Source organism: Stenotrophomonas sp. 82F1, assembly GCF_056861525.1.
The window spans coordinates 61,225-116,889 of record NZ_JBSPUD010000006.1 but is presented as its reverse complement, the minus strand read 5'-3'; the positions used below and the strand labels follow the sequence as shown (position 1 = coordinate 116,889).

General features: G+C 60.6%; 55 protein-coding genes and 1 tRNA gene (2 of these 56 cut by a window edge). 38 read left to right on the top strand and 18 right to left on the bottom strand.

Annotation, left to right across the window (positions count from 1 at the left end):
- Positions 1-579: the 3' portion of a hypothetical protein gene (locus tag AC13GI_RS09175; RefSeq protein WP_482996096.1), read on the top strand. Its footprint begins 132 nt before the window's first position; only the last 579 of its 711 coding nucleotides appear in the window; its start codon lies off the left edge, out of view; its stop codon occupies positions 577-579.
- Between the two features lie 158 nt (positions 580-737).
- On the opposite strand, the gene AC13GI_RS09170 is transcribed toward AC13GI_RS09175, so the two are convergent.
- The 4 genes from AC13GI_RS09170 to AC13GI_RS09155 all read right to left on the bottom strand — a co-directional run bounded on the left by AC13GI_RS09170 (position 738) and on the right by AC13GI_RS09155 (position 2,241).
- Complete coding sequence (locus tag AC13GI_RS09170) at positions 738-1,343, bottom strand: hypothetical protein (RefSeq protein WP_482996095.1); 606 nt, start codon at positions 1,341-1,343, stop codon at positions 738-740.
- A 17-nt stretch (positions 1,344-1,360) separates the two neighbouring features.
- Positions 1,361-1,627 (bottom strand): tyrosine-type recombinase/integrase, encoded by a 267-nt coding sequence (locus AC13GI_RS09165; protein ID WP_482996094.1) that lies wholly within the window; start codon positions 1,625-1,627, stop codon positions 1,361-1,363.
- Positions 1,628-1,690: 63 nt separating this feature from the next.
- Complete coding sequence (locus AC13GI_RS09160) at positions 1,691-2,032, bottom strand: hypothetical protein (protein ID WP_482996093.1); 342 nt, start codon at positions 2,030-2,032, stop codon at positions 1,691-1,693.
- Positions 2,029-2,241 (bottom strand): hypothetical protein, encoded by a 213-nt coding sequence (locus tag AC13GI_RS09155; RefSeq protein WP_482996092.1) that lies wholly within the window; start codon positions 2,239-2,241, stop codon positions 2,029-2,031. The genes AC13GI_RS09160 and AC13GI_RS09155 overlap by 4 nt, the downstream gene beginning before the upstream one ends.
- Positions 2,242-2,324: 83 nt before the next feature.
- Between AC13GI_RS09155 and dusA the strand changes: the two genes are divergently transcribed.
- From dusA to AC13GI_RS09135, 4 genes are all read left to right on the top strand, one after another.
- Complete coding sequence (gene dusA / locus AC13GI_RS09150) at positions 2,325-3,356, top strand: tRNA dihydrouridine(20/20a) synthase DusA (RefSeq protein WP_482996091.1); 1,032 nt, start codon at positions 2,325-2,327, stop codon at positions 3,354-3,356.
- 212 nt (positions 3,357-3,568) lie between these two features.
- Positions 3,569-3,937 (top strand): PepSY domain-containing protein, encoded by a 369-nt coding sequence (locus AC13GI_RS09145; RefSeq protein ID WP_482996090.1) that lies wholly within the window; start codon positions 3,569-3,571, stop codon positions 3,935-3,937.
- Between the two features lie 72 nt (positions 3,938-4,009).
- Positions 4,010-4,693: a response regulator transcription factor gene (locus AC13GI_RS09140; protein WP_004136763.1), complete on the top strand. Its 684-nt coding sequence runs from the start codon at positions 4,010-4,012 to the stop codon at positions 4,691-4,693.
- A gap of 22 nt (positions 4,694-4,715) precedes the next feature.
- Entirely contained in the window at positions 4,716-6,140 is a 1,425-nt protein-coding gene (locus AC13GI_RS09135) for an ATP-binding protein (RefSeq protein ID WP_099819615.1), read from the top strand.
- 36 nt (positions 6,141-6,176) lie between these two features.
- On the opposite strand, the gene AC13GI_RS09130 is transcribed toward AC13GI_RS09135, so the two are convergent.
- Positions 6,177-6,968: a M90 family metallopeptidase gene (locus tag AC13GI_RS09130; protein WP_482996089.1), complete on the bottom strand. Its 792-nt coding sequence runs from the start codon at positions 6,966-6,968 to the stop codon at positions 6,177-6,179.
- Positions 6,935-7,216 (bottom strand): hypothetical protein, encoded by a 282-nt coding sequence (locus tag AC13GI_RS09125; RefSeq protein ID WP_482996088.1) that lies wholly within the window; start codon positions 7,214-7,216, stop codon positions 6,935-6,937. The genes AC13GI_RS09130 and AC13GI_RS09125 overlap by 34 nt, the downstream gene beginning before the upstream one ends.
- A 143-nt stretch (positions 7,217-7,359) precedes the next feature.
- On the opposite strand from AC13GI_RS09125, the gene birA reads away from it, so the two are divergent.
- From birA to AC13GI_RS09090, 7 genes are all read left to right on the top strand, one after another.
- On the top strand, positions 7,360-8,325 hold the full coding sequence (gene birA, locus AC13GI_RS09120) for a bifunctional biotin--[acetyl-CoA-carboxylase] ligase/biotin operon repressor BirA (RefSeq protein WP_089242004.1): 966 nt from the start codon (positions 7,360-7,362) through the stop codon (positions 8,323-8,325).
- Positions 8,322-9,053 (top strand): type III pantothenate kinase, encoded by a 732-nt coding sequence (locus AC13GI_RS09115; RefSeq protein ID WP_089241444.1) that lies wholly within the window; start codon positions 8,322-8,324, stop codon positions 9,051-9,053. The genes birA and AC13GI_RS09115 overlap by 4 nt, the downstream gene beginning before the upstream one ends.
- Before the next feature lie 9 nt (positions 9,054-9,062).
- A complete protein-coding gene (locus AC13GI_RS09110) occupies positions 9,063-9,896 on the top strand; it encodes an SPOR domain-containing protein (protein ID WP_482996087.1) in 834 nt (277 codons plus the stop codon).
- A 41-nt stretch (positions 9,897-9,937) separates the two neighbouring features.
- Positions 9,938-10,013: transfer RNA gene (locus tag AC13GI_RS09105), tRNA-Thr, on the top strand.
- A 173-nt stretch (positions 10,014-10,186) separates the two neighbouring features.
- Positions 10,187-11,407 (top strand): tyrosine-type recombinase/integrase, encoded by a 1,221-nt coding sequence (locus AC13GI_RS09100; protein WP_482996086.1) that lies wholly within the window; start codon positions 10,187-10,189, stop codon positions 11,405-11,407.
- Positions 11,408-11,772: 365 nt separating this feature from the next.
- Positions 11,773-13,218: an ATP-binding protein gene (locus AC13GI_RS09095; protein WP_235650936.1), complete on the top strand. Its 1,446-nt coding sequence runs from the start codon at positions 11,773-11,775 to the stop codon at positions 13,216-13,218.
- A gap of 188 nt (positions 13,219-13,406) precedes the next feature.
- Entirely contained in the window at positions 13,407-14,135 is a 729-nt protein-coding gene (locus AC13GI_RS09090) for a hypothetical protein (protein ID WP_482996085.1), read from the top strand.
- A gap of 173 nt (positions 14,136-14,308) precedes the next feature.
- Here the strand turns inward: AC13GI_RS09090 and AC13GI_RS09085 are convergent, their stop codons facing one another.
- Entirely contained in the window at positions 14,309-14,746 is a 438-nt protein-coding gene (locus AC13GI_RS09085; RefSeq protein WP_482996084.1) for a hypothetical protein, read from the bottom strand.
- A gap of 337 nt (positions 14,747-15,083) precedes the next feature.
- Between AC13GI_RS09085 and AC13GI_RS09080 the strand changes: the two genes are divergently transcribed.
- On the top strand, positions 15,084-15,707 hold the full coding sequence (locus tag AC13GI_RS09080) for an H-NS family nucleoid-associated regulatory protein (protein WP_482996130.1): 624 nt from the start codon (positions 15,084-15,086) through the stop codon (positions 15,705-15,707).
- A 680-nt stretch (positions 15,708-16,387) separates the two neighbouring features.
- Positions 16,388-16,756: a JAB domain-containing protein gene (locus AC13GI_RS09075; protein ID WP_482996083.1), complete on the top strand. Its 369-nt coding sequence runs from the start codon at positions 16,388-16,390 to the stop codon at positions 16,754-16,756.
- A 77-nt stretch (positions 16,757-16,833) separates the two neighbouring features.
- On the opposite strand, the gene AC13GI_RS09070 is transcribed toward AC13GI_RS09075, so the two are convergent.
- Entirely contained in the window at positions 16,834-17,121 is a 288-nt protein-coding gene (locus AC13GI_RS09070) for a hypothetical protein (protein WP_253143772.1), read from the bottom strand.
- Positions 17,122-17,409: 288 nt separating this feature from the next.
- On the opposite strand from AC13GI_RS09070, the gene AC13GI_RS09065 reads away from it, so the two are divergent.
- The 4 genes from AC13GI_RS09065 to AC13GI_RS09050 all read left to right on the top strand — a co-directional run bounded on the left by AC13GI_RS09065 (position 17,410) and on the right by AC13GI_RS09050 (position 20,667).
- Complete coding sequence (locus AC13GI_RS09065; RefSeq protein WP_338713129.1) at positions 17,410-17,754, top strand: hypothetical protein; 345 nt, start codon at positions 17,410-17,412, stop codon at positions 17,752-17,754.
- An 806-nt stretch (positions 17,755-18,560) separates the two neighbouring features.
- A complete protein-coding gene (locus tag AC13GI_RS09060; protein ID WP_482996082.1) occupies positions 18,561-18,869 on the top strand; it encodes a hypothetical protein in 309 nt (102 codons plus the stop codon).
- Between the two features lie 2 nt (positions 18,870-18,871).
- Positions 18,872-19,213, top strand: coding sequence for a hypothetical protein (locus AC13GI_RS09055; RefSeq protein ID WP_482996081.1), 342 nt, complete (start codon positions 18,872-18,874; stop codon positions 19,211-19,213).
- Positions 19,210-20,667, top strand: coding sequence for a YfjI family protein (locus AC13GI_RS09050; protein ID WP_482996080.1), 1,458 nt, complete (start codon positions 19,210-19,212; stop codon positions 20,665-20,667). Before AC13GI_RS09055 ends, AC13GI_RS09050 begins: the two co-directional genes overlap by 4 nt.
- A 127-nt stretch (positions 20,668-20,794) precedes the next feature.
- Here AC13GI_RS09050 and AC13GI_RS09045 read toward each other — a convergent pair whose 3' ends face one another.
- Both AC13GI_RS09045 and AC13GI_RS09040 read right to left on the bottom strand, forming a co-directional pair.
- Entirely contained in the window at positions 20,795-21,517 is a 723-nt protein-coding gene (locus tag AC13GI_RS09045; protein WP_482996079.1) for a MobA/MobL family protein, read from the bottom strand.
- A gap of 253 nt (positions 21,518-21,770) precedes the next feature.
- A complete protein-coding gene (locus AC13GI_RS09040; RefSeq protein ID WP_482996078.1) occupies positions 21,771-23,186 on the bottom strand; it encodes a hypothetical protein in 1,416 nt (471 codons plus the stop codon).
- A 672-nt stretch (positions 23,187-23,858) separates the two neighbouring features.
- On the opposite strand from AC13GI_RS09040, the gene AC13GI_RS09035 reads away from it, so the two are divergent.
- From AC13GI_RS09035 to AC13GI_RS09000, 8 genes are all read left to right on the top strand, one after another.
- Complete coding sequence (locus AC13GI_RS09035; RefSeq protein ID WP_482996077.1) at positions 23,859-24,005, top strand: hypothetical protein; 147 nt, start codon at positions 23,859-23,861, stop codon at positions 24,003-24,005.
- Between the two features lie 28 nt (positions 24,006-24,033).
- Positions 24,034-24,198 carry a hypothetical protein gene (locus tag AC13GI_RS09030; protein WP_482996076.1) on the top strand — a complete coding sequence of 55 codons (165 nt, stop codon included), beginning with the start codon at positions 24,034-24,036 and terminating at the stop codon, positions 24,196-24,198.
- 81 nt (positions 24,199-24,279) lie between these two features.
- A complete protein-coding gene (locus AC13GI_RS09025; protein ID WP_482996075.1) occupies positions 24,280-24,591 on the top strand; it encodes a hypothetical protein in 312 nt (103 codons plus the stop codon).
- A gap of 396 nt (positions 24,592-24,987) precedes the next feature.
- A complete protein-coding gene (locus AC13GI_RS09020) occupies positions 24,988-27,105 on the top strand; it encodes a peptidase domain-containing ABC transporter (RefSeq protein ID WP_482996074.1) in 2,118 nt (705 codons plus the stop codon).
- On the top strand, positions 27,102-28,349 hold the full coding sequence (locus tag AC13GI_RS09015) for an HlyD family secretion protein (protein ID WP_482996073.1): 1,248 nt from the start codon (positions 27,102-27,104) through the stop codon (positions 28,347-28,349). The genes AC13GI_RS09020 and AC13GI_RS09015 overlap by 4 nt, the downstream gene beginning before the upstream one ends.
- A gap of 51 nt (positions 28,350-28,400) precedes the next feature.
- Positions 28,401-30,146, top strand: a complete 1,746-nt coding sequence (locus AC13GI_RS09010; RefSeq protein WP_482996072.1) for a S41 family peptidase — start codon at positions 28,401-28,403, stop codon at positions 30,144-30,146.
- Positions 30,147-30,155: 9 nt separating this feature from the next.
- Positions 30,156-30,905: a Fic family protein gene (locus AC13GI_RS09005; protein WP_482996071.1), complete on the top strand. Its 750-nt coding sequence runs from the start codon at positions 30,156-30,158 to the stop codon at positions 30,903-30,905.
- A 43-nt stretch (positions 30,906-30,948) separates the two neighbouring features.
- Positions 30,949-31,500 carry a hypothetical protein gene (locus AC13GI_RS09000; protein WP_482996070.1) on the top strand — a complete coding sequence of 184 codons (552 nt, stop codon included), beginning with the start codon at positions 30,949-30,951 and terminating at the stop codon, positions 31,498-31,500.
- Positions 31,501-31,527: 27 nt separating this feature from the next.
- Here the strand turns inward: AC13GI_RS09000 and AC13GI_RS08995 are convergent, their stop codons facing one another.
- A complete protein-coding gene (locus tag AC13GI_RS08995) occupies positions 31,528-32,487 on the bottom strand; it encodes a hypothetical protein (RefSeq protein WP_482996069.1) in 960 nt (319 codons plus the stop codon).
- A 1,049-nt stretch (positions 32,488-33,536) separates the two neighbouring features.
- Here AC13GI_RS08995 and AC13GI_RS08990 point away from each other — a divergent pair.
- Positions 33,537-35,138: a hypothetical protein gene (locus AC13GI_RS08990; protein ID WP_482996068.1), complete on the top strand. Its 1,602-nt coding sequence runs from the start codon at positions 33,537-33,539 to the stop codon at positions 35,136-35,138.
- A 324-nt stretch (positions 35,139-35,462) separates the two neighbouring features.
- On the opposite strand, the gene AC13GI_RS08985 is transcribed toward AC13GI_RS08990, so the two are convergent.
- On the bottom strand, positions 35,463-36,659 hold the full coding sequence (locus tag AC13GI_RS08985) for a hypothetical protein (protein ID WP_482996067.1): 1,197 nt from the start codon (positions 36,657-36,659) through the stop codon (positions 35,463-35,465).
- A gap of 492 nt (positions 36,660-37,151) precedes the next feature.
- Between AC13GI_RS08985 and AC13GI_RS08980 the strand changes: the two genes are divergently transcribed.
- The gene (locus tag AC13GI_RS08980) at positions 37,152-40,448 is read left to right on the top strand and encodes an NERD domain-containing protein (RefSeq protein ID WP_482996066.1); all 3,297 of its coding nucleotides are present in this window, start codon (positions 37,152-37,154) and stop codon (positions 40,446-40,448) included.
- A gap of 627 nt (positions 40,449-41,075) precedes the next feature.
- Positions 41,076-42,377 (top strand): hypothetical protein, encoded by a 1,302-nt coding sequence (locus AC13GI_RS08975; RefSeq protein WP_482996065.1) that lies wholly within the window; start codon positions 41,076-41,078, stop codon positions 42,375-42,377.
- A 29-nt stretch (positions 42,378-42,406) separates the two neighbouring features.
- Here AC13GI_RS08975 and AC13GI_RS08970 read toward each other — a convergent pair whose 3' ends face one another.
- Positions 42,407-42,811 carry a hypothetical protein gene (locus tag AC13GI_RS08970; protein WP_482996064.1) on the bottom strand — a complete coding sequence of 135 codons (405 nt, stop codon included), beginning with the start codon at positions 42,809-42,811 and terminating at the stop codon, positions 42,407-42,409.
- A gap of 496 nt (positions 42,812-43,307) precedes the next feature.
- Positions 43,308-44,243, bottom strand: a complete 936-nt coding sequence (locus AC13GI_RS08965) for a hypothetical protein (RefSeq protein WP_482996063.1) — start codon at positions 44,241-44,243, stop codon at positions 43,308-43,310.
- A 164-nt stretch (positions 44,244-44,407) separates the two neighbouring features.
- Here AC13GI_RS08965 and AC13GI_RS08960 point away from each other — a divergent pair, with 164 nt between their 5' ends.
- Entirely contained in the window at positions 44,408-45,172 is a 765-nt protein-coding gene (locus AC13GI_RS08960; protein ID WP_482996062.1) for a DUF3011 domain-containing protein, read from the top strand.
- On the opposite strand, the gene AC13GI_RS08955 is transcribed toward AC13GI_RS08960, so the two are convergent.
- Positions 45,163-45,507 carry a hypothetical protein gene (locus AC13GI_RS08955; RefSeq protein ID WP_482996061.1) on the bottom strand — a complete coding sequence of 115 codons (345 nt, stop codon included), beginning with the start codon at positions 45,505-45,507 and terminating at the stop codon, positions 45,163-45,165. The genes AC13GI_RS08960 and AC13GI_RS08955 overlap by 10 nt on opposite strands.
- A 231-nt stretch (positions 45,508-45,738) precedes the next feature.
- On the opposite strand from AC13GI_RS08955, the gene rocF reads away from it, so the two are divergent.
- The 3 genes from rocF (at position 45,739) to AC13GI_RS08940 (ending at position 47,396) form a co-directional block, all read left to right on the top strand.
- Positions 45,739-46,659: an arginase gene (gene rocF / locus AC13GI_RS08950; protein ID WP_164280003.1), complete on the top strand. Its 921-nt coding sequence runs from the start codon at positions 45,739-45,741 to the stop codon at positions 46,657-46,659.
- Positions 46,660-46,825: 166 nt separating this feature from the next.
- Entirely contained in the window at positions 46,826-46,963 is a 138-nt protein-coding gene (locus AC13GI_RS08945; RefSeq protein WP_019661832.1) for an entericidin A/B family lipoprotein, read from the top strand.
- Between the two features lie 211 nt (positions 46,964-47,174).
- The gene (locus tag AC13GI_RS08940) at positions 47,175-47,396 is read left to right on the top strand and encodes a CsbD family protein (RefSeq protein ID WP_025878332.1); all 222 of its coding nucleotides are present in this window, start codon (positions 47,175-47,177) and stop codon (positions 47,394-47,396) included.
- Positions 47,397-47,484: 88 nt separating this feature from the next.
- Here the strand turns inward: AC13GI_RS08940 and AC13GI_RS08935 are convergent, their stop codons facing one another.
- Complete coding sequence (locus AC13GI_RS08935) at positions 47,485-48,291, bottom strand: hypothetical protein (RefSeq protein ID WP_380658142.1); 807 nt, start codon at positions 48,289-48,291, stop codon at positions 47,485-47,487.
- A 108-nt stretch (positions 48,292-48,399) separates the two neighbouring features.
- On the opposite strand from AC13GI_RS08935, the gene AC13GI_RS08930 reads away from it, so the two are divergent.
- From AC13GI_RS08930 to AC13GI_RS08915, 4 genes are all read left to right on the top strand, one after another.
- Positions 48,400-49,695, top strand: a complete 1,296-nt coding sequence (locus AC13GI_RS08930; protein WP_099819623.1) for a tryptophan--tRNA ligase — start codon at positions 48,400-48,402, stop codon at positions 49,693-49,695.
- Positions 49,696-49,867: 172 nt separating this feature from the next.
- Positions 49,868-50,164, top strand: a complete 297-nt coding sequence (locus AC13GI_RS08925) for a hypothetical protein (protein WP_265952137.1) — start codon at positions 49,868-49,870, stop codon at positions 50,162-50,164.
- 184 nt (positions 50,165-50,348) lie between these two features.
- On the top strand, positions 50,349-51,281 hold the full coding sequence (locus AC13GI_RS08920; protein WP_482996060.1) for an MBL fold metallo-hydrolase: 933 nt from the start codon (positions 50,349-50,351) through the stop codon (positions 51,279-51,281).
- Positions 51,282-51,386: 105 nt separating this feature from the next.
- Positions 51,387-53,039, top strand: coding sequence for a M28 family metallopeptidase (locus AC13GI_RS08915; protein WP_205405845.1), 1,653 nt, complete (start codon positions 51,387-51,389; stop codon positions 53,037-53,039).
- A gap of 26 nt (positions 53,040-53,065) precedes the next feature.
- Here AC13GI_RS08915 and AC13GI_RS08910 read toward each other — a convergent pair whose 3' ends face one another.
- Positions 53,066-53,401, bottom strand: coding sequence for a hypothetical protein (locus AC13GI_RS08910; RefSeq protein WP_482996129.1), 336 nt, complete (start codon positions 53,399-53,401; stop codon positions 53,066-53,068).
- 31 nt (positions 53,402-53,432) lie between these two features.
- Positions 53,433-54,767 (bottom strand): MFS transporter, encoded by a 1,335-nt coding sequence (locus AC13GI_RS08905; RefSeq protein ID WP_482996059.1) that lies wholly within the window; start codon positions 54,765-54,767, stop codon positions 53,433-53,435.
- Positions 54,768-54,989: 222 nt separating this feature from the next.
- On the opposite strand from AC13GI_RS08905, the gene yedA reads away from it, so the two are divergent.
- Positions 54,990-55,665 carry the 5' portion of a drug/metabolite exporter YedA gene (yedA, locus tag AC13GI_RS08900; RefSeq protein WP_346578470.1) on the top strand. It continues 230 nt past the right edge of the window, so the window shows 676 of its 906 coding nt (coding positions 1-676); the start codon lies at positions 54,990-54,992; the stop codon falls past the right edge of the window.

Below are 55,665 nucleotides of genomic sequence, written 5' to 3'. Positions count from 1 at the left end.
GTCCACATTCAAAACAAGGAAATTGAGAGACTGCGCGCCGAGTTGACCAAGACATTTGACAGAGCGTCTAAGCTCAACCATCGTGAGTTTGAGGTGCTTCCGGACACCTGGGCGACCGTAAGTGGCGCGTTTTGGGCAGTCCATGGCTTTGTTCATCCATTTCAAGAGTACCCGGATGTTGGCGCCATGACCGAGGCCCAAAAGACCGAATTCCTTGCATCAACGGAGCTGCAGGGCTGGGAGAAGGACAAGATCCTCCACAGCACCGACCAGACCCGAGAGTACATTGACGTCATCTATTGGCACAGGTTTTCGCGGGCAAGAAGGCTGGTCTCCGAAGCCGGAAGCTGCTTGGCTAAATCGGGAATATTCATCGAAGACTCATTACGGGAGCAGTTGGACGAACTGCTTCATCGATCAAACGCCGCATTGATTGAAGATGAAACGAACAAACGAAGCCCTCCATTGCGGCCACAGGATCGCCTAAGGGCTGCTGTGAACTGGATGAGGACTGATGGCCCTAAGGCAATTGGCCAGGCTGAAACTGCCATTAAGAGGCGGCTGTGGAACGCTAGCTAGCCGATCAGTCAGCAATACAGTGATTTGGGCAGCACTTGAGTCTCAACGAGCAAGGATGTGTCGGCGACAAAGGGCGACAGTAGTGGAAGGGGCTACCTTCAATCGCCGTTGAAGTTACGTGGCTGACGGCAGCACATCACTTGCGTCCCCGGGACGCCCTAGTCGATCACGGCTTCGTCTCTCGTCGTACGTGGGATGGCCTGGTCCAGCGGGAACAATCCCGTCCCGAGACGCTTGTCGGCCTCAAGCGCTGTGTTAAGGGCGAAGGCTAGGATCTCTCCCCACGCGGAAAACACAAGACGGAACTCTTCCTCCGTTACGAGCAGATCCTCTCCCGACTTTGGATGGGTAAGGCGGTTGCGCACGGCGACAGCCTGCTTGATGGTCGACAAAGCGCCGGCACTCCAATCGAAGTCGGCATTAGACATTTGACCGCGCGCCATCAGTTTGGAGACCAGTCTGATGCTACTCACCATTGGGATAAAGTTGGCCTTCTTCTTCACCGTGCCGTTCTCTGCTACGACGTACGTTTCATCGCCAAGTGCAGCAATCTCCAGTGTCGAATAACTTTCAGGGCTCTGCGCTGCAGCGGCACGAGCCAAGTTCTTCGCGTACCAAAGAATGCCTTCCGTGCCAGCGAATATCGTACGGACGGCCATTCTGTAGGTCGACGCATCTGCACTGTTGCGAGCTTCGTTAGCCACCTTCATCGCGTCTTGCGATGTGATGCGTATCAATGTTGAGAATTCGTCCTTGTCTTTCATCCTTCTCACCTCCAGTCCTATCGAGGCTGACGGTGGAGTGACTCCGCCCGCAGCTGTATATACCGCTTCAGCTCATTCCATGAAGTATGAAGGGTCATCGCCGCGATCTCGGGGATATCGTAGACGTGCTCGAACAGCCGCGACGTGGCTTCGTGCCGCAGGTCGTGGAAACACAGATCCTCGACCCCGAGCGCGCTGCAGGCGCGGGTAAAGGACGTGCCTACGGATTTCAAGTTGTGGGGGAAGATTCGGTTCTCGCCGGCGATTCGCGGCTGTCGCTGCACCAGGTCCCAGGCTTCGCCCAGCAGAGGGAATGTCCGATGGTTGCCGATCTTGGCGCGGGGTGCTTAGCGTCCCTGAGCATTGCTGTCCGCTTCTCGCTGTCCAGATCCGATCACAGCAGCCGGGTGATTTCGCTTTCCCGCTTCGCCGTAAGGATGGCGAAGGTGACGATATCGCTCATGGGGATTGTTGAGCGCCAGGCAGCCGCCGCGTAGTACCCATGCAGGCGCTGCAGTTCTTCGTCGGTCGTCGGTCGGGCGCCGGTCACGCTTCTTGGATTTGGCCACCAGCTTCAACAGCCGCAGTACCGGCCGGGCACCAGCTACCGGGTCAGTGGCGAGCTTCACTCCCTTCATCGGGCCAGCCAGTTTCAGCAGCTCGGACAGGAAGCCCAGCTCGACGTTCATCGTGGCGGCCGAGCAAGGGGAATAATGAGACCCTTGGCGTTCATGTGGTCGCCGTGAACCCGCCGCCGGGCATGGTCGATCACGTCGTAGGCGGTGAGGCGTGTGGCCAGGATGCCGCCCAGGCTTTCGCGGAGCCCGGTGAGGTTGCCCGTCTGGGTCGTGCCAGCCGCCTTCACAGCGGCTAGGTCATCGATACGCCAGTCGATCAACTACTCTATGGTCAGATTCTCGCCGGGCGGTGCCACCCCAACCCCGTTCAGCCCCGCGGTGTAAACTATTGATCTCACTGGCAATGCCAGTCTCCACGATCAACCGCCCGATGACGTCCGCCACCGCCCGTTACGCTGATTCCCTGCGTCTGTCCGTCGCCCCGATGATGGACTGGACCGACCGCCATTGCCGGGTGTTCCACCGCCTGCTGGCACCGGGTGTGCGGCTGTACACCGAAATGGTGCACGCCAATGCGGTCATCCATGGCGATCGCCAGCGCCTGCTCGGTTTCGATGCCAGCGAACAACCGCTGGCACTGCAGCTCGGTGGCAGCGATCCGGCCCTGCTGGCGCAGGCCGCGCGCATCGCCGCCGATTGGGGCTACGACGAGGTCAACCTCAACTGCGGCTGCCCGTCCGATCGCGTGCAGGCCGGGCGTTTCGGCGCCTGCCTGATGCGCGAGCCGGTGCTGGTGGCCGAATGCGTATCGGCCATGGTCGAGGCGGTTGACCTCCCGGTGACGGTGAAATGCCGCCTGGGCGTGGATGAGGACGACAACTACGACGTATTCGCCAGCTTCGTCGACCGCCAGGTTGAGGCCGGCGCCGCGATGGTGGTGGTGCACGCCCGCAATGCCTGGCTGAAGGGCCTGTCGCCGAAGGAGAACCGCGAGGTTCCGCCGTTGAAGTACGACTGGGCCTACCGGTTGAAGCAGGAGCGCCCGGCACTGCCGGTGGTGCTCAATGGCGGCTTGGCCAGCATCGAGGCTGTGCAGGCGCAGGCCGCGCACGTCGATGGCGTGATGCTCGGCCGCGCGGCCTACCACGACCCCTACCTGCTGCATCAGCTGGAGGCCCTGCATACCGGCGCGCCGCTGCGACCGCGCGGCGAACTGCTGCGCGCCCTGCGTCCGTACATCGACGCCCGCCTGGGCGAAGGCCTGGCCCTGAAGCACATCACCCGCCACATCCTCGGCCTGTTCCATGGCCAGCCCGGTGGCCGCGCATTCCGCCAGGTGCTGAGCGAGGGCGCCCATCGCCCCGGCGCCGACTGGACGCTGATCGAGCAGGCACTGTCGGTCACCGAACGCGAAGCCGACCGCGCCGCTGCGTGACGTCAGTCACATTCCTGACTTGACAAGGACGGTCGTTTCGTCCCGAATGTTCACTTAGCTGAACAACGGACCGGAGCATCCGGAAAAGTTCAGACCGGATTCACCGCCCGAAACCAAGAATTTGCAAAAGATTTGTAAAACGCCGGGTTCCATTCCGGTGCCCGGATTTACGACTTTTGAACGAATCGCCGTGCTCGGCTAGGATCGCATCGATGTCTTCCGCTCCCTTCCACCGCTGTTTTGCCCTGGCCACGTTCGTGGTCCTGGCGGCTGCCCCGCTGTCTTCGGCGTTGGCGCAGGACCCGCAGCGGGAACAGGGGCGCGCTGAAATGATGGAGCGCGGTGGCCGTGGCTCCAGCAACGAGCGTTCGCTGTCCGATGCCGTGCGCCGCGTGCAGCGCACCACCGGCGGCCACATTCTGGGCGCCGAGCGGGTGCCGTTCGATGGTCGTGACATCAACCGGGTCAAATACATGGACGACCGCGGTCGGGTCCGCTACATGGATGACCCCGCCCCGGCACGTTCACAGCCGCGCACGCCGCGGTCGGATATGTCATCACTACGCGGCGATAACCCCTGAACAGGGATAGTTGTCGCTATCAACCCGTACCCACAGGCCTCCGGGCCGCACCCAGCACACTAGGGAGAGTTCATGCGTATCCTTCTGGTCGAAGACGAAGCCCCGCTGCGTGAGACCCTGGCAGCCCGGCTCAAGCGCGAAGGTTTTGCCGTCGATGCAGCGCAGGACGGCGAAGAAGGCCTGTACATGGGCCGCGAAGTCCCGTTCGACGTCGGCATCATCGACCTTGGCCTGCCCAAGATGTCGGGCATGGAGCTGATCAAGGCCCTGCGCGACGAAGGCAAGAAGTTTCCGGTGCTGATCCTGACCGCGCGTTCGAGCTGGCAGGACAAGGTCGAGGGCCTGAAGCAGGGCGCCGACGATTACCTGGTCAAGCCGTTCCATGTGGAAGAGCTGCTGGCCCGCGTCAACGCGCTGCTGCGCCGCGCCGCCGGCTGGAGCAAGCCGACCCTGGAATGCGGCCCGGTCGCCCTGGATCTGGCGGCGCAGACCGTCAGCGTGGCCGGCAGCAACGTCGACCTCACCAGCTACGAGTACAAGGTGCTGGAGTACCTGATGATGCATGCCGGTGAACTGGTCTCCAAGGCCGACCTCACCGAGCACATCTACCAGCAGGACTTCGACCGCGACTCGAACGTGCTGGAAGTGTTCATCGGCCGCCTGCGCAAGAAGCTGGACCCGGATGGCGAACTGAAGCCGATCGAGACCGTGCGCGGTCGTGGCTACCGTTTCGCGATTCCGCGCAACGAGGGCTGAGGCCTTCAGCAGGCGATAAACGATGTCCGGCCGTCTGTGGTTCTTCCGACGCTGGCGGCCGCGCTCTCTGCAGGCGCGCCAGATGTTCGCCGCGTCCGTGGGTCTGGTCGCGTTCCTGGCCTTGGCCGGTTACGCGCTCGATGCCGCCTTCGCCGACACGGCGAAGGCGAACCTGCGTGAGCGCCTGAAGAACTACGCTACCGCCTATGCGGCCGGCATCGACTTCACCCGCGACCGCTCGCTGTACATCCGCGAGCAGCCGCCGGATCCGCGTTTCGACGTGCCCGGCAGCGGCCTCTACCTGCAGGTGGTGATGCCTGACGGCAAGGGCAATTCCATGTCCGCCGAAGGCCCGATGCTGCCCACCGTCGGCGGCGGCCTGCTGGCCCCGCGCCAGGAAGTGTTTGAAGGCCCGCTGCCGATGATCCAGATCGACGGCAGCCAGGGCTCGGTGTACCGCTATGGCCTGGGCCTGGTGTGGGATGCCGACGCCGACCCGGCCACCGAATTCCCGTACACCATCTACGTGATGGAAGACTCGCGCGCGCTGGGTGCGCAGCTGCGCGTGTTCCGCAGCCGGGTCTGGTTCTACCTGGGCGGCATCGGCCTGATCCTGCTGCTGCTGCAGACGGTCATCCTGCAGTGGAGCCTGCGTCCGTTGCGGCGGGTGATCACCGAGCTGACCAAGGTCCAGCGCGGCGAGACCGAGCGCATGAGCGAGCGCCACCCGCGCGAGCTGGAGCCGTTGACCGACAGCATCAATGCCTTCATCGAGGGCGAGCGTGAGAATCTCGAACGCCAACGCAACACCCTGGCCGACCTGGCGCACAGCCTGAAGACGCCGATCGCGGTGCTACGCACGCAGATGGACAGCGGTGCCGGTGATGGCGCGCTGCGCGAAGAACTGGACGTGCAGCTGCAGCGCATGAACAACCTGGTGTCCTACCAGCTGGCACGCGCGGCTTCGTCGGGCCACAAGCTGTTCTCGGCACCGCTGCCGATCGAATCCAACGCCGAGGAAATCGTGCGCGGCCTGGAGAAGGTCTATGCGTCGAAGGGCGTGCTGTGCGAATTCGACATCGACCCGGCCGCGCGTTTCCACGGCGAACCGGGCGATCTGCAGGAGCTGCTCGGCAATCTGCTGGAAAACGCGTTCAAGTGGGCCAAGCGCCGCGTGCTGCTGACCGCGCAGCCGCTGCCCGCGCCGAATGCGCGTCGCGCCGGCCTGCTGCTGGCAGTGGATGACGATGGCCCGGGCATCGCCCCGGAAGACATCGGCAAGGTGCTGCAGCGTGGCGTGCGCGGCGATGAGCGCGTACAGGGCCACGGCATCGGCCTGTCGATCGTGCAGGACCTGATCAAGGATTACCGCGGCGAGCTGCAGGTGTCCCGTTCCAGTGAACTGGGTGGCGCCCGTTTCGAAGTGCAGCTGCCGCCGGGGCCGTAAGCCTCCGCAATCGGTACTGCCCGCCACTGGCCGGCACTACCGTATTTCGATCTTCGGCGGCTCGCCGTAGAACCGCTTGAGATGCGCAGCCACTTCCGGCAACGCTTCCGCCAGCAGATCCGGCGCAGAGAAGTGGTACTCGCTGGCCACCGCAAAAAACTCTTCCGGTGCTTCCGCCGCGTAGGGATCGATCAGCGTTTCCACGCCTGCATCCACCTGCGCACAGAACGCGTCGTACGATTTCTGGAAGTCCGCAGCCCACTCGCGTTGCCATGCACGCGGCAACGGCGGCGTGCCGTCCATCGCACCGTCCAGCCCATCCAGCTTGTGCACCATCTCATGCACGGCCACGCAGTAGCCCTCATGCGGTGCCGCCAGGTCGGCCTGCACATCGGCCCACGACAGAATCAACGGGCCGCTGTCCCACGACTCGCCGATCAGCTCGTCATCCCACTCGTGCAGTACCCCGGCGGCATCCATGTGGCTGCGATGCACGCGGAACGCATCGGGGTAGACGATCAGCTGCGACCAGCCTTCCAGCCCCACTTCGCCGAACTCCAGCAGTGGCAGGCAGCACAGTGCGGCCAGCAGCACGCCATCGGCCGGCTGCAGCTGCAGGTCGCCGATCGGTGAGATGGTCTTCTCATGCAGGAAGCGCGTGGTCAGCGCGCGCAGGCGTGTACGCCGTTCGTCGTCCAGGCCGCGTAACCATGCTGCGCGGTGGCAGGCATCGTTCCAGTGTGCGTCTTCGATCGGCCGCAGCGCGGGCCGCAGCCACTGCAGCAACGACTTGATCAGCGGAACATACCCGGCAGGTAGCTGTGCCACTTCGGCGCGCGGATGCGCTGCAGTACATCGTCGTCACCGCCACCGCCACCGCCACTGCTGGTGGTAGCTGCAGGGCGTACCGGTGCCGGCTTGGCGGCAGCTGCGGCAGGCGCAGTGGTCGGAGTGCGCTGCGAGGCCGCATCGCCTGCCGAATAGACGCAGGCGCCACGGCTGTCATCAAGCGCTGCTGTGGCAGACGCCGCGAAGGGCATCGTCAGCAGGATCAGGCAATGGGCATAACGGCGCATTGACGACATCCACGTTAAGGGAGGGTGAGCTCTCGATTCTAGCCCGAACCCGGCGCCAGATTGGAAGCCCGCCGGAACCGGGCCTGGCGGGCGTCGCTGGCGGCTTTCCCGCATAATTCCGTTCTGACCTTGTGGAAGCTGCCGTGGACGATCGCCAACTGCTGGCCAAACTCGCTGCCGGTCGCCTGTCCGGCGACGCCCTGGCCCGTGAGCTGGGCCAGACCCGGGCCGCCATTTGGAAGCGTATTCAAGGGCTTAGGGCCGCCGGTGTCGAGGTGGAAGGGCGCGCAGGCGAGGGCTACGGGTTGACCCGGCCGGTCGATCTGCTGGAGGCCAAGACCATCCGCGCCGGCCTGCCCAAGGACGCCGCCGCGCTGCTGCACGACCTGCAGGTGGCCTGGACGGTGGACTCCACCAACGCCGAATTGCTGCGCTGCAGCGCGCCCCAGCGCGGTGTCAGCGTCCTGCTGGCCGAGCGCCAGACCGGTGGCCGTGGCCGTCGTGGCCGCACCTGGGCCTCGCCGTTGGCCGCGCATGTGTATCTGTCGGTGCTGCGTCTGTTCGAGGGTGGGCTGGGCCGACTGGCCGGCCTGAGCCTGGTCGCTGGTGTCGCCGTGGCCGAAGCGCTGCACGACCTGGGCTACGCGCAGGCACAGCTGAAATGGCCAAACGACGTGCTGGTGGATGGCCGCAAGCTGGTCGGCCTGCTGGCCGAGGGCGGTGGCGAGTACGCCGGGCCGGCGCGCGCCGTGATCGGTATCGGCATCAACGTGCACATGCCGCCGGCCTTCGCCGAGCAGATCACCCAGCCCTGGGTGGACCTGGACACGCTGGCCGGTGCATCCGTGGATCGCAACACGGTGGTGGCCGCGGTGCTGGCACGCCTGCTGCCGGCGCTGGAAGAGTTCGACCGCGAAGGGCTGGCGCCGTTCCTGCCGCGCTATGCAGCGTTCGACATGCTGGCCGGTCGCGAAGTGCGCGTGCAGCTGGATGGACAGTGGCAGCACGGTACCGCGCTCGGCCTGGCCGACGATGGCGCGCTGCGCGTTGACATCGATGGCCGCGAGCGCCTGCTGCATGCCGGCGAAGTCAGTGTGAGAAAAGCATGAGCGACTGGTTGTTCGACCTGGGCAATTCGCGTTTCAAGTTTGCCCCCTTGCATGGCGACCGCGCCGGCGACGTACAGGCCTGGGCGCATGGCGCCGAAGGCATGGCCGGACAACCGCCGCACAGCCTGCCCAGTGGTGAAACCGCGTTTGTCGCCAGCGTCGCCGCGCCGTCGCTGACCAGCGCCATGCTGGATCAGCTGCAGCGCCGCTTTGAGCACGTGCATGTGGTGCGCACCAGCGCCCAGTGTGCAGGCGTACGCATTGCCTACGCCAAGCCGGAAAAATTCGGTGTCGACCGTTTCCTGGCCCTGCTTGCCGCCGCCAAGGCGCAACGGCCGGTGCTGGTGGTCGGTGTCGGCACCGCCCTGACCATCGACCTGCTGGATGCCGATGGACAACATCACGGCGGACGCATTTCCGCCTCGCCGACCACCATGCGCGAGGCATTGCACGCGCGCGCGGTGCAGCTGCCGGCCAGCGGTGGTGACTACAGCGAATTCGCCAACGACACCGCTGATGCGTTGGCGTCGGGATGCGATGGTGCCGCCGTTGCATTGGTCGAACGCAGTGCCCGCCAGGCGCAGGCGCTGCTGGGCGTGATGCCGTCGCTGCTGGTGCATGGCGGTGGCGCGCCCGCGCTGATGCCGCTGCTGGACGGCGCCGACTACCACCCGTCGCTGGTGCTGGATGGCCTCGCCCGCTGGGCGGTGCACCAGCCCGCAGGCTAGTATCGGCGCATGCTGACCCGTGCCCTGATCGTCGTGCTGGCGATCCTCAATCTTGGTGTCGCCACCTGGTGGCTGCTGCGCGATGAGCCGGCGCGTGCGCCGTTGCCGCCGCCCCTGACCGGCGTGGCCGAACTGCGCTGGCTGCCCGGCGGGACCGATGTGGCCGTGGCCGCGCAGGCCTCGGCAGCGGCACCCACGGAAGCATTGGTGGAGCGTGAGGCCGCGCCGGCTACTGCAGTGGCCGCTGCGCCTGCGCCGGCAGCGGCGACTCCCCCAGCTTCCAGCAAACCCGCCGAAGCGGTGAAGTCGCCCGAGCCGGTCGCCGCCATCGCCAAGCCAGCGCCCGAACCGGTGGCCGAGAAGCCCGCAGCCCCGGCGGTACCGCCGCGCTGCCTGGCGCTGGGCCCGTTCGCCGACCGCGCCGCTGCCACCGCCGCACAGGGCCGTGCGGGCAACCTGCTGAGCCAAGTACGCCTGCGCGAGCAGCCCGCCGCCAGCGGCAGTGCCCGTTATCGCGTGCTGCTGCCCGCCGCCGCCACCCGCGATGACGCGCAGGCCACGGTCAAGCGCATCGTTGCCGCCGGCCTCAGCGACTACTACATCATCAGCCAGGGCGAAGAGACCAACGCCATTGCGCTGGGCCAGTACCGCAACCGCGAAGGCGCCGAACGGCGCATGGCTGCGGTGCAGGCCGCCGGCTTCCAGCCGCGTCTGGTCGCCAGTGGTGATGCCGGCCAATGGTGGCTGGAAGGGCAGCTGGCCGGCGCCGCACAGCCTGCGCAGGTGCAGCAGCGCAGCGGCGCCGCCCGGCAACAGTCGCTGGAATGCGCGCGACTGCGCTAGAATTCCCAAACCACGGCGCTGCCGTCGGCGTTACACCCCGTGCCGCTTTAGCTCAGTTGGTAGAGCAACTGTCTTGTAAACAGTAGGTCATCCGTTCGATTCGGATAAGCGGCACCATCTTCCGATCCACTGGCATCCGTAGATGTCCACGGTGCACAATCAACCCGCTGAAATAGCGGGTTTTTTTGTGCTTTTTTGTCCTCGGTCGTCCATGAGCATCCGCCCGCATAGGGGGTGCAATTGGGGGTACATGGGGGACTAAGCTAGATCGATAGGAGGATGTACCCCCAATGGCCCATAAGTCGTTGACGGATATGGCTGCAAGGAACGCAAAGGGCAAGGAAAAGCCCTACAAGCTTGCAGCGGGAGCAGGGCTCTACCTGCAGGTCATGCCCAATGGAAATCGCTACTGGCGGATGAAGTATCGCCATGCGGGCAAGGAGAAGTTGCTTTCCATTGGGGTCTACCCGGAGGTGACCCTGAAGGAGGCGTGTGACAAGCGCGACGCCGCGCGCGCGCAGCTGCGAGACGGCAAGGATCCGTCCGAGGAGAAGCAGCTGGGCAAGCTGAAGGCCCAGTTGTCCGCAGATGGTCGCTTCGGAGCCGTGGCCCTTGAGTGGCTGGAGACAAGAGGTGACCTGGCAGAAAGCACGCGGTCCAAGGCCAAGTGGATGCTTGAGACATACGCATTCCCATGGCTAGGGAAGCGAGCAATCGAAGACATCAGCACCGCAGAGGTTCTGTCAGTTCTGCGCCGGCTTGAAGCCCAGGACAAGGTTGAGTCGACCCAACGATTGCGCCAGATCTGTGGCCAAGTATTTCGATATGCAGTTGCCACCGGGCGGTTAGATAGGGACCCTACTGCAGCACTGCGAGGGGCCTTGAAGACCGCAAAGAACCGTCACTATGCCTCGATCACGGACCCAGTGAAGATCGGAGAGCTACTGCGGGCGATTGACGGATACACGGGGCAGCTCACGACCCTGTGCGCCCTCAAGTTCGCGCCGTTAGTGTTCACCCGTCCAGGAGAATTGAGGAAGGCGGAGTGGTCCGAGATCGACTTCGAGGATGGCCAATGGTGTATCCCTGCAGAAAAGATGAAGATGGGTCTCGCGCACATCGTCCCTCTATCAAGGCAGGCCTTGGCGGTCCTCCGTGAGCTCCACCCAGTGACCAGCAAGAGCCGTTATATCTTTCCTTCAGTGCGCAGCTTGCGGGATCCCATGAGCGAGAACACTGTCAACGCGGCACTGCGTAGGCTGGGCTACGGGACCGACGACATGACAGGGCATGGCTTCCGGAGCATGGCTTCAACTCTCTTGCATGAGATGGGATGGACTTCTGATGCAATTGAGCGGCAATTGGCTCATGCGGAGCGGAACCCAATCAAAGCAGCCTACAACCGCGCTGAGCATCTTCCAGAACGACGTCGGATGATGCAGGCATGGGCTGACTACTTGGACAAGCTGAAGACTGGAGCGAAGCAGCCGCAGCTGCTGGCAGTTGCGTAAGCACGACGACTCGCAGGTAATCGCTAGCTACCAAGTCCCGAGGTGTTTTGCCGCCGCTTTCGCGGCGGCTCTTCCGGTCCGGACGTCTGCTTTCGGCCAACAGCGGACAAATCAAACTTCGTAGGTCGGTAGCGCCGGCCTGGCGTCTTCGATCTCGAATCACCCCAGCCACAAATTACCGAGGCTGCTGGGCCACCCCGTCCTCGCGCTTTCAGTATGAGAACATCGGCCCTGCGCGTTTCTTAGCACTGGGAGAACTCGCTCACCCAAATCGCTATGCGCCGACGCGTCCGCCAGCCGGTTGCAGCACCGCCCTGCTTTCCAGCATCATCCGGTCGTCCATTTAAGGAGGGAACGGTATGCGGTTGAGCGACATCGACTGGGGTGCTGACAGCGCCGAGAACGACCCGCACCTGCTCCAGTACTTCTACGACTCGACTGCATTCCGGCGCATTAGCAACAGGCAGAAGCAGCTCGTGATCGGCCGAAAGGGCGCCGGCAAGAGCGCGCTGCGCTCGCGCCTCAAGACGTACTTCGAGGAGCAGCCCAATACCTTCGTCATTTCCGTCGCGCCCCAGTACACGACTATTCGAAGCATCCTCAACGAGGGTGACCTGCAGCATGCCTTCGGGCAAGAGATCTTCTTCCAGCACACGTGGCTGCGGCAGATTCTAACCGATTGTCTGGCAGCGGTCGGCCATGATGCAAAGGGGAAATACGCAGCAGACAGCGTGGCGTTCGCGCGCGATGTGGCGAAGCAGCTTAACCGCACGTCACTGGACATGCTAGAAAACATCACCGAGATCCTGAGACGCACGAAAGCCAAGGTTGGCGAACTCGGCGAGTTCGGGCTAAACCTTGAAAAAGAGCTACGCAATATCGCCGATGTTGATGCGCTTGAGCATCATGTGCTCGAACTCGCAGCCAGTGGCGCGCAGTTCGTAGTAATGTTCGATGATCTGGATCAGGGCTGGGATAACTCGACCGCCTCGAACCAGCTGCTGCTGGGCCTGCTGCGTGCGGCGACAATTCTAAATGGAAAGAGCGCCAGGATCTTTCCCGTGATTTTCCTCCGTGAGGATGTCTATGCTCTACTGATGGGCATCACGCAACACGCGGACAAGTATCGAAACATCGAGTTAATTCGCTGGGAACGCGAGCAACTCATCCAAGTCCTAAGTTCGCGCATTCAGTTCAATCGAGCTGCACACGCGGCAGAGCCCGTAAATGACCTATTCGGAAGTGTTTTTCCGGAAACCGTCGCTACATCCAATACGGTTAATTGGTTGGTGGAGCGCACGCTTAATCGACCGCGAGAACTGCTGCAGTTGGCTCGTGCTTACACCGAAAGCGTTGACGCGCCGGAGCCAAGTGACATCGCGTTGAAGACTGCGGAAAGCGGCTATTCGGCGTGGAAGCTCACGGACCTATGTAGCGAATTCTCCAATCAGTATCCGGGCTTGCAGGCTTTTTTCTCCGCCTGGCGCTCGCATTTTCCTCGCCAGGCCTATCATCTTCGCCGCTCTGATCTGGACGAAATTGTCGTCACTCTCCTTGCCACATCGCAGATCAACGAGCCTTGGTTCAACGCAATCGTTGAGGCAACTGATGTGTATAAGATGATTGGCATCCTGTATGAAACGGGCCTTATTGGCGACTACGTTGCGGGCGGCGCCGGTGGGGGTGCACGTGTCCATTACTCGTTTCAGGAAAATCATCATCCTCGCTTCGACGAGGTACAGATTCATCCTTGTTTCCGACGTGCACTGGATACCGCAGAGCGGATCAAGAGGAAGAGCCGGGCGGCCTAGCAAGTCGCGCCCTTGGTGCAAGCGCACCCGTTGGAGTCCGCTTCGGGTCGCTTAGCACCTCGTGGCCAGAAGTGGAAACAGCACTGGGAATCGTAGAACTTCTACTGCATCCGCCACCGAACGCCACGTCATCCGCTGCTGTCGTTACGATTGGTCTACCATAAATAGCGACCTACTTGAGAATCTTCATGCCTACAATGGACAAAGATGAGGCATCTACTTTACGGGCAAGGGCGATCGAAATTCTTGAGCAGACCTTGCAAGCTAGTTATGTCGAAGTAAAGAGCGCTAGTGAACTCGAAGCGGATATCGCTGCCGAGGCAGAGTCTCTTACTGGCTTTCTACATGACAGTGATTCAAGAACATTTTGCATCTTGGCAGCATCGTTCTTGGAAGATGTGTTTCGGCGCTCTCTAATCAACTATTGGGCTATATCAAGTAAGTCGCAAAAAGACTACTTCGGGCCTAATGGGCCGCTATCCACGTTTTCACAAAGAATCCTAGTCGCTGTTGGGCTTGGATGGATTTCGCAAGAACAGGCTTTGAACGCGACACGCCTGAGAAAAATTAGAAATGAGTTCGCACACAACCATTTGATCCACAGCCTCGCGGATCAACGCTTGTCCAAGCTAGCTGGGAGTTTGCATCCATACGAACGTGTTTGGGTAAAGATTCCAGAATATGCGACCGCTTTCGGTGTTTTGACTCTGGAGAACACTCTGCGCATGCGTTTCTATTGCAATACCTTCCATATAGCCGGGGGTGTTCTTGCTAGAGCAAAACTACTGCAAAGTGGGATTCCTGCAAATTTCCGATCAGGCCGCGGTTTCGACAATCTCACTGAGATTGAGCAGCGGTTTGGGGACTACATGATCCGTTTTTGCTTCACCACCGCGGGCGTTCCTTTCAGAGGCTGATTCTCCTTGAGTCCACGAAGCCCTTTAGTCCGCTTCGGGTCGAAGGCGGACGTTACCGCCGGGCCAGCCGCCAGGTCGTCCAAATGTCCGCTTCCGGCCAAGAGCGGAACTCTCCGATTAGGGACTGTCAACCAAATCCCAGGGAACTACCCTCGGTCTGCCTAGCGCTAATCTTAAAATCCGCCGTGCCTAGGCGCGTAGATTACGAAGTTCTCAATCATTCCCTCAAGCTTTGATACAAAAATGCCATCTGACCATGTTGACTGATCGTAAGATTGGCCATTGACAGACTTGTAGTTCTTTCCGTCATCGTCGGTGAAATGTTCTTCAAATTCGATGCGGCCAGAATCAGTATTTGTGTGAGCGGCGATTGACCGATGGCCACCATCTGCATACTTCAGCTCCAGCCAGACGTGCTGATCATTGGCAGAGTGCGTAACGTTCATTCCGCGCTCCTTAAGTTTCGCGGCGTACTCCTCAAGGATCGGCGCAAGTCGCGCAGAGGCCTCCCTAAAATATTCCGAATTCCGACCGTTAGCTTCCTTGCGACTTTGCTCAGCCTGCTTTTGCTTAACAATTTCACTGTCAATCTTCGAGAAGAAATCTGACATGAACCCTCCAATTTGGTCCAGTTGTTGATCAGTAGAGTCTCCGCGCCGGCTTTTGAGAAGTGAGGCCGGGCAGCGAGTGATGGTAAATCCTCCACGAACCGTAGGGCAAATGTGCCGAATGCGGTGATCGGACGCCCGCCCGGCGCGGCGCACGGCCATTGGGGAGCGGCCGAGCAGCGCCTGCTATAGACCTTCTCGCTTAGATTGGTCAGGTCTAGCAACGAGTGGTAGCTCACACCGTTGGGATTCGGGGTGGCCGAAGCCCCGACTTCCCAGTAGAGCGTATGCTCGCGGGCTTGTATCCCAATTCCGAAGCACGGTTGCCACCGTGCTCGCGATGCTGGAGCTGGCTGTCGCAATTGGCTTTATCGTATCGGCAGATATACGCTTGAACCCCTTCCCTTGGATTAGGCCTGTGGCTCTGACGACTCTTAAATCACTCGACGCTGAGATCAAACAGCTCGAAGCACAGAAGAAGCTTGTTGAGAAGCGTGACAGCGAGGTGCCACAGGCACTTGCTGTTCTCCAGAAGTACTCTAAAGTCTTCACGGCCGCTCAGCGACGCCAGCTCGTGAAGCTCGTAGGAAGTGATGGCGATGCCGACGCAGGTGCACCAGCGCGCGTCGCGAAGCCTTCCAAGTCATCCGTCAAGGGGCGCTCGCTAGGCAAGGTTGCCCCGAAGTATCGCTTGCCTACCGGCGAGACTTGGACGGGTAGAGGGTTGACGCCGAAGGTCTTCAGTGCTTGGGCTAAGTCCGCTGAAGGCAAGGCCTGGATCGCTGCGAACGTCGGCGAGAAGTATCCTGCCGCCAATTCAGTCAAGCCGACGGCTAAGGTCGGCAAGGCCGTGCTCAAGAAGGCAAGCAAGGTCGGCCCCAAGAGTAAGGGGGCGAGTGCTCCGGCCAAAAAGGGCGCCAAGAAGATCGTTCGAAGGCCTGTTCGCAAGGCAAAGTCCGCCTGATCTGCAAGCGAGTCTTCTGATCTACTGGAATCAAAGAAATTTCAAACCTGTACTACTACGTTGAGGACGCTACCGAGAGTCCTTGCGGATAGGGCTCCGCTGGCAGCCCTAGGAAAGTACACGTGATGACGAACAGCAAGATCGAGTTGATCTACTGCGTGATGGTGGTCGCCACAGCAGTATTGGCGGGAGTGGTGAAGTGCACCGCCCCAAGCAACTGCATCAACTGCAGCTTCATGGATCCCTGATCCCTATTGGCGGCATACAGAACGCACAAGGCCCGGCTAGTCCGGGCCTTGTGCGTTTCTGCTGTCAACTAAAAAGGAAACGAAGATGGTTAACTCATTTGAAGGCCTAGCCCAGCGCATACGAGGCCTCTGGTTGGCAACCTCAAGCCGGAGGCTTGGGCGCTGCGACACCCCGACAACTGCCGATCGAGGAGGTGGAAGTGGAAAAGTAAAGATCCCGCGTAGGCCTCTGTCAAAGAGCGTCACTCGTGCGGCCATTGCCAGTCTCAGCAAGGCAGGAGGTCGATCATGATGCGAACCCACGCTCGAGTAGATCCACTAGACCGTAGCCAATGCGCTGCGATGGAGGCGGCCTCGCAGCTTCGAGATGACAGGGCGATCGCTCGAGCACTACGAATACTGCAGCGCCGAGCTTGTAAGCCAGGGCAAGCTATGAGTGACGTCGCCACCTGTGGTGCATTCTTCCGCCTTCGACTAGCTCACGAGACGCGGGAGCACTTTGAGGTGGCGTTTCTCGACGCACAGCACCGGCTTCTGGCGGTGGAACGGCTGTTCTCAGGAACAATCGATGGTGCCAACGTGTATCCAAGGATTGTGCTTCAACGAGCATTGGCCCTGAACTCAGGGGCTGTGATCCTGGCCCACAATCACCCCAGCGGGAACCCTGATCCTTCCGCGGCGGACAGAGCGATTACGGCCCGCCTCAAAGAGGCTCTGGGCATGGTCGATGTAAGGCTGCTGGATCACTTCGTTGTGACGGCAGACCAGGCGCTATCGTTGGCCGCGCGGGGAATGCTCTAACGAAGCGGCCGCCGCTTCATTGATACCTGCCAAGAAAAACTTGGTGCGGTGGACCCGCAGTAAGCGTGGCCCGGCTGTTAGAGGGCGGGCCCGGAGGTCTCAATTTTGTCTATGAACTCCTGGCGCCTATCGGGGGGTAGCTTGGCCAAAGAAGCAAGTGCCATAGCTAGCTCTGCCTGCTGCTTCTCGCCGAGTGTTCCCAGGCACAAGATCGCATCAGCCATCGCTGAGCTGCCTGCAACAAGGTAGGCGGGTGGGACCTCAAGGGCAGCTGCCAGCACGAAAAGCGAATCAAGGCTGACGGCCATTGATTCGCTTTCATATCGGCTTACACGTGCCGACGCTGTGTCCTTATCCAGCCCCATGCGAACTCCAACTTCACGTTGACTAAGCCCCCGTAAAGCACGGGCTTGTCGCAAGCGTGCAGCAACCACGCCGCGAGGAACGGTCGTATGGCTGTTCATGAACGGTTGGAGGGCTTCGGCCGCATGCCAACAGGATGACGCCACTTCTACGCACGGGGTAGACTCTACGTGGCGCGTAAGTTTTCTGCAACCTCAAGGCCAATCAAATGACCGTTCGCAGCGGGTGACGTGTCGCTAGCAGCGGGAATCAGTCAAACGGGCAATTCAATTAACAAGGAGCAACACACCATGGGCGTCATCCTCTACAACGTTCTGATGACCCTCTTCCTGGTCCCTTTGACCATCAGGGCGTACCTGAGCCTCAAGAAAAATCGGCTCCCGTTGCCACACTTCCAGAACAACGTGGTGGTCAACCGGGTCAAGCTACGCAAGGCAATCGGCATTTGGTCGCCGATTCTCTTCTGGGCCTTCCACGTCGGCTGGTTGATGTTCAACTGGTCTATCGACGCATGGATCGGGGTCCTGGCGACGAGCGCCTACATGGTCTCCAGTGCCATGCTCTCCAGCCAGATCAAGGCTAAGCAGATCGGGGTCATCCCCGAGCAAGCCGCTAGTGGCAAGGACCCAGCCTGATGGGCTTTGAGCGACTAGCAAATGGCTGGTTGCTTCGCATGTCTTGAACAGAAATGAAAAAAAAACGATAGATGAGCAGCGAGCGTCCTGGGTAAGGGATCGAGCTTCGGAGTTGTGGGCTCGGGCTAGTGCACTGGACGCAAATCCAGATGGCTGCTGGTGGGATCGCGCCCGTCGGCGACGGGTAGCCGATAGGCTGATCAGAGAGGCGGTCTACTACGAGCGACTCGCGTATCAACTTGATGGGCTAATGATCAGTGACGATTGGCTGCCGTTCTAGCTCATGGCTTGAAGCGAGATAGAGACTGGCAGGGGGCGTTGCGCCCCCTGCTAGGACTCAAATCCGTTTTCCTTTGATTCCTGTGCCAAGCAGCCGTTCATTGCACGCTTCGAACGTCATCCGTCTCAAGCCTTGCAAGATTGGGGGGGGGAAGTCGGGCTGTGATGGAGTAGAGCGCGTAGCTAACGATCACGCGGTCAGGCCCTCGCGCGATAGTTCTTCCTAGCTGGCAGCCCTGGCCGGAACCGACAACCTTCGCGACGGATCGAACTTGCCCGGGGGAGGACGAGACTGAAAGCCCACCGCTCTGGTTTCACGGCGAGATCTTCGCGTCGGCAGTGATCTGACGACCCTAAAGAGGTTGGCGACGCTACCCGCTCACGCCGGAACGGGTCCAAAACCGAAACCTTGAATTTTTGTACATTCCGTTCGTGACCGCCAACGGATCAAATGCATCTCGACAGGCGCACGGCCTGTCGGGAATCCGGCCGGACTCCTTCCCATCTACATACGAAGGTTTCCAAAAATGAACACGATCCAGATGCGTTCGGCGCAGATCCCGAACTATGGCGCTGCTTTGCCTGCTGACGCTGCATCGGCTTACATGCCCGAAAGCCTGCGGGACCGTCCGGCCCTGAGCTTCAAGGAACTGCTCCGGGTGATCCCGGTCGGCCGCAGCAAGGCCTATGTACTGATGAAGGAGGATCCGTCCTTTCCCAAAGGCGTTCCCCTGTACGACGGAGAGAACTCGCCCAAGTTCTATTGGACCCACGAGGCTATCGCCTGGCTGCAGGGCCGCGCAGCCAAGTCCGGCGCCAGCAAGGGAGGGGTGTGAGCATGAACACCCTCGCTGACACCCCGGCCGGCATCAATAGCCCCCTCGACCGCCTACAGCATGCCTTGGCTCAGGATCTGAACCTGGGCAAGAGCAAGCTGGAGACGGACTTCCGTGAAGCCTACCCGGTGCTGGAGCAGCACCTGATTCAGCGTATGCGCAAGCGGCTGGTGATGGAGCGCTTCAATGCTGCTTACAGCTACAAACTGACCCAAGCCCAGTTCCGCAAGATGTTGAATGCGGAGCGGGTGCGCCGGAAGGAAACCGGCGATGTCGTTATCTGCACTGGCTGCGGGCGGCCCCTCCATGAGCAGGCTGCCACCGAGCAGGGAGAAGTCGAATGATCACCTCCTTCGGACGGGTCGCGCCCCGGTATCCCTTGAACGCCTTCCTGGTGGTGGCGCGCGATGCTGGTAACGAGATATCCCGCAATGTCCAGGCACCAGAGGCGTTGATCGGCATGAGCTTGATCCACGCCATTTCCATGGCATGCCAGGGACTGATCGACGTCAAGCTGCCCACGGGGCAGGTCAGGCCCGTGTCCCAGAACCTGCTGATCATCGCCGAATCGGGCGAGCGCAAATCGACGGTGTCCTCGCTGCTGTTTGCGCCGTTCCGCGATGCGGATACAGAAGCAATGGCATCTCACAAGGAAAAGAAGGAAACGTATCAGGCTGAGCTGGGCGCTTGGGAGGCGAAGAACAAAGGCCTGCGTAGCGCTGTTGCGCGAGCGGTCAGTCGTGGCCAGGATAGCGACGAGCTGGAAGCTCGACTACTGGAGCACGGTCGCTGCAGGCCGATCGAACCACGACTGCGCTACTTCATGCGCCAGGAGATCACCGGTAAAGCAATCACCGAAGCGCTGGTGGGCGACGGGGAGTCGATTGCGATCAGTACTGACGAGGGCCATGTCCTGTTTCGAAGCGAAGCGATGTCGCATTTGGGCCTGTTGAACCGGCTGTGGGACTCGCCCGGCGTGCTCATGCGCGATCGTGCCGACGAAAATCTGCTGGCCATGAATCCGCGCGTGTCGGTCAGCATCATGACCCAGCACGAACCGCTCAAGGCATTCTTGGACCGGAAGGGTTCAGTCGCCAAAGGCAGCGGCCATTGGGCGCGTTACCTGGTGGGCAGGCCGCAATCGAACATGGGCTTCCGTCAGGTAAACGGAGAGGAGCCGACCTGGGAGCACCTGCCGGTGTTCCAGCAACGGATCCGTGTGCTGCTGGATCGATACCGAACAATGATCGAATCGGGATCGCTCCAACGCGAACTGATCGAGTTCAGTCTGGACGCGAAGTGTCGTTGGGTGGAGCTGGCGCAGGAGACCGAGAGCCTCTTGCGTCAGGGCGAGTACCTGAGCGACATCAACGACTTTGCTGCCAAGGTGATGGAGATCCTGGCGCGGCTGGCGGCGGCGATGCATTACTTTGCGGAAGAAACCGGCCCGATCTCAGTTGATACCCTCAATCGAGCCTTCGAGATCGTGAAGTGGCACGAGAGCGAGTACAAGTACCTGTTCTCGCCCGAAACCGCAGCGCCTCAGGACCTGGTCGATGCCCGGGCCGTCGCTCACTACCTCAAGGCGCGGGTCTGGCGCGGTACATACTCTGATACTTGGGTTCCACGGAATGACGTCCTGCGTAAGGGCCCTGTCCGGAAGCGGGACCGCCTGACGGCCGCCTTGGACCTGCTCCAGATACGTGGGGCGATACGCATAGGGACGGGGTATAGGGATCGGAAGTGCCATCTGCAGTTGATCAACTACTTCTTCAACCAGCATCAGATGTCGCTCTAGGACGGGGTAGAGTTCGGGGGAGGCGAGGACACTCGTCCTCCCCGCCCTCTACATAGGCCAATTTTTCTCTCTGCAGTCAGGCCAAGACCTGAGCGATTCTGCGACAAAATCGCAGAATCGCTACTGTTCAATTGGGGCCGGCATCATGGCCAGCCCGGTACGCCACGTACTGGGCCTTCTCCCCATCGGCCATCTCCTTGACCAACAGCGGACCCAGGTGGCGTTCTGCTCGCCGGTCCAGTCCCTGGTCCCGAAGCCTGCGGTGGTCCACTCTGGTGCTGTGCCCGCACTCAGCCAGCATCTCATTCTGGATGTCGGCTACCAGCTTACGCCTGGCCGTTACCTCCTGCCTCAGCTCCATGGGGCTCTTCCCCCCGCTGTCCTTTCTGCAGCCCCCCTCAGCTGGACGGGCCGGGTTGTACCGCGAAAAGGTGCGAACTGGGGAGCGTTCGATTCCATCCGGAACGCGGTCCGAACACATCAGGTGCACATGCGGGTTCTCGATGCCGCCTAGAGCACCTGCTAGCGCGTGGATTGCGTACTGGTACGGTTTGGTTCCGGCCAGCCGTCGAGCAAGGCGCTCTGCCAGCTCGATCAACTGGGGTTGGGTCAGTTCGCTGGGCAGTGCGATCTCATGCTCGCGATAGGCCGCGCCGTTAGCGCGCTCATGGCGATCAGCCGTGCTCCAGAACGCTTTGGGGTCGTCCTGGGCCCAAGTCGGTAGGTTGCCATGACTGGCGTGGACCAGGTCCTGCCGCTCGCTGTACGACCCTTGTCGCAGGATGTACCCGCCATGTCTGCGAGCGGTGCCCTTCTTGCCGCTTTTGATGCTGTAGTGGAAGCTTGCCATCGGTGTATCACCCTTTCTCTATGCGTAAATGGAAAAGGCCGACAAGATTGCTCTTGTCGGCCTGTGTGAAGTGCAGTGGTTCGTTAGCGGATGTGGTGCGATAGAGAAACGGTAAGTGCGCGTGTCAAATCCCCCCGTATGCGGCTTTGAACTGGGGGGATCTATACCTGTTCCTTCTACAACGACCGTCTCTCTGTGCCTGCTAGCTACGAGCCCATCACTTCCATATACATAGAACTGGTGATGTAAGAAATTACTGCTCCCCTCGGTAGTGATCGATGACCAGATCCTTGGCCAGGTTTACGCAGTAGAAGTTCAGTGCGTTCAAGCCCGCTGCGATCGCGGCGATGTCCTTGAGTTCTAGCACGGACTGATAAGCACCCAGTACCGCCACCTGGTAGCTCATCCAGGCGCGATAGCTGCTGATAGTTCCATTGAATGCGGCTTGGTACTCGTAGAACCGATTCAAGTAGATTTGCATCACGCCTTGATGTTGATAGGGCTGTTCATCACTCAGCCCTCTGTCGAACAGACGTTGTGGGTTCTTGCCCTGATCGGTCTGTCCGTGCCAGTACGGCTTGTAGTCACCGCCGCTTTCCTGCTGGTAGCGGAACGAGCAGAATGCAGCTAGCACGTCGTACACGGACAGGACAGTACTGTCTGTGTCAGTGCAGTCGAGCGAACGATGGGCGTACGAGATTAGAAGCGATCTGACGCGATCGCGATGTGCCTGGAGCTGCCTTATGGTTGTAGGGATGCCGGTCGCCTTGAGGACCAGATCGCACATATCCTCGGGATGCTCTAGCAGCAGGTGGTGGAACGTACTGACTGAGAATACGCGGCTCGTCGGTCCATGGTGCCGCTGGGCGCCACGGGCTGCCACATGGCAGAATCGCTCTGCATCCTCTTTGATGCAGCCGACCTTCCCTTGAATACGAGTTGCATCCAGATGCTTGGGGTAGTGGTAGATGAAGTGCCGGAAGGAAAGGGTCTGCAGATACGTGTACATCGCCTCATTGGCGGAAGGAATGTTTCCCTCCTTCAGTTCAACGCGAAACTGTTTCAGCGGGGTCGACAGCGAGGTGAATGCGCTGGCGAGTAGTGCCTCATTCGGACCGAATGCACCACGCAGGATCTGGGACACCTCATCATTGGTACGCTCGACATGGAGGAGCAGGTTCTCAGCTACGGAGTGATCCTCCCGGTGCGGGAGCATCTGCGAAAGCAATTGAATCCGAGAGGGATCGATCTCCAGTGCGAGTGATTGGCACAGTGCCTGGATCAGTGATGAGGCGTCTGCGTCACGTGGGGTGGTGGTGACAGTGCTGAACTCCATGGATGCCTCGCCAACAGCTTGCGGCGGTGCAAGCAGGCGAAACACATTCCTACTGTGGTTGTGGTCCGCAAGGAAGAGTAGGCGAATGGTTTTTAATGCAGGCAGCGGTAGCAGCTGATTCCTGCCCGCTACTTGGATGCCAATCGACCTCTCGAGGAAGTCTAGCGTTCGCTTCAGCGACCTGAGCGTGATCAATTCGCCACTTGGTCTGTCGATATCTAAGTTCAATACGTTGATGAGTTCACCAAGAGCTGCTCCCCGCGCGTTCTCCATCGGCAAAGATTGGAACGCTAGATTCGCTGCGCTTGCCGGTTGCTGAGCTGAATTCTGCATATGAAAGCCCCTTTTCTGAACTGTGTGGCTGCGGACGCAAGCCTCATTCTTAGCCTTGCATGCCATGCCGTCAGGCTCAATATTGTTCGGGCGGGCCAGGGATGCATCGCGACGAAGTTCAGGCGCATCTCCGGCGCCAGGGCCTAATCTCCCGCGGTGTCGGTGCTGCCGTCGGTATCGCGCATCACTCAGGGAGGACTGATTTCGTCAGAAATTTCGTGGCGATTGCGACAAGTGACGGGCCGGCTCCGCACGCGGTTCCATGCCGCATCGCACTACTGCGACTCGCATCGGCTTCAGTTCGGATAAATAGTCAAAACGCCTCTGCACATTTCGATGCAGAGGCATCAAGGCAGGTCACCGCAGGCCTCGCTATCGCATTTCACACACTCAACGTCAAGCCCCGTCAGGGAAGGAGGGCTTACATCTTGATTGTCCAGGCGTTCCCATAGTTGCCTCCCGCATCAGTGATGCGGCATGTGCAGCTGAAGAGGATTTTTCTTGACATGAGTTCTGGAAAGTGGTGATCTTGGGTTGTGCCTGTCATATTTGAACGCGTCAAGAAATTGAGCTCGCAGAGCTAATCTGCTGGACATAGGACGCCATAAGGAATCGCCGGTAATTTCCGGCACCCGAGGCGCAGGGATTTGCGCCATCACATGGAGTGAGAAGATGCACGATTTGACAGAAGTGGAAGTTCAGAGTGTTTCTGGCGGCATGGGGACAACTACGAAGGTCATGATCGGAGCCGCAGTGGTCGGCTCCCCCTTGATTGGTGCGATGCTGCTTCTTGGCTACTACTCCAACAATCAATGCTGATCTGATTCTTCTAGCCAAATCAAAGGACATGACTATGGAAAACGGAATTGTCGAGCTCAACATGAATGAAGTTGAGCAGGTCTCGGGCGGTAACCTCTTGATTCTAGGTTCCGTCGGCGCTGTTGCAGCATTTGCATACCAGGTGGGTAAGGACATGGCGGCGCGTGATGCGCTGCAGTGCCCCGCACGCTGAGCCTTGCATTTGCATTGATTGGTCAGCGCCCGTTCTCGGGCGCTGACTTTAGAGCTGCTGACACCTATGGATGGAGACGGCATGAGTGACGCGAACACAATCACCGCAACAGAGAAGATTCGCCGAGATTCGGCAATTCTTGGCGTTTTCATATTCTCTATTCTGGGAATTTCCATCAGTGGCATGTACTTCGTTGGAGCATTTCTCTGCGTAGCATTGGCCGCTCTCCATAGGCGCAAGTCAATTCTCATATACGCTGCTTTTTGTGCTGGGTTTGTCGCGATGATTGGCGCATATCAGGTCGGCAAGGACATGGCGCAGAGAGATGGTCTGGCGCACTCATCGGGCAGTTGTCAATCGGTTCTGCAGCCTCGTTCGGGCGGCTTATTCTGATCTACATTCCTAATGCCAGATGATTGGGTGGCGCGGCAATCAATGCAGCAGACTTCTGTCGAGAAATTTCACGACCCGGTGAGTTTGATGTTGGCCGCGTTCCCGTAGGTTCCACCCACTCATCTGCCTCTAATCTAGTGGCAAGCCACGCCGGCCGCGGCATGGGTTCCGGCGGGCATCCGCCATCGGAAAAAGAATGCATGGCCGACGGAAGAAAGTCATGGTGCCGGTCGCCACGAGAATGTTGGTGTACTTGCGAGGATCAGCGTGGATCCATTTGATGGCTGATGAGCACGCTATTTACAAGCTAACAGAGGCATCTGATCTACTTCTTTCAAATCGCCCAGAGCAGGAGATGCTCTCGGTCTCTCTACATCAACAACAAAAGACATGAGCATGGACGCTGTACTGCAATCAGAAGCTGCCGAATGCGGTCTTGCGTGCTTGGCGATGATTGCGTCCCATCATGGAAATCATGTCGGCTTGCGTGAACTGCGTCGCCGTCATTCAGTGTCTCTCAAAGGCACCACGCTAGCGCAGATCATGGATGTCGCCGGGCAGACAGGCTTCCTATGCAGGCCACTCCGCCTTGATCTGCAGCACCTTTCGAAATTGACTCTGCCGTGCATCATTCATTGGGACCTAAACCATTTCGTAGTACTTGAGCGAGTGAAGAAGGGCGGGGTCTCGGTGCTTGATCCCGCTTTTGGGCGGAGGCTACTGCCGCTTGCCGAGTTCTCAAATCATTTTACCGGCATCGCCCTGGAGTTGAGCCCTAGGGCTGAGATGCAGCCCTGCGCGCCGCCTCGCGCAATTACGTTCACCCAATTGACCGGCAAGGTCACTGGGATATGGCGGGCGCTCAGCTTGGTCCTTCTGCTTTCACTGGCGTTGCAGGTCTTTGTGCTCCTTGCACCCTTCTTCATGCAGTGGGTCGTAGACCATGTATTGATCGCAGCAGATCGCGACTTACTAACAGTACTAGGCGTGGGCTTCGGACTGGCATTCATGCTGCAGGTTGGCATAGGCGTGGTCCGTGGATGGACCGTCATATATCTTTCAAGCCGACTGGGCCTTCAGTGGACTGGAAATGTATTTAGCCATCTTCTTCGGCTACCGCTGGATTTCTATGAAAAGCGCCATTTGGGAGATGTGGTCTCTCGCATGGGCAGTGTGCAGGCGATCCAGCGCACCCTTACAACGAGCTTTGTGGAGGCGGCGATCGATGGTCTGATGACCATCGTCACTTTGGGCATGATGTTGCTCTACAGTTGGAAGCTGGCGCTGGTCACCCTTTTTGCGGTAGCACTCTATCTGGTCACAAGGGCAATGGCGTTCCAGGCGATGCGTAGCAGTACTGAGCAGCAACTCATCGCAGCGGCGCGCCAACAAAGTCATCTGTTGGAGTCCATCCGAGGCATGCAGTCGATCAAAGTGGCTGGTCGTGAAGAACTGCGTCGATCGGGCTACCAAAATTTGATGAATGATGCCGTCAATTGTGACGTTCGGCTATCTAGATTCAATTTGATATTTGGTAGCGCAAATCAGCTGATTTTTGGCATAGAGCGAATCGCCGTGGTTTGGGTTGGTGCGGTACTTGCCATGCAGAACGTATTCTCGGTCGGTATGCTGATTGCTTATCTAGCATACAAAGATCAATTTTCCCAACGAGTTGGTGGCCTCATTGACAAGTGGATCGAGTTCCGCATGCTGCGTCTCCACGGTGAGCGTCTGTCCGACATTGTTCTGACTGTGCCTGAGGTAGCAAGGGCCGATGCCGGAAGCTATGAAACGCCGCACGGTCTACGCATCGAGGTGGAAAACCTTGGATTTCGCTATTCGCCGACCGAGCCCTGGGTGCTGCGTGGCTGTAGTTTGACCATTGAAGAGGGGGAATCAGTTGCAATTGTGGGTGTGTCAGGCTGTGGGAAGACCACGCTTTTGAAGCTGCTGCTTGGGCTGTTGACGCCAACGGAAGGACAGATCCGTGTCGGCGGTGTACCTCTGGACAGAATTAGAAAAGAGCATTATCGAGGCATCATCGGCGCAGTTATGCAGGACGATCAGCTTTTCGCGGGAAGCATCAGCGACAATATTTCTTTCGATGCCGAAGCGTTGGACGAACATCGCGTACAGGATGCAGCTGTTCAGGCTGCCGTCCACGATGACATCGTGACCATGCCAATGGGTTACAACAGTTTGATAGGAGATATGGGGACTACTCTGTCTGGTGGTCAGAAGCAACGAGTTATTCTCGCACGAGCTCTTTATAGGCGGCCTCGACTTCTTTTCCTTGATGAGGCTACCAGCCACCTTGATATGGATCGAGAACGTTTGGTCAACGCAGCTGTACAGAAGCTTGATCTGACACGTGTGATCATCGCTCATCGCCCGGAGACAATCGCAAGTGCCGACAGGGCTCTGGTGATGCATGCTGGTGAGATCGTGCAAGAGCTGCGTAAGATTGACGCCGCTAGTCGAACTGCCGAGCCTACTGCTGCGGTTTCGGCATGAGCGGCCTGTTTCGATCTGAGGTGGTGGAGGCAAAGCGTGGAAGCTGGCTTGGAAGCATATCGCTTGTGCAGCCAGTTAGGCTGTGGATGCTTGCGATCGCGGCAGGTCTTTCAGCTTGTTTGATCGTCGGCTTTCTTACCCTTGGGGAGTACACCCGTCGCTCCAGAGTTACTGGCGAACTGGTTCCAGATCTAGGGCTGTCTACTGTGATCGCGCCTTCGTCTGGTTTGATTTCTGTGCTTCACGCAGAGGAAGGCGAGCATGTGGTGCGAGATTCGCCTCTGTTGCTGATTAATGTCCCTAGGGTAACGGCCTCTGGTGATGATGCGCTGGAGGTTTTGCGCAAGGGGCAGGAGGCACGCGTGGAGAGCTTGGGAATTCTTCAGGACTCCCAGGAGAAGCAACTTCTGGCGCAAGAGCGCGGCGTGAAACAGCAGCGCGACAATCTTCGTCGCGAGCTCCTACAGATTGAGGGTGAAATAAATACGCGTGGTGAGCAAGTGCGGATCGGTCGCGAAACGGTGCAACGTTATCGAGAAGTGGTAGATCAGCGATACGTAAGCCTGGTTCAGCTCAACCAGCAGGAGCAAGCGATGCTCGATATGCTTAATGCGCAGCAGGCGCTGCAGCGTCAGGCAACGTCGCTTCGGCGCAGTCTTGCCCAGCTGGACCAGACTCTTGCCGAGCTTCCGCAACAGAGGCGGTCAGCTCGCGCCGGAGCGGAGCGTGATTTGGCCGCGTTAAGTCAGGAAGCCGTACAGATGGAGGCCAATGGCGAGCTGTTGCTACGCGCGCCGGTGTCTGGTCTTGTCGCCAGTCGCTTGGTCGAGCCAGGGCAGACTGTACAAACTGGGCAGCCCATACTGAGTCTGTTGCCCGAGGAATCAAAATTGCGGGCCTTGCTTCTGGTTCCCAGCTCCGCAATCGGATTTATTAAAGCTGGTGATCGTGTGCTCCTTAGGTATCAAGCCTACCCGTACCAAAAATTCGGCAGCCACCAGGGAAAAGTCATCCGCATCTCCAGAAGTCCGGCCGTGGGTAGCCAAGGAAAGGACGTCGATATGAGCGAGCCGCGGTACAGCGTACTCGTGTCATTGGACGAACAGACCGTACTGGCTTACGGGAAGGTCGAAGCGCTACGGCCCGGGATGAGATTGGAGGCAGACATCATGGGGGAGCGGCGGAAGCTGTATGAATGGATACTTGAGCCGCTTTACTCCGTGACCGGAAGGATCGGTGGCTGAACTTCCTGGGGCACTTCGACCTGCCTGCGCTGCTGAACGATTGATAGTTTTGTGGAATTCAGCAGCAGCAACGGCGCTCGCTTGATGAAGTGCACTCGCTTGATTAGCTATCTGCAAACCGGTCTGGCGGTCAGGCGCACGTTCTTGCGCGTGTTCCGATCGTGTAAGACGCTCGGCCGCGAGCTGTTCGCGCAGCTCGTGCTGGACTACATCATCTTCGGTACGGCCGATGTTGAGCAGCGGCGTGCCATGTCCGATGCCCACTCCAGCCTGATGTCGCCTTTGGCGTTGCCAAGCTTCCCACATCAATGCCTTCTAGGTGTGCGTGTAGAAGATCTTGGTTGGCCGAACCATCCGTCGGGGCGGGCGACTGCGCGAAGCGGTTTGCTGGGGCCTATTGAAACGGCCTTTTCTGCAGTGCGTGGCTTATTTCTTGCGATTGGATTGATCGTGGCATCAAAATCACATGCTGATCCGAACGTTGCGTCCTCGACTCTCAACCAGCATCTCGGCTATCTGGGTGCATCGGTTGGCGAACCTACGTCCCCACAGGGCGCTCAGGTCACGATCTCGGCCGAACGAGCTGGCGTGTCGGATTACGGTGGAGTGATCTACACGACCAGTGCTCAAGCATGGATCAATCAGGTGGTTCGTGTTTCCGCATTGCTTGGAGCAGCTAGTCCGAATGCTAAGCCGTGGCTCTGGGTGAGGGCAGATGGAAGCTCAGGTAGATCGCTTAGGTTTGCCACATCAGCAGGCCGGCCCGCTTCTGCTGACGGTTACACCAACATCGACCTCCGAATTCCGCCAGATGCTACGAGTGTTGCCTTTGGCGTCGCCATGCGTGGAGCAGGGGAGGTGGTGGCTAAGGACGTCAAGCTCGCGATCAGTGAACAGAAGATCCCTGGCAGTGAGGCCAGCGCCGAGCAGGTCTATAGCGAGGCCCTAAAGGTGGTTCTCGATAACGCATATCGTTCCAGCAACTTGCCCAAGAACTTGCACGATCTCAAGCCGGAATTGTCAAGCCGGCCCGGTACTGGCTATCAGGCAGAGAAATCGGTTCGCGCACTTCTGCGCCAACTCAAAGACTCCCACAGCATCTACGTCAGCGCGGAAGAGGCCTATCGCTATTCGAACTCAGGCGGTAACCCTGACTTGGCCTCGGTTTCTCTAATCGACGGTAAGGTCGGCTATGTGCTAATGCCTGCAGTCGGGGGCACCGACCCCGAGCTCGCGCTAAAGTTTTCTACGGAAATTGGCAGGAAGCTGAGGGACATCAATCCGCAAGCACGTTGCGGTTGGGTTGTTGATCTGAGAACGAATACCGGCGGAAGCATGTGGCCGATGGTGTCAGCCCTGGGCCTTTTTTTCGGGGACGAGCGCCTTGGCGGATTCAAGGCCAGGAATGGCAGCATCAATTGGTGGTCGATGAGTTCTCGATGGGTCACGCCGGTCGCCGGCCAGTCGGAGGCACATGACGCGAAGATCGCTGTTCTTCTTGGGTCACGGACAGCTAGTTCAGGCGAGGCGGTCGCTGTGGCGTTCATCGGGAGAGAGGGCACGCAGAGCTTCGGCATGGCAACAAGTGGAAAGGCAAGTTCCAATCGCAAGTTTCCGTTACCCGATGGCAGCGCGATCTACCTAACGACGGCCGTTGACGTGGATCGATCCGGGCGGGAGGTAGGGGAGAGAGTTGTTCCGGACATTCTTCTTTCCGAGGAAGTTGTTTCGCGTAGCGAAGTCCCCAAGGAAGCCCTGGATTGGCTCACTACGTCCTGCCCATTCCGCAAGCAATAGTAGAAGCCGATGCTGCTCAATCATTTCACTCCTCCTGACAAGGCTGACGTCAGGGCGCGTTTACGCGGGCGCCTCGGGGCCTTGGAAGTCGCACGGCTTGACCTTATCGCCAGACGCCATCAGTCACAGCCCGTTGATTTCTGTCGAGTCGAGGCCGATTACTGGCTGGGGTGTAACCAAGATCTGCTTCACCCCCTCTCTGAAAAGTGGCTCCAGAATCAGGCCGGATCAGCTCTCCGAGCGCATCGAGATCTGTCCGAAGAAGTAGAACTGGCTCGACAGGCAAGGCAAACGCTTAGGGGTTGTGAGGTCCTCAACCCTGATGAGCTTGTCGCCTGGCTCTGCGGCGTGAATCGTTTGGCCGTTCAAGGCGGCGGAGGGTTACGCACGACCCATGTGTCGCTTAGCGCAGATAGATTTGGGAGACAGAGCACATTTGCAGCTCCCGATGACCTGCGTCGGCAACTCGACTTGCTGAGTTCGGCAGCACAAGATTGGGAGGATTATCGTGGGTTTAGAGCACTGCTCGTGCTTGTGGCTATCCTTGCAATCCACCCGTTCGTTGACGGCAACGGAAGAACCGCTCGAGCTTGCTTTAACGCTGTTCTGGCAGATGAGTTGGTGTCTCCGTTCGTTCCTTTGCGGCTGATCTTCGACTGCTCAAGCGGCGGTTTTGAAATAAGGTTACGCGACGCAATATTCAACGGAGCGTGGGGAGGCGTTGTTTCATACTTGACTACAACAATGGATCGCAGCTAGACAGCGTTTTGGTGATTCCGCGTTCAGGGTGGAGCTGCCTAGGATGTATGCAGTTGACGCCCTGAGTATCTATCTGCATCCAGTAACTTCCGCAGTGGCGATGGGCCTGTACGCGGCCGGTTACAAGGACGCTGCAGATGCCATTCTGTACGCACTGAGTCAGCAGAAAGGTAGTCAGGATAGAGTGGTTTATCCACTGGTGTTCGTCTACAGGCAGGGCATTGAGCTTCAGTTGAATATGTTGCTGCCGCTTGCAAGGAGACTGGCCGGAAAGGCGTCCAAGAATGACCACAGTCATGGGCTGATGCCAATGTGGAGCGAGCTGCGACCACTTCAGGATGAGTTGACCCCGCGCGAAGATGATGCCGAGCTGCCTGCCATTGAGAGCTTCATCGAGCAGATTGACAAGGTAGATCCGCAATCGTTCTCGATCCGGTACCCAACCACAAAGCAAGGGTCTGAGTCACTGCCAGATCTGCGGCATATCAACGTCCGGCAGCTCAGTGAAATCATGGATAGCATCTTCAGGATGCTTGGTGGAGTTCACTTTGAGTTGGGGGAGATGGACCAAGTGGGTGAGGACTTCGAGTTCTAGCCGCATGCGGAGCCTTTAGGGGGAGGCTTAATCGAACTGCGCGAAGCCTTCGCAATCAAGTAGTGTGTCCAGCGAACTCGACAGGTTCACTCGGTACTTCCGGTCAAGACCCGCTTGGCGTGCCCTTGAGATTGATGCCTTCTCGGCTATCACGTGTGTCGAATAGGGTACAGATGTGTACATTGCTTGCATATCAAACAGGTCATTCGGGCTGATCTTCCCGGACTCAGCTTCACGGCGGGCTGAGAGTTCTGCCTCAATACTTAAGGTGGGAGTCTTAGTGATCAGGCTTGTGACTGCGCAGTCGCCAAGTGCAGCCAGATCAGTGATGCCTTTGTTCAGATCACTCAGTACGCGCTGGAATAGCTCTTGATGCTCTTGGAACAATATGGCCGACATCACTCGAACCCGTAGTTCTACAGGAATCCCTTGCAGTCGAGTACGCCTCTCTTCGATGTCCGAAACGGCCTTGTCGGCTAGTTTGGATAGCATTGCGTGCGCATGGCGTCTCTCGCCGTCGTCTTGGCCGGTCATGAAGTCCAGGTACGCTTCGGCCGGGCTACCTCTGGAGCAGAGTGCCTCCAGAAATGCATTGCCCTGCTGTGGGGCTACGAGGCTGTCAAGCGGAGCGAATGCCTGCCAGAAGCCAGGCACAATTGCCCAGTGAGGGACGCGCGGTGAAGCTTCCAGGCCGAAACTGTCGGAGAGTAGATCTCGAACCTCGATTTCTATTCGAGCAGTGCGACTGCAGTAGACATAGCCCCTACTCAGTACGGCCTGCGCCGAGGCCAGGTTCCTTCTGCTCTCAGCATCATTTCTCTTTGAAGTCTCTAGGATGTGCGACAGTGAGAGTGGAAAGATGGCCCGCCCCTTCGCCACCGCGTGAAGGCACTTTCTGTACAAGTCTTGGGCGCCCTCTGATCCCTTGCCCACCTTGGCGCGGGCCATCGATATCCAATGATTCTGGTCTAGATAGATTATTTCCATACAACAATCATACTCTCTGCAATCGCTGCCACTGGTTGCAACCTGGTCTAGGTTTCCTGAGAGAGGCCATGGGCGGATAAGTGCCAAGCCCGGGAGTGCTCCCTCCGCCGGGCCCGAATCCATTGCCAACTAAGAGTCGGAATCAAGCGATTCTTGGGGGATTACCCTCCCTACCCGACACATCCACGTCTATTGTGGATCTGACGAAGTCCAGGGTCCGCTTCAGCGACCTGATCCTGATCAATTCTCCACAGGTCATCCCTTGGCGCTGCATGAGTATTCTCAACGTTCTGCTTCGTCCTGATCAGCTTCTGGTGGCGGTCGACACCCTCGCGGAAGATGCCTTCTCTGGCGCTACGTCTGCAAGTGCGAAGGCCCGGTTGATTCCGCAACACGATCCGGTGTTAGCGACCCGCGGCTCAACTCAGTTCTTTCTGAGGATATAGGAGCTTTATCTACAGGCTAGCTTCCGAAGCGATTTCACGATGGAGCAGCTGATGCGTGAGCTGGGGGGGGGCATCGACCAGCCTTGGCCGAACTATGAACGGGCTGCCTTAGAAGCTGGCTTACGGGCTGAGATGCTCCACACGGAGCTGGTGCCGGGTGGTTGGTCACCTCAGAGCCAGCGGTTCGAGGCAACGGCGTATGCGAAAAGTGCCACTGCCACGCCTGCACTGGTGCAGCGACTCAACGGTGGCATGGCTTCTCCAGGAGAGCCTCTTGAGGTAAGGAATGATAGCTTCTCGTTATCGGAGATATTGACCGCAGGACGTCTACAGGCTAAGTGGCTGAATAGGCGAGTGGGACGGAGAGTCGCTGGGGGGCGATCTCCTTGTTACCACTCTAAGCAAAGACAGTGCGGAGGTGCGTGTCCTTGGGGCGCTGGAGCCTTGATACCATCGGTGCAGGGGGAGGGGGCAAAGGCCGATGAAGAAAGCCAGTTGCGTGAGCTCAGATCTCGATGACCCCTGCGCAATCAGGAGACTATCCGTCCTTGGTCTTGCTCTATGCGGCATTGGAAAATTGCGCAAATACCTCAAGGAGGGAGTGTGAGCGAAATTCAGGTCGACATGTTGGAAGTGCAGCTTGGTGCATCGATGCTGCTTCAGTTCCAGGTGGGAAAGAGGACGGTTCGCGTCCTTGCGGATGCGGGCAGCAGCCATGGAGCCTACAAGAAAGATCACGTGCTTCTGAAGCTTCAGAAGCTGCTGGCAGACGGAGACGGGTACCATCCTATCGATCTGCTGATATGTACTCATTATGACGGTGACCATCTCAACCAGCTTGTTCCAGTTGTTGAGAACTTTAAAATTAGTGAGGCGTGGCTGCCTCCTGTAGCGGCAGACGACACTGTCGCATGGGAGGAGCAGGATGAGCCGGAGCTGGGTGACTACCTAGGTAACGCATTTCGCGATCTTGATCGCGGACGAGGGAGATTGCGGGGGTACTTGGATCACAAGGCGCGCACGATAGAATCTGTCGCTCAGATCCGGACTGACGTGCAGGCGCGTTGGCAGCGCGGTGAGCACGAGCTCAAGTTGGATGTTCCTGATTGGGAACGCTGCAAGGACGATCCGGATCAATCGGAGGCGTACTTCCGCCAGGCCAGTCGCGTGGCGGGTGCGATCATTGCCAACGGCAGTCAGGCTACATGCGGGGGCGAAGGCCTGCCCACACCTGCGTCTGACATAGTCGAGATGCTTGCTAAGAATTACGGGGAAGACGAGTACTACAAGTGGCAGTACTGGGTTCGCAATGCTGCCGATCATATTGGGTCTTTGGCCGGAACCTATATCAATAGCGGTGCGACTGATCCGCAGATCAGGTCGCTGGCAGGAATCGAGAAGAGTCTTTCTGATCAGGCTATTACTGCAATTCATTTGGCGCGGGTAGTGGAGGCTCTCCAGCGCAAGAGGGTTTGCATTGAATTCAAGTCAATTGCCGACGGGAAGCCGGATACTTACTGCTGGTGCCCGCGATGGAACAGGTTTCTCCTTGGGGTGCCTGAAGTGCCGAGTCTTCCCAAGCTTGTGTTGCTGGGGCCCTCAAAGGGTCTAATTAAGAAGCACTGGAAAAGGCTGCCGACGATTCACTACGTTGCATTTGCACTTATGCAGCATGTTCCAGTGAAAAGCATTACTCCTTCTAATGCACTTAGCTACTCAATGGTTTTCAGCCATAGTGGCCAAGGTGTCTTGATCTCGGGCGACACGGGGTTTGTAGACTTCGTAAAGCCTGAAAGCACGCGCTCCAATCTTCTGTTCTACCCTGAGCTTATCAATGAGCTGAAAACATACCTGCCTATAGTTCAGGTCGCTCACCATGGTGGAAATAACAAATACTTCTACCACGCCCTGCTGGAAGCTGGGCTCCAGTTCCAAAAGGGGCCCTGTTTCCTTCTCCTGTCACACGAGGAGAATTCGGAGCATCGTCCATCGCGAGCGTTCGAAAACTTTATTTCCAGGGTTCATCCATGTGATGTGAAGCTTCTTTTCACGTCAAGGCCGCAGAAGATCGCAACATACAACTATGAACACCTCTACGAATCAGTTGTAGGCAGCCCGTCGAACAATACGAGAGGCGACGTTCAGATCATTTACAAAGGAGGTGTGTGGATGACAACCGAGCACGCGGTAGTCCCCCCCATCTAACGTCCGCCAAGCGGCGGGCTGAAATGACGGACGCCTAATGGCCGACCTACGCCAATTCAAGAGCCTGGGGTGACGTTAGCCCCAGCTTAGAAGACCGACCTCCGAGGCCTTTACGTGCTTGGCTGGTATCTCTTGTTGCTTCAGGTAGACCAGCATTACGTCGCAGCTCTGTTACAGCCGCCGCTTGCCCTCAAATGGTCGCCACGTAGTTTGCGTGCAGTTACCGTGCCATCGATTACGCCAGTCAGGCGCACCCCTGATCTTGACCCGCAAAGCCTGGCCGCGATGCTCGAAGACGCGGCCATCCACGCCAGGCGCTAGCGACTACCCGCCTGGCAGTTCGTCCATGGGCTCGCCGCGCTCGATCGTTGCACTCTTGAAGGAGCTCATCGTGGCGCTTCGAATGTCGCCTTCGAACTGCAATCCTCCATACCGCAGCTCTGTAGCTTCGGTCCGTGGCCGTATGCAGAACTCTGGGACTCGACCAAACCGTTCATGCTCAACCCATTTGGCTGGGTGCGCCTCGAGTACCGGAGACCAACTCTCAATGCTTTCAGTCTCGGGCTCGGTAGGGCGGTAGATCCCAGCCATTGCGTAACGGCAAGGCCCACGCGGCATGCGGTATTCTTCAGAGATCAGCTCATCAGCATGGGACTCTCTGCATATCGCTATATGAAGATGATGCATGGCGCCTGGGAGCCACTCAATTCCTCGCGAGATCAGGTCAGTGAGATCCTCAAGCCCGTGAGTGGTCTGGTTCCTAAGTTTGTTGAAGCCTCTCCACTCCCTCTGCCTCTGGGGATCTGCAGTCTCAACCGTCTCTCCATCGAGAACGAACGCGCGGACGCCCACTAGAGCCGTCTTGCTGTAAGTGTAAGTGTGGTCGCACTCTGAGCACTTGCCCGTCATTTGCTCGCTACCATGCTTAAGCCCGAAGCGCGGGGCTAAGAGGACCTCTAGCGTCTCCAAGCCCGTATAGGCGTTCAGGAAGGCCGTCAACACATCAGCTTCACCAATGGCGCGACCGTACAGCTTCGCTGCGCGGCGTAGCCGATGCCCCTCTTCAAGTCCATCCCAGTGTGCGACCAGCGTCCTTGCCTGAGCAAGCGAACTATCCGAAATACTCTTGCCCCAGTGGTTGACCGAAAGATCAAGGAACTGGAGGAACTCGCGCGATCCGTCATGCTCAAGGCGCTCGACGTAACGTAGCTGAATTGGTTGGAAGTCTATGCCATCCACGAGAGAAAGCGCGCAGAGAATGTCCTCAAGCAGGTCAATGCCAACACCGGCTGCTCGCACGAGGTCGATGTCCGGGCACCCGAACTCAATGCTAAGAAGTGCGCCGCCGTGGTTCAGTTGATCCTCGATATCCTTGTGCTCAGGACGAATCACAACCGCGCACTCAAACCCCTGCACGGTGAACTTAAATGCCTTTGGCTTCTCCAGCGCGATCGACCGTCGCTGCCATGCCAGCACGCGAAAGACCACTTCTCCGTCCTCAAGCTCTACCGCAATACTCATTTCACTAGCTCCTTCTACTATTTATCTGGTGATCTGTGCGTGGAACTGGCATCCCAGCTGTGTCGGACCTCTGCCGCCTAGTCTTGGCAAGTGAGGGGCCGCGTGCTTTGCAGGATGGGGTGCACGGCTGATAGTTCCTGCTGAGCGTCGATACAGAACTGATCCTGCTAAGGATTAGCATCCAGCGGATTGTCTATTGAGCAGGACTGTGGGCGCATCTAGGAGCTCAAGAAGCGCGGACCAACTGAGTCCATGGTACTGACCTGCAGGGGATGGCTCTGAGCGCTACGTCTGGGGTGCAGTATCTTGCAGTGTACTCTTCAGCGCATAGGCGCCTCAGCGGTTGCCGATGGTCGCGATGGCTACCTTCCGTCGCCGTGCTTCTTCTCATTCCGCGTAGCGGGTCCCAGCATCGACGGCGTCTAGCTGCTGGCCTGAATCAATGGTCAAATGCGTCACGAACAATCGTCGTTCATGAGATGGGGCGCGAGCTTGGACCGTTCTGGAGTCGAGATCTACATTGGTGCCCCAATAGAGGTGCTGTCGGAGCGCGAGGTCTTCTTGGCGTTGATCAAGTGGCTGTCAGAAGCGCGAGTTAGCGCGGTGGTGTTCGCGAACTTCCATGTAGGGGGGCGTCAGCTTGACTTCCTGGTGGCCACTGATTCCGCAACGCTGGTCATCGAGGCCAAGGCCTTCTCTAGATCAGTCCAGGGCGGAGTCAACGGATTGTGGACGATGAAGCTATCCAGTGGATTGAGGCGATCCGTTGGGAACCCATATGCACAGGTTTTGGCGGAGAAGAACGCGCTTCGGGATGCTCTGAGGCAGTCCGGCATCGAGCACCAAGGCTATCCGGATGCCGCCGTCGTAATCACGCCTAAAATTCCCAAGGGCTCCGATCTACCGCCCAATGACTTCAAAGTTGCTATCACCGATCTGCAAGGGCTCTCGTCCACTAGGCTGCAGCCGACAGGGCTAGCGTTGCCAATCTCGCAGTGGCGTAGATTTGCCTCGGCAATTCACCTTCGCCGTGTAGAGACGCCGCAGGAGGCGCTGGATCAGTCCTTCCTGAATTGCCGCGATCTACTCGCAGCGTATCGAGCTGAGTTGGAGAGACTTCACTCCGCAGACGCTGGGTCGCTGCTCGCCGATGCCTACCTACTAGACGGCACCCCCTCTGATCCTATCCAAGTCGCTGCGCGGGCCGGGGTCGATGGCGATGATCTTCTGATTGGCGGACCTTCAGGTTGCGGAAAAACGCTGCTAGCCAAGAAGATCGCAATGCACGGCCTGGATCGGGGCCAGGTACCCGTCCTGATTCAGGCCAAGTACTTCACTGGCAAGCTCCAGGACTTGGTTGAGCGAGAGGTAAGTCTGCTTGGTGTACCCACTTCTAAGGATCTAATCCGATCAGCCTTGGCGACAGGATCCCAGGTCCTTCTCATCATAGACGGATACAACGAATGCCGTGCCGATCTGCAGATGGCGTTGACGCGTAGCCTGGCAGCGGCCAGCACGCGGTATGGCTGCCGCCTGGTTATCTCAACCCAGCTGGAAATCTCTAGGCCAGACCTCATCTCTGCCGTTTCTGTGACTGTGAGTAGGCCCAGCAATCAGCTTAAGGCCGCTATTTCCGGCGTAGGCAGTGAGAGCGGCAGTTGCCGCCTTAGGGAGCTTCTTGACTCCGTTTCAAGCGGCTTTGAGGCGGACCTGGTGGGGCGGGTAGGTAGTGAGCTGGCTGAGGGTGCGAGTCGTTTTGCACTGTTCGATGCCTATGCAAGGAAGAAGCTCGGGGCCGATCAGTTCGACGGTGTGCGCTTGCTTGCGGCCGTAGCAAAGCACCTGGTGGATCGCATCTCATTCAGTCTCTCCATCCGTGAGCTGGATCGCTTGGCCGATAGCCATCGGGTGTCAAGTGACGTGTTGGGCAGGATCTTTGGGACGGACATGATTGTGAGGCGCGGCGATAGGGTCAGCTTCCGGCACGAGTTGATCCAGTGTGCGTTTGTCGCGGAATCTGTGGCGAGAGCCAGTCGCCGGGAAGTTGACAAGGCCCTTGATGACCTTCTTGCGCCAGTACACCACAGCTCAAGGTCGCTAATTCTAGGTGCCTACGAAGATGATGAGCTAGTGGCCGAAGTCCTCTCTGCAACAGGAGACGCCGACCTCATTCGGCGGGCCGCAGCAGGCGAGTGTGGATCAATGGCGCGAAGTTGGGTCACAGCAGCGAGCACTAGGGTCATGGAGAAGCTGGCCCATGAAGCTACAAGTCTCAGATTCTGCCCGGGTCTGGGGATCTGGGGTAGTGGAGGGTGCGATCGGGAGAGTGCGCTGTACTGGACGCCTTCCGAGCTTGCCCTTATGCCGTCTATCTGTGATCAGCTTGGGGAAGGGCGCCATGTCCAGGCACTTCTTCGAGTTGTGGGAACCCTGGATCTCTCTCTTCAACGCGCGTTCTGGGAACTAGAGAGCGAGCCAGGTACCAAGAAGAGGGCGCTGCTTGACGGACTGTTCGCTGATACGTATGTGCTTGGGCATGAGGTGGGGATGGCGCGACTGATCCGAGTGATCTCTGAAGGACGGATTGCGGTTCGACGACGGGAATTGGCGCTCCCCGATGAAATTTTGAGGGGGTGGGCCGTGGCGGAGTCGCCTGGGCAGTTGTACCTAATGCTAGTTCTGACCAGATTCTCTGGCGAAAAGGGGGCGGCGTTGCCTTACATACTCCCTCTCCTAGGTGAAAGGTGGTCAGGACTTCCTTACCACCTGCGGCTTGAGTTGCTGCACTACACACAGCTTCTTAATCCTACAAATGAGTCGTGTTGGCGGCAGCTTGTTGATGCTTTGGAGGCGTTGTTGCCTAGGCTAAATCCCGTCTTTTCCGGGATTGTGGTCGAGGCTCTTGAAGGAATGGGGGCGCTTGAGGATCAGTCGTTCGAGTACTCGAACGTGGTCAAGGTGGAGCTTCAGGAAATCTTGTCTGGGCCATGCAGTGCTGAAACATGTCAGCACGCCTGGGCGGCGTATCTGTGTCAGTTTGATCACCCCTTCTCCTCAAGGTACTTTGATGCGGTTAATGAGCTCGGTTCTGACGAGAAGAAAGAGTTCTTGAGAATGGCTTGCTTGGGTGCTGAATATGCGGGGCTATTCCTAACATCGGTTATTCAAGAGCTTGCGAAGACTAACGATCCTGAGGTCGCGCCAGCGCTGAGCAAGTGGTTGGAGCTGCCCAAAGTCGACAGCTTCATGCCTCAAGAGGCGATCGCGGTGTTTGTCTGGGCGCATGTGGCGTTCGGTATGCTGGGGATGGAGCTGCCCGCCCGTCAGCTTGCGGGACAGTCGATGGCAGGCCTTGCACTCGAATCATTGGCTGATCTTTACTATTGGATCCACCGAGGGGACCTGGTCCCCGCTGAGATCGAAGCAAGATCAAGTGCTGCACTTAACCGCTTGCTAGATCTGAACCAGACTGGAGCGGCCTCGGCACTGCGGTTGGTCGTGGACTCTACTGTGCACGAGGGAGAAATGCGGGAGTCGGTTGTACAGAGATTTCCCACCCTAGTCATAGATGTCTGCCGCAGGTGCCTGCAGAGTCCGGATCAGCAGACTGGCTACTTTCCGCACTTCAAGCATGATGTGGACGGGGTCGTCAAATTCGCAATCGATGCTTTGGGATATATCGGGGATCAGGATGACCTGCTCATCTTGCGGAGGCTGAGTCGAGACCCAAAAAACGGAGCCTCGGCAATCAGCGCAATCAGGATGATTGAAGAGCGTACTGTGCGCTAACTCGCGCTTGATGGGAGGCAGCGATAGGCGGCATCTTCGCGGTGTGGCGTGGATGCTGTGTGGCTGCGCAAACTCCAGACTGAGGCGCAGGCTCTGCCCCCCGAGAGACCGGTCCCCGCCGGGCCTTTCGCGTAGAGAGGTCGAGGCTAATGGGAGCCCTGCAGCCGGATTGCCAGTCTAGATGGCCAGCCAAGTTCAGACGCCGACTTGCAGGCTCAAACATCATCGACACACGGACATGCAAGTTCCGGCTAGGCTGACGGCTTGGACGCCCATCAGCGGCTCGTTCATCTGTGTCCGGTCGTTGTGGGGGTATTTATGGGGGTATTTAGAATTTTACGGACGCAGTATTCATAGAAACATCAGCGTGTTGTGGTGGCTTTGTGGTTCGGATAAGCGCACCACTTCGGAAACGCCGAAACGCCTTGAAATCAGGGGTTTCAACGAAAAAGGCCAGCGCGGTGCACTTGCCTTTCTGCGTCCGCCGGGAAACTACCCGGATAACCAGCGTCTCTTGTCCAAACTTGATTACCGCCACTCTGTGGCGTGGCATGACGTCCGCCGCATTGCTGGCTGGCGCCCGCCAATGCTATGACTGCCGGCACGCCAGCCACGTACGGATACGCCATGGACGCGCGACCTTTCTCCCTGCTTGCCCTCCTGCTGACTGCCGCAGGGTCCGCGCCTGCGCAGGAGGCACCGAGCAGCGACGCCGCGGGTCGGGCGTTTCAGCAGGCGCAATCACTCTGCCAGGCTGATGCAGGGCGCCTGTGGGGCGCCTCATTGTGCGGCCCGATGATGCTGGTCGATCCCGCCACGCGGCGCGTGGTCGCCTCGGAAGCCGACGCAGCGGGCGCACTGCAGGCCCAGGGCGGCCTGTTCGTTGGTCAGCTTCCGCCTGGGGCCACCATGGCCAATACGGCTGTGGAGTGGTCCGGAACCCGCTGGACCCAGCTGCTTTGGCCGCTGCCAGAGGATGCCGGTCTGCGCGCAATCCTGATGGCCCATGAAATGTTCCATCGCGTGCAACCCACGCTGCCGATCATGAGTCTGCCCGCTGGAGAGAATGCGCACCTGGACACTCTCGAAGGTCGTTACACCCTGCAGCTTGAGTGGCGGGCGCTCGCGGCGGCACTGCAGGCCAGCCATCCCAGCAACCGGGATGCTGCAATCATGGATGCGCTCGTCTTCCGTGCCGAACGATACCGGCGGTACCCATCGGCGATGCAGGAAGAGGCCGCATTGGAGTTGAATGAGGGGCTGGCCGAGTACACCGGCGTCATGGTGGGTGGCGCAACACCCGAGGCGCGGATTCTGGCCGCCCTGCATGATCTGCGTGCGCACGTCGATGACCGCAGCTTCGTACGCTCCTTCGCCTATGCCACGGGTACGGCCTATGGTCTTCTGTTGAACGAGACCGCTCCGGGTTGGCGGGACCGCCTTGCACAGAACCCGCGAGACCTGGGAACGCAGCTGCGCGAAGCGATGGGGGCCGATCTCCCTTCTGATGCCGATGCCGTTCCAGCCGCCGCAGCGCGGTGGGGTGGTAAAGCCCTGCGCGATGCCGAGGTCACCCGTGAACAACAGCGTCTGGCAGACCTTGATCGTCTCCGCGCGCGGTTCGTGGTCGGCCCCCTGCTGAGGCTGGACTTGCGCAGCATGCGTATCCAGTTCGATCCCAATGATCTTCAACCACTGGAAGGTGTGGGCACGGTCTACCCGAAGATGCGTCTCACTGATGAGTGGGGACGTCTGGAGGTGACCGGTGGCGCCGTGATGCGCAGCGACTGGAAGGCGGTGATTGTCGAAGCGCCACATGACTCCCGTTCACTGATGCAGGGGCACGGCTGGTCACTGTCGTTGGCGCCGGGGTGGTCGATATCCGCAGGGCCCCGGCCCGGCGATTACGTACTGGCGCCACCTCGATAGCGGGGTCGGCGATAGCGACGCGTTCATCCTCAAGTGCCGCGTACCTGCAGCGCCACATACTCCGCCAGCCCCCGGCAGGCCAGCAGCAGCCCTTCACGGGTGCCGTCGCCGATATCGTCCTTCGGCTCGCCATCCACGCGCACGCGCTCGGTCGCGTGATAAAGCTCCAGCAGCGACACCAGGCCTGTGGCGGCGCGATCCCGGCGGGCGTTGGCGACGGCCTCGCCGGGCGTGCGGACCGGCCCATGCCATGGCTGGCCGTCGGCCGTATCGCCGGCCGCAATCTGCTGCAGGCAGCTGCGCAGGGTGATGGGGCAGGGCGCTTCGTTCGCGGCAGCGAAGGCGGCTTCCAGCGGCTGGGCCAGCTCGGGCGGCAGGCGGGTGATAGCGTCGCCGAGCGTGGCTGCCAGATACGGGTGGCGGGATTTGGACATGCGGGCATCCTCGACAGGAACGGAGGTGCCACCGGCGAAGGGTGGCGGACGATGCGTGGCTTCCAAGACCGTGTGAAGAGCCGGCGGGCACGAGGCCCCCACGCACCGCCCGCCATAGCGCGACAGACGGATTGCCAGTCGGCGTCGCCCACAACCCAGCGACGCCGACTGACAAGCGTAAACATCTTCACAGCTCGGGCTTGGAAGTCCCGGCTAGCCGATGCAGGTAGCAATTCATCTTGGGCACGCCAAGTCGTGACGCACCAATCAATTGTTCTGATGAACTCGCCGTTCCCGAAAGGAAGAATGAATTATCGCGATTGGCTTGTTTTGCCTGCCATCTAGGCAAAAGCGACACCACGCGCAGGCGTGATCGCGGCGCTCTGTCGCGAGCGCCTGCATCGCAACATCGCAGGCCACGCGCTGCCTGCACTGCAAAGCTGGCTTAACCGCCGTACGGTACCTCACACACAATCCGCGCAGCACCAAACAATCGTCAACGCTGCCCGCTATCGCCCGGCACCAGATGCCGCCACGGGAACACGTTCTTCTCGAAATGGCTGACGTAACCGCCCATGCCCGCCTGGATGACCATGAACTGCAGGCCCGGCCGCATCGCCTGCAGCGCCTGCAACTGCTCCGGCGACAGCGCGCTGTTACGCAGGCGGAAGCCGTGCACCGGTTCGAAAGCGTTACTAGCGAACAGACGCTCGTACGCCGCAAACGACGTCACCGCGTCGGCCTCGCGGACATCGGCCCAGGTGAACTGCAGTTCGGTGGACTCGCTGAAGTCCAGCAGGCCCAGTGCAGGCAGGTTGCGCGATGCAGCCAGGTGCTCGATGAATCGCTGGGTGTCGCAGCCACCGCCAATCCGCAGCATGTTCAGATGCGGCAGCGGCACCTCGAAGAAGCTGGCATCCGGTGCATTGGGTACCACCAGTTCGCTCAGATACGGCGTCTTGGCAACGAAGCGGGCGATCTCGCCGTCTTCTTCCATGATGGTGCCCGCGCGCTGCACCAGTGACATGTTGTGGTGTTCCGGCGCAGTGGGCGTGATCACCAGCGAGCGCAGGCGCGGAAACTGCACCGGGCTGTCAAGCAGGGGAGTGAACTCCCATTCGCGCGTGCCGTTGGCACCTTCATCGCCGCCAGTGAAGCACAGCGACATCATGCTCGACGCCACGGCCGGCTCGGACAGGCAGGCCAGCGTCCATTCGAATGGCGCGTCCCACGGGTTGCCGAAAAATTCCACATGCAGGCCACCGTACAGCGGGGCCACGGTCAGCCGCGTCTGCAGTGCCGACCACAACGGCCCGGCGGGGTCGTCGATATCCAGGTCGTACTCGTCGGCCTCTTCCAGGCTGAATGCATGGATGCGCTGCTGCAATTCCAGCAGTGACTGCTGCGCGTGGGGAGAGGCGGGCAAGGCCATGCGGTGGTCCGATCATCCGTGTGGTGTGGGAATGATAGCGCCCGCCCGTGGCAGAACCGGAGGCGATCCAGCTGTGGGAATCCTGATGCTCCTCACGACCTGCCCCGGTTGCTGCGCTGCATACTATCGCCCTCTGCCCCTAGGGGCCGTTTCGGGAACCGATCATGCGCCGCCACGCTGTTTCCCTTGCCGCTGCACTGGTGTGTGCCGCTTTCGTCGCCCCGGCCATGGCCGCCGTACCGTTCTTCAACGCCACCTGCCCGGGTGGACTGGATATCCACGCCGACGAGGGTGGGCCGGTCTACGTGCAGGGGCGCGAAGCGGCATTGAAGCGCTTCAATGATCGCTACTTCGAAGCGCGTGATGCGCAGAGCGGGGTGACGGTGTCGATCACCACCGCCGACGATGGCGCGCCGCAGATCAGCTACACCGGCCGCGACGGCGCCAACGGCATCTGCCAGGCCAGCGCCGGTGGCGCGCCGGCATCATCTGGGCATCGCGAACACCGTGGCAACGCTGACGACAGCGATGCGTCGCTGCCCAGCGAAGTGACCTGCGACTCCACCGACCAGCGCCAAGTCTCCTGCGAAATGGATACCCGCGGCACGGTAGAGGTCGCCCGGCAGCTCAGCCACACGCGATGCGAACAGGGCCAGAACTGGGGCCTGTCGCGGCATTCGGTGTGGGTCAACGGCGGTTGCCGTGCTACCTTCCGCAATGTGTCCAGGACCGCCCACAGCGCCCCGGCCGGCGACACCGCACTGGGCGCGTGCAACACGCGCAAAGGCGCGCAGGGCTCGCTGGTGACCCAGCTGCCGGTGGGCAGCGATTACCAGGAGCTGATCATTGATTATCCTGAGGGTCGCTTCCTGTGCATGATGCGCAACAATGGCCAGGTGCAGAGCCTGACGCCGGTACGTCACCGCTGAGCCGTGATGGGCTCCAGTGACGTTCCATTCCAGTCAAGGCTGTCGGTCATCTGGTAGGTCACACAGTGCGACGCGTTGCACACGATGACCTTGGAGCCGGGTTGGATCGATTCCTTGAACGTGCCACGCCTGCTCTGTTGGGTTATCTGTGTGTATCTGATCAGGAAGGCCCGGGTGGCGCTGTCCGGGACAGGAACATGCCCCCTGCACTCGCTGCAGGATACCGGCCCGAACACGCTCGATGAGCCGCCAAACGGCCAGATCGCATGGGCAAAGGGCAGTGCTGCACCCACTGCCACGGTAGCTGCCACGACAAGCAGAAGCCTGCTTTTCACTGTCTTCAATCCTGCATTCGGGACGCGGAACATCGCCGCGATCACGGACGGGCTGTAGAGGCGAAACCGTCACTACAGTGAACCGCATCACGCCGCAGCCTCATTCCTACGCGTCCGACTGGGGAAGTCCTACCCGACGAGATCGGCGGCCCGGCCCTGCTGCACCGCCGCGAGTGGTGTCACATGCGTCTGGCTAGACTGTGCTTCTTTTTCTGTTCGCAGGAGGCACCCATGGCCCATCATCCCGCCGTTACCCTGATCGGCGTCCCTACCGACATCGGCGCGGGCCATCGCGGCGCGCGGCTGGGGCCGGAAGCCCTGCGCGTAGCTGGCCTGCCTGAAGCACTGGAAGCGCGTGGCGTGGACGTGCGCGACCTCGGCAACCTGGACGGCCCACGCAATCCGTGGACCGCGCCGGTGCAGGGCTACCGGCATCTGGACGAAGTGGTGGCGTGGAACCACGCGCTGATGGAAGCCAGCTACGCCGAACTGCAGGCCGGCCGCATGCCGATCATGCTCGGTGGCGACCACTGCCTGGGCATCGGTTCGATCACCGCTGTTGCACGCTGGTGCCGCGAGCAGGGCAAGGACCTGCGCGTGCTGTGGCTGGATGCGCATTCGGACTTCAATACCAGTGAGGTGACCCCGTCGGGCAACATCCACGGCATGCCGGTGGCCTGCCTGTGCGGCCTCGGCCCGGATGCGCTGACCAGGCTGGGCGGCACCTCGCCGGCCATCAAGCCTTCGCAGATGCACCAGATCGGCATCCGTTCGGTGGATCCGGAAGAAAAGCGCCTGATCAAGACCCACAAGGTCGATGTCTACGACATGCGCTACATCGACGAGAACGGCATGAAGCGCACCGTGGAAGCGGCGCTGGCCGGCATCGACGAGAACACCCACCTGCACGTCAGCTTCGATGTCGATTTCCTTGACCCGAGCATCGCCCCGGGCGTGGGCACCACCGTGCCGGGCGGGGTGAACTACCGCGAAGCGCAGCTGGTGATGGAGATGATCGCCGACAGCGGGCGCATGGGCTCGCTGGATATCGTCGAACTCAATCCGCTGCTGGACAACCACAACAGCACCGCCGAACTGGCCGTGGATCTGGTGGAAAGCCTGTTCGGAAAATCGACCCTGATGCGCGACTGAGAGGGTCCAGCCTGAACGGTTGGACGAACCGTTCACACGCGCTCCACGCCCCTGCCGCCAGATTGCACCTCACGCGGCAGTGTTGGCTTCAACCAGCCTGCCGCCCCGATCAATACAACCGAACCCCGTAATTGAGCGGTGTAGCGGCAAACCCAAGGAGAAGCCCATGAAGCGCGTAGTTGCCCTGATGCTGTTGTCGATGTTTTCGGTGGCCCTGCTGGCCGGTTGCAACACCGTTGCCGGTGCCGGCAAGGACGTGCAGAAGGCTGGTGAGAAGGTTGAGGATGCTGCCAAGGGCAACTGAGCCTGAGGTGGTGCGCAGTACGGAAAAGGCCGGGATCTTCCCGGCCTTTTTCATGCGCGATTGCCGGGTGTGGACGCCGCGTGTGGATGCGTAGTGAACCATTCAAGCAGGTGAGCAGCGTTTTCATGGCCGGTTGACCGTGCTTCAACGTGCACTGCGCGATGCTGCAGCCACGGTAACAACGCCGTTGCATTCCAAGGAAGCCTCAGCAATGAACAAAGACATCATTTCCGGCAAGTGGTCCCAGCTCAAGGGCAAGGCCCAGGCGAAGTGGGGCGATCTGACCAATGACGATTTCGATGTGGCCGAGGGCAATGCCGAGTATCTGGCCGGCCGCCTGCAGGAGCGCTATGGCTGGGCCAAGGATCGCGCAGAAACCGAAGTGCGCGATTTCGAGAAGGCGATGCACAAGGATTATCCGGACTACAAGTAACCGGAAGTAACCGGGCGCCGCACGCCCGCGTTCTGCCCCCACAGACAACGCCCGCGCCGTAAGGTGCGGGCGTTGCGCTGTGTGGCGATCAACGTGCCGGCGGGTCGGGCACGTAGCGGTTGGGGAAGGCCTGCGGCTGGCGGTCCAGGCGCGACGGCGAATCGAGCAGGATGCCGCGTGCGCGCAGGTTGCGGGCGCTGTCGTAGCGCAGCTGCAGCACCTGTGCCGGGCTGCGGGTGGCGCGTTCGAAATCGGTATCGCGCACCGAGGAACGCTCGCGTGCACCGTGACCGGTGCCCAGCGCGGGTGCCTGCGACTTGGCCGAGTAACCTTCGATGCGGCTGGCGCTGGCGTCGGCGGCCGCCGAGGCTTCGGCCGCCGCCGGTGCCGGCCCGGCGCGCTCGCGCAGGATCGGCTGCGGACGCGGGTACCAGCGGCGCGCCTCTTCGAACACCGCTACGCCAACCACGCCGACGTTGTCGGGGCGGCCGGTGCGGCTGGCGTAGCTGCCACTGGGGCTGCTGAAGACGAACTGGGCCACCTCGTCCTGGGTCTTGCGCCAGCCGGTGATGTCCGCGCGCTGGCCGGGGTTGAGCACGTAACCGGTCTGCGACGGATCGGCATCTTCGCCGGAGATGGCGTTGACGCCGTCCACCGACAGCACCACCAGCACCCGGCGCGGGCTGTCGTTGTACAGGCGCACCGCATAGCGATGGCCGCGCTCACCGGCCACCCAGCGCTGGCCGTCGGCCGGGTAGCTGCGCAGCTCGGTGCCGCGGTCGCGGTCGACCAGGGCCACGCGCACCGGGCCGTCCTGCGGCATCGGCGGGGGCAGCGGGGCCGGGCGGAAGCCGGCCAGGGGCAGGATCAGCAGCAGGGGCAGCAGGCGTTTCATCGGGCGTCTCCAGCGGGGTTGGGTGAATGAACGCGCCGGGGGCCCTGACGGGGTTGACCGTGTGCACGGTAAACTGGCTCCGTTCATAGAAGGTTTCCGCACGCAGTCATGACGACCCGAGTCCTTACCGGCATCACCCCCTCCGGCACGCCCCACCTGGGCAACTACGTTGGCGCCATCCGCCCGGCCATCGCGGCCAGCCGCGCGCCGGACATCGAGAGCTTCTTCTTCCTGGCCGATCTGCACAGCCTGATCAAGTCGCAGGACCCGCAGCGCACCCAGCGCGCGACCCTGGAGATCGCTGCCAGCTGGCTGGCCTGTGGCCTGGACCCGGAACACGTTTGGTTCTACCGCCAGAGCGACATCCGCGAGACCACCGAGCTGATGTGGTTCCTGACCGCCATCGCCAGCAAGGGCATCCTCAACCGCGCCCATGCCTACAAGGCGGCGGTGGACAAGAACCGTGAGGAAGGCCAGGACGAGGACGCAGGTGTCAGCGCCGGCCTGTTCATGTACCCGGTGCTGATGGCGGCCGACATCCTGATCTTCAAGGCCAACCAGGTACCGGTGGGCCGTGACCAGATCCAGCACATCGAGATGGCGCGCGACTTCGCCCAGCGCTTCAACCACGTGTACGGCAAGGAGTATTTCCCGCTGCCGGACGTGGTGATCGACGAGCAGGTGGCAACGCTGGCGGGCCTGGATGGCCGCAAGATGAGCAAGAGTTACCACAACACCATTCCGCTGTTCGTGCCGCGCGAAGAGCTGAAGAAACTGGTGTTCTCGATCCTGACCGACTCGCGTGCACCGGGCGAGCCGAAGGACACCGAAGGTTCGGCGCTGTTCCAGATGTACCAGGCGTTCGCCACCCCGGAGCAGACCGCTGCCTTCGCCAAGGCTTTCGCCGACGGCATCAGCTGGGGCGATGCCAAGCAGCAGCTGTTCGAGCGCATCGACAGCGAACTGTCGCCGCTGCGCGAGCGCTACAACGCGCTGATGGCCGAGCCGGAAAAGATCGAGGCACTGCTCAAGCGCCGTGGCCAGCAGCTGCGTGAGCAGCTGGCGGCACCGCTGCTGGAAGAGCTGCGCCATGCGGTGGGCCTGCGAGATCTGTCCGATGCCGGCGACATCGCCAGCGAAGATGCCGGTGAAGCCCGCGCCGCGCCGCCGCTGTTCAAGCAGTACCGCGAGAAGGATGGCCGTTTCTACTTCAAGCTGACTGCAGGTGACGGCACGCTGCTGATCCAGAGCGAGGGCTTCGACTCGCCGCGTGATGCCGGCCAGTTGATCGCCGTGCTGAAGCAGGCCGAGCAGGGCGACCAGCTGCAGAGCGATCTGTTCAAGCTGGAAGCCGAGGTCGATGCGGTGCTGGCGGCGCTGGCCGTGCTGCGCGAAGCGGCCTGACCTGCACCACCTTTGTAGAGCCGAGCCCACGCTCGGCTTTGCTTTGCATATGTAGAGCCGAGCCCACGCTCGGCTTGGCGGAAAAGCAGCCGAGCATCGGCTCGGCTCTACAGGGCATTGCGGCCATGGCATGATGTCCGCGCGCCCCTGGCGCGATGACATGGAGTCTGCGATGGCCTGGTTGTCGCTGCTGCTGTTCCTGCCTTGGTTCATCCTGCTCGGCAGCCTGTACTGGCTGTTTCCGCGCCAGCCGCGTACCACGCGGCGACGCCTGTTCGATGGCGCCACCCTGGCGCTGGCGCTCGCCCTGAGCATCGTGGCCATGCTGTGGGGCCACCACATCGGTCTGGTACAGCCGGGCGCCGGACCGATCTGGCCGCAGGTGCTGGCGGTGCTGTACGCCTATGGCGCGTTTCTGGCGGTGCTGGTGATGGCCCTGTTGCTGCGCCCGCGCTGGTTGCGCCTCTGATGTAGCGCCCCGCGTGTGCCCTCTGTAGAGCCGAGCCCACGCTCGGCTGATGTCTGGCAGAAAGGCTGCCGAGCGTGGGCTCCGGCTCTACAGAATTGCTCCCTCCGACCAAAGCCGCATCGATCACGCCATGCCGGCGCGCCTACCATGGGCCTCTGTTCCCGATCCTGCCAGGTGCGCGTCGATGACCGCCGATCCCAGCATCCACACCATCGATACCGGTTTCCAACGGCCTGATTTCGATGCCGCCTACCTGATCATCGAAAACGGCCGTGCTGCGTTCGTCGACTGCGGTACCGGCCTGTCGGTGCCGGCGATGCTGCAGGCCTTGACCGACAACGGGCTGGGCGTGGAGGCGGTGGACTGGCTGCTGCTGACCCACGTGCATCTGGATCATGCCGGCGGCGCTGGCCTGCTGATGCAGCAGCTGCCGAATGCGCGTGCGGTGCTGCACCCGCGCGGCGCGCCACACATGATCGATCCGACCCGGCTGATCGCCGGCGCCACCGCCGTCTATGGCGCCGAGGAAATCGCGCGCAGCTATGGCCGCATCGAAGCGATTCCCGAGCAGCGCGTGGTGGTGACTGACGACGGCCAGCGCATCGACCTGGCAGGCCGCGAGCTGGTGCTGCTGCATACCCCGGGCCACGCGCTGCACCACTACTGCGTGTGGGATGCGCACAGCCGCAGCTGGTTCACCGGCGATACCTTCGGTATCTCGTACCGCGAACTGGACAGTGCGCAGGGCGCTTTCATCTTCCCCACCTCATCGCCGGTGCAGTTCGATCCGGACGCGATGAAGGCGTCGATCCAACGCATGCTCGGCTACGCACCACAGGCGATGTACCTGACCCACTATGGTCGTGTCGAACAGGTCGAAAAGCTGGCCGAGGATCTGTTCGAACAGATCGATGCGATGGCGGCCATCGGCCGCCAGTGCGACGGCCGTCCCGACCGTCATCGCTGCCTGCTGGCCGCGCTGCAGGCGTTGTACCTGGAGCGTGCACAGCAGCATGGCTGCGCACTGGACCAGGCTGCGGTAACCGAGGTGCTGGCGATGGATATCGAACTCAACGCGCAAGGCCTGGCCTGCTGGCTGGACCGCGCGTCGCGGTAGATCCACGCCACGCGTGAATGACGCGCGCCCAGGCTGCGCCGCGATGTCACGACCACGTTACACTCTGGTGACTTCCAAGCTAGCCGTGGTACTGCCGTGAACCCGATGCGCGTGTTGCTGCTGTCGTCCTGCCTGTTCGTCGGTGGCCTGGCCCATGCGGCCAATGACCTGCCCGGCGGCGGCATCGATCCGCAGGCGCTGTCGCGTCATGTGCGCGTGCTGGCATCGGACGAATTCGAAGGCCGTGCGCCGGCCACCGAAGGCGAAGAACGCACCGTGCAGTACCTGATCGAGCAGTTCCGCAGCTACGGCCTGCAGCCGGGTGGTGTGGACGGCAGCTGGGTGCAGCCCGTGCCGCTGGTGCGCGCGCAGCTGGATGGCCCGGCCAAGGCCAGTCTCGCCCTGAAGGGCGGCAAGCGGGCGCTGGCCAATGGCGTGGACGTGACCCTGCAGAGCCTGCAGCCGCGCAAGCGCGTGCAGATCAAGGATGCGCCGCTGGTGTTCGTCGGCTACGGCATCGACGCGCCCGAGCGCCATTGGAACGACTACAAGGACGTGGACCTGCACGGCAAGATCGCCGTGATGCTGATCAACGACGCCGATTTCGAGGCCGATGCGCCGGGTGCGTTCGATGGCAAGGCGGTGACCTACTACGGCCGCTGGACCTACAAGTTCGAAGAAGCCGCGCGCCGCGGTGCCGAAGGCGTGCTGATCGTGCATGAGACCGCACCGGCCGCCTATGGCTGGGCCACGGTGAAGAGTTCGGGCACCTCGCCGCTGTTCGATATCGAGCGCGGCCAAGCTGAAGCGATGGCCCAGCACACGCCGCTGCGCGGTTGGATGCAGCGCGAGCTGGCCGAGGCGATCTTCGCCGACGCCGGCCTGGATTTCGATGCCGAGAAGCGCAAGGCGATGAGCGCGGACTTCCGTCCGGTTGCGCTGGACAACGCGAAGCTGAGCGTCGATTTCGCGCTCAAGCGCGAGCAGGTGGTGACCCGCAACGTAGTGGCCAAACTGCCCGGCGGCGAGCACGCCGATGAGGCGGTGATTTTCTCGGCGCACTGGGATGCCTTCGGCATCGGCCAGGCCGACGCCAAGGGCGACCGCATCCGCCGCGGTGCGATCGACAACGCCACCGGCGTGGCCACCGTGCTGGAACTGGGCCGGGTGTTCGCCGCCGGCCCGCAGCCGCAGCGCACCCTGTACTTCGTCGCCCTGACCGCCGAAGAGAAGGGCCTGCTGGGCGCCAGCTACTACGCCGCGCACCCGCTGGCGCCGCTGGACAAGACCGCTGCGGTACTGAACATCGAGATGTTCAGCCCGGATGGTGCCACCCGTGACATCGCGTCGTGGGGCAAGGGCCGGGTGTCGCTGGAAGGCGACCTGGAACGCGTGGCCAAGGCTCGTGGCCGCAGCTACAGCCCGGACCCGAACCTGGAAGCCGGCTTCTTCTACCGTGCCGACCACTTCGCCTTCGCCCGCCTGGGCGTGCCGGCGATCACCATCGGCCCGGGCCTGGACAAGCTGGACGGCGGTGTCGAGGCTGGCCGCGCGCTGCGCGAGAAGTACTTCGCCGACTGCTACCACCAGGCCTGCGATGCGTGGACGCCGAGCTGGGATCCGGCGGGTCACGCAGCCGATACCCTGCTGGTCTACGACCTGGGCGCGGAGCTGGCCAACAGCCGTCGCTGGCCGCAGTGGGAGAAGGAATCGGAATTCCACGGCGCCCGTGAGAAGAGCGAAGCCGCCCGCCGGTAAAGGGCAATGCCGGCCAGCGGCTGTCTCTACCTCGTCTTCCGCAGCAGCTTCCAGGCGCCCCAGCCGGCAACCACAAGCGCGGCCAGATAGCAGGCCACCATCGTGCGCAGGCCGGACACCGGCGCGGGGTTGATGCCCCGGCTCAGACGCAGATGCAAGGAGCTGGCACCGCTACCCAGATCCGCTGCCAGCTGCAGCAGCAGTGCGGCGCAGAACGCCAGCAGGGCAATACCGAAGCCGATACGTGGCCAAATCGCCTGAGCGCCGGGCCGGCGGATCAGCCACGCCAGCAGGGTTGCCGCGCCCAGACCCAGTGCGAGCCACACCAGCGGCGTGGCAGGAGAAGCGGCGGCCACCGGCATTGCACCGGTGGCCGCGATCACTACGGCGCGCTTACTTGCGGGTGCCGTCGAGCCAGTTGGGGCCCTTGTTGGTGAGGAAGAACACATAGACCACCAACGATACCGCGATCGTCGCGGTGACGTAGATGGCGAACCAGTCCACGTGGCCGGTCTTCAATGCGCCCTGGTACAACAGCGGCGCGGTGCCGCCGAACAGCGAGTTGGCCAACGCATAGCCGAAGCCCACGCCCAGCGCACGGATGTGGGTGGGGAACAGCTCTGCCTTCACCACGGCATTGATGGAGGTGTAGCCGGTGAGGATGACAAAGCCCAGTGCCAGGGTGAGGAAGGCGAGGGTGGCATCGTGCTGGTGCGGCAGCTGGGTGATCAGGTACCAGCTGTACAGCACGCCGCCCACGCCGAAGAACACCAGCAGGCTCTTGCGGCCGATGATGTCAGACAGCCAGCCGCCCACCGGCTGCAACACCATCAGGAAGGCCAGCACACCCAGGTTGATCATCGTGCCGGTCATCGGATCGTTGCCGGCGAACGCGCTCTGGATCATCTTCGGGCCGTTCACCGAGTAGGTGTAGAAGGCGATGGTGCCACCGGCGGTGATCAGGAAGCACAGCAGCAGCGGACGCCACTGGTGCACGAACAGTTCGTACATCGAGCCGGACTTCTTGTCCTTGCCCTCGCGCGCGGCTTCGATGGAGGATTCCGACAGCGACTCGTCCATGCCGCGGCGCAGCCAGAACACCACTACCGCGGCGATGCCACCGATGCCGAAGGCGATGCGCCAGCCCCACTCGGAGATTTCCGGCTTGGCCCAGAACGTCAGCATCACGAACAGGGTCAGCTGGGCCAGCACATGGCCGCCCACCAGGGTGACGTAGTGGAACGAGGACAGGAAGCCGCGGCGGCCGGGAATGGCGGCCTCGGACATGTACGTGGCGCTGGCACCGTACTCGCCACCGGTGGCGAAGCCCTGCAGCAGGCGCGCGAACAGCAGGATGATCGCCGCCCAGATGCCGATGCTGGCAGCGGTGGGGGTGATGGCGATGATGAACGAGCAGAAGGCCATCAGCGTGACCGACACCGTCAACGCAAGGCGACGGCCATGACGGTCGGCGAAGCGGCCGAAGAACCATGCACCGATCGGGCGCATCAGGAAGGTCGCGGCGAAGATCGCCCACACGTACATGGTGGAGTTCTTGTCTTCAGGCGAGAAGAACTGCGATTCGAAGTACACGGCGAACACCGAGTACACGTAGACGTCGTACCACTCCACCAGGTTGCCGGCGGAGCCTTTGAGAGTGTTGGAGATGGAACGCCGCAGGGCGGCGCCATCGCTGGCGGGTACGGCGGGTTGGGACGTGGTGCTCATCTGGGTGGAATTCCTCGATGCGGTGCGTCCATGCGGGAAAGATCGGTGCCAGGGGCGCGCAGTGCGCTGCCGGCCAGCCTCCTGGGTACTGCATCCCACGTCAACGCCGGGTGCCGGAAGGGCGGGCGGGACATGGATGGATGACAGCGTGCCACCACATGGGCTGCCGGACCATAACCAAAACGTCCTAAAATCCGTCTTCCCCCGGCTCCCTGGTGTGTCATGTCGGCTCCCCCCGTTCCGTCTGCGGCTGCCCCACGGGGCGGCCTTGTCGTGCTGGCATTGCTGCTGGTCTACGTGGTCTGGGGCTCGACCTACCTGGGTATCGCCAAGGCCCTGCATGGCGGCGCGCTGCCGCTGACGATGGTCTCCGGCAGCCGGTTCATCATTGCCGGCGGCGTGATGTACCTGGCACTGCGCCTGTTCTGGAAGATGCCGAAGCCGAGCCTGCGGCAGTGGCGCAACTTGGCCATCATGGGCGTGACCATGCTGGTGCTGGGCAACGGCATGGTGGTGCTGGCAGAGCGCGAGGTGTCATCCGGCCTGGCCGCCACGGCGGTGGCCTCGGTGCCGCTGTGGATGGCGTTGTTCTCGGCCCTGCGTGGCCAGCACGCCAGCAAGGGCGAATGGCTGGGCATCGCCGTTGGCTTCGTCGGCGTGGTCTGGCTCAACGCCGGCAGCAGCCTGACTGCCTCGCCGACCGGGCTGGTGCTGCTGCTGATCGCGCCGGTCGGCTGGGCGTTCGGCTCGGTGTGGGCACGCGGGCAGGACCTGCCGGGCCCGTTCATGACGGCCGCCGGGCAGATGATCTGCGGGGGCGTGCTGCTGGTGCTGATCGGCCTGGTCGTCGGCGAGCGCCCCACCACGCTGCCCGATACCGGTGGCCTGCTAGCGATGG

Bases quoted from the DNA above. Each gene is read 5' to 3' on its own strand.
- AC13GI_RS09170 (WP_482996095.1), bottom strand. From the start codon at position 1,343: ATGAAAGACAAGGACGAATTCTCAACATTGATACGCATCACATCGCAA.
- AC13GI_RS09160 (WP_482996093.1), bottom strand. From the start codon at position 2,032: ATGAACGTCGAGCTGGGCTTCCTGTCCGAGCTGCTGAAACTGGCTGGC.
- dusA (WP_482996091.1), top strand. From the start codon at position 2,325: ATGCCAGTCTCCACGATCAACCGCCCGATGACGTCCGCCACCGCCCGT.
- AC13GI_RS09145 (WP_482996090.1), top strand. From the start codon at position 3,569: ATGTCTTCCGCTCCCTTCCACCGCTGTTTTGCCCTGGCCACGTTCGTG.
- AC13GI_RS09140 (WP_004136763.1), top strand. From the start codon at position 4,010: ATGCGTATCCTTCTGGTCGAAGACGAAGCCCCGCTGCGTGAGACCCTG.
- AC13GI_RS09135 (WP_099819615.1), top strand. From the start codon at position 4,716: ATGTCCGGCCGTCTGTGGTTCTTCCGACGCTGGCGGCCGCGCTCTCTG.
- AC13GI_RS09125 (WP_482996088.1), bottom strand. From the start codon at position 7,216: ATGCGCCGTTATGCCCATTGCCTGATCCTGCTGACGATGCCCTTCGCG.
- AC13GI_RS09115 (WP_089241444.1), top strand. From the start codon at position 8,322: ATGAGCGACTGGTTGTTCGACCTGGGCAATTCGCGTTTCAAGTTTGCC.
- AC13GI_RS09110 (WP_482996087.1), top strand. From the start codon at position 9,063: ATGCTGACCCGTGCCCTGATCGTCGTGCTGGCGATCCTCAATCTTGGT.
- AC13GI_RS09100 (WP_482996086.1), top strand. From the start codon at position 10,187: ATGGCCCATAAGTCGTTGACGGATATGGCTGCAAGGAACGCAAAGGGC.
- AC13GI_RS09090 (WP_482996085.1), top strand. From the start codon at position 13,407: ATGCCTACAATGGACAAAGATGAGGCATCTACTTTACGGGCAAGGGCG.
- AC13GI_RS09085 (WP_482996084.1), bottom strand. From the start codon at position 14,746: ATGTCAGATTTCTTCTCGAAGATTGACAGTGAAATTGTTAAGCAAAAG.
- AC13GI_RS09080 (WP_482996130.1), top strand. From the start codon at position 15,084: ATGCTGGAGCTGGCTGTCGCAATTGGCTTTATCGTATCGGCAGATATA.
- AC13GI_RS09075 (WP_482996083.1), top strand. From the start codon at position 16,388: ATGAGTGACGTCGCCACCTGTGGTGCATTCTTCCGCCTTCGACTAGCT.
- AC13GI_RS09070 (WP_253143772.1), bottom strand. From the start codon at position 17,121: ATGGGGCTGGATAAGGACACAGCGTCGGCACGTGTAAGCCGATATGAA.
- AC13GI_RS09065 (WP_338713129.1), top strand. From the start codon at position 17,410: ATGGGCGTCATCCTCTACAACGTTCTGATGACCCTCTTCCTGGTCCCT.
- AC13GI_RS09060 (WP_482996082.1), top strand. From the start codon at position 18,561: ATGAACACGATCCAGATGCGTTCGGCGCAGATCCCGAACTATGGCGCT.
- AC13GI_RS09055 (WP_482996081.1), top strand. From the start codon at position 18,872: ATGAACACCCTCGCTGACACCCCGGCCGGCATCAATAGCCCCCTCGAC.
- AC13GI_RS09050 (WP_482996080.1), top strand. From the start codon at position 19,210: ATGATCACCTCCTTCGGACGGGTCGCGCCCCGGTATCCCTTGAACGCC.
- AC13GI_RS09045 (WP_482996079.1), bottom strand. From the start codon at position 21,517: ATGGCAAGCTTCCACTACAGCATCAAAAGCGGCAAGAAGGGCACCGCT.
- AC13GI_RS09040 (WP_482996078.1), bottom strand. From the start codon at position 23,186: ATGCAGAATTCAGCTCAGCAACCGGCAAGCGCAGCGAATCTAGCGTTC.
- AC13GI_RS09035 (WP_482996077.1), top strand. From the start codon at position 23,859: ATGCACGATTTGACAGAAGTGGAAGTTCAGAGTGTTTCTGGCGGCATG.
- AC13GI_RS09030 (WP_482996076.1), top strand. From the start codon at position 24,034: ATGACTATGGAAAACGGAATTGTCGAGCTCAACATGAATGAAGTTGAG.
- AC13GI_RS09025 (WP_482996075.1), top strand. From the start codon at position 24,280: ATGAGTGACGCGAACACAATCACCGCAACAGAGAAGATTCGCCGAGAT.
- AC13GI_RS09020 (WP_482996074.1), top strand. From the start codon at position 24,988: ATGGACGCTGTACTGCAATCAGAAGCTGCCGAATGCGGTCTTGCGTGC.
- AC13GI_RS09015 (WP_482996073.1), top strand. From the start codon at position 27,102: ATGAGCGGCCTGTTTCGATCTGAGGTGGTGGAGGCAAAGCGTGGAAGC.
- AC13GI_RS09005 (WP_482996071.1), top strand. From the start codon at position 30,156: ATGCTGCTCAATCATTTCACTCCTCCTGACAAGGCTGACGTCAGGGCG.
- AC13GI_RS09000 (WP_482996070.1), top strand. From the start codon at position 30,949: ATGTATGCAGTTGACGCCCTGAGTATCTATCTGCATCCAGTAACTTCC.
- AC13GI_RS08995 (WP_482996069.1), bottom strand. From the start codon at position 32,487: ATGGAAATAATCTATCTAGACCAGAATCATTGGATATCGATGGCCCGC.
- AC13GI_RS08985 (WP_482996067.1), bottom strand. From the start codon at position 36,659: ATGAGTATTGCGGTAGAGCTTGAGGACGGAGAAGTGGTCTTTCGCGTG.
- AC13GI_RS08975 (WP_482996065.1), top strand. From the start codon at position 41,076: ATGGACGCGCGACCTTTCTCCCTGCTTGCCCTCCTGCTGACTGCCGCA.
- AC13GI_RS08970 (WP_482996064.1), bottom strand. From the start codon at position 42,811: ATGTCCAAATCCCGCCACCCGTATCTGGCAGCCACGCTCGGCGACGCT.
- AC13GI_RS08965 (WP_482996063.1), bottom strand. From the start codon at position 44,243: ATGGCCTTGCCCGCCTCTCCCCACGCGCAGCAGTCACTGCTGGAATTG.
- AC13GI_RS08960 (WP_482996062.1), top strand. From the start codon at position 44,408: ATGCGCCGCCACGCTGTTTCCCTTGCCGCTGCACTGGTGTGTGCCGCT.
- rocF (WP_164280003.1), top strand. From the start codon at position 45,739: ATGGCCCATCATCCCGCCGTTACCCTGATCGGCGTCCCTACCGACATC.
- AC13GI_RS08945 (WP_019661832.1), top strand. From the start codon at position 46,826: ATGAAGCGCGTAGTTGCCCTGATGCTGTTGTCGATGTTTTCGGTGGCC.
- AC13GI_RS08940 (WP_025878332.1), top strand. From the start codon at position 47,175: ATGAACAAAGACATCATTTCCGGCAAGTGGTCCCAGCTCAAGGGCAAG.
- AC13GI_RS08935 (WP_380658142.1), bottom strand. From the start codon at position 48,291: ATGAAACGCCTGCTGCCCCTGCTGCTGATCCTGCCCCTGGCCGGCTTC.
- AC13GI_RS08930 (WP_099819623.1), top strand. From the start codon at position 48,400: ATGACGACCCGAGTCCTTACCGGCATCACCCCCTCCGGCACGCCCCAC.
- AC13GI_RS08925 (WP_265952137.1), top strand. From the start codon at position 49,868: ATGGCCTGGTTGTCGCTGCTGCTGTTCCTGCCTTGGTTCATCCTGCTC.
- AC13GI_RS08920 (WP_482996060.1), top strand. From the start codon at position 50,349: ATGACCGCCGATCCCAGCATCCACACCATCGATACCGGTTTCCAACGG.
- AC13GI_RS08915 (WP_205405845.1), top strand. From the start codon at position 51,387: ATGCGCGTGTTGCTGCTGTCGTCCTGCCTGTTCGTCGGTGGCCTGGCC.
- AC13GI_RS08910 (WP_482996129.1), bottom strand. From the start codon at position 53,401: ATGCCGGTGGCCGCCGCTTCTCCTGCCACGCCGCTGGTGTGGCTCGCA.
- AC13GI_RS08905 (WP_482996059.1), bottom strand. From the start codon at position 54,767: ATGAGCACCACGTCCCAACCCGCCGTACCCGCCAGCGATGGCGCCGCC.